At 61.2% G+C, this 57,671-nt stretch carries 48 protein-coding genes and 1 tRNA gene (1 of these 49 running past the window's edge); 36 read left to right on the top strand and 13 right to left on the bottom strand.

Annotation, left to right across the window (positions count from 1 at the left end; all coding sequences use genetic code 11):
• The first annotated feature begins 387 nt into the window (after positions 1-387).
• The 7 genes from QF010_RS00005 to QF010_RS00035 all read left to right on the top strand — a co-directional run bounded on the left by QF010_RS00005 (position 388) and on the right by QF010_RS00035 (position 6,781).
• Complete coding sequence (locus tag QF010_RS00005) at positions 388-1,368, top strand: quinone oxidoreductase family protein (protein ID WP_429532280.1); 981 nt, start codon at positions 388-390, stop codon at positions 1,366-1,368.
• Between the two features lie 14 nt (positions 1,369-1,382).
• Entirely contained in the window at positions 1,383-2,231 is an 849-nt protein-coding gene (locus tag QF010_RS00010) for a TauD/TfdA dioxygenase family protein (protein WP_429532281.1), read from the top strand.
• An 87-nt stretch (positions 2,232-2,318) separates the two neighbouring features.
• Positions 2,319-3,371 carry a beta-keto acid cleavage family enzyme gene (locus QF010_RS00015; protein ID WP_046055197.1) on the top strand — a complete coding sequence of 351 codons (1,053 nt, stop codon included), beginning with the start codon at positions 2,319-2,321 and terminating at the stop codon, positions 3,369-3,371.
• 92 nt (positions 3,372-3,463) lie between these two features.
• Positions 3,464-4,792 (top strand): MFS transporter, encoded by a 1,329-nt coding sequence (locus QF010_RS00020; protein WP_033061528.1) that lies wholly within the window; start codon positions 3,464-3,466, stop codon positions 4,790-4,792.
• On the top strand, positions 4,789-5,451 hold the full coding sequence (locus tag QF010_RS00025) for a DsbA family oxidoreductase (protein WP_429532282.1): 663 nt from the start codon (positions 4,789-4,791) through the stop codon (positions 5,449-5,451). The genes QF010_RS00020 and QF010_RS00025 overlap by 4 nt, the downstream gene beginning before the upstream one ends.
• Positions 5,448-5,774, top strand: coding sequence for a Rieske (2Fe-2S) protein (locus tag QF010_RS00030; RefSeq protein ID WP_429509358.1), 327 nt, complete (start codon positions 5,448-5,450; stop codon positions 5,772-5,774). The genes QF010_RS00025 and QF010_RS00030 overlap by 4 nt, the downstream gene beginning before the upstream one ends.
• The gene (locus tag QF010_RS00035; protein ID WP_429532283.1) at positions 5,771-6,781 is read left to right on the top strand and encodes a YeiH family protein; all 1,011 of its coding nucleotides are present in this window, start codon (positions 5,771-5,773) and stop codon (positions 6,779-6,781) included. The genes QF010_RS00030 and QF010_RS00035 overlap by 4 nt, the downstream gene beginning before the upstream one ends.
• 224 nt (positions 6,782-7,005) lie before the next feature.
• On the opposite strand, the gene QF010_RS00040 is transcribed toward QF010_RS00035, so the two are convergent.
• Positions 7,006-8,064, bottom strand: a complete 1,059-nt coding sequence (locus QF010_RS00040) for an AraC family transcriptional regulator (RefSeq protein WP_033061533.1) — start codon at positions 8,062-8,064, stop codon at positions 7,006-7,008.
• Positions 8,065-8,419: 355 nt separating this feature from the next.
• Between QF010_RS00040 and QF010_RS00045 the strand changes: the two genes are divergently transcribed.
• The 7 genes from QF010_RS00045 to QF010_RS00075 all read left to right on the top strand — a co-directional run bounded on the left by QF010_RS00045 (position 8,420) and on the right by QF010_RS00075 (position 19,751).
• Positions 8,420-8,986, top strand: a complete 567-nt coding sequence (locus tag QF010_RS00045; RefSeq protein ID WP_429532284.1) for an RBBP9/YdeN family alpha/beta hydrolase — start codon at positions 8,420-8,422, stop codon at positions 8,984-8,986.
• A gap of 127 nt (positions 8,987-9,113) precedes the next feature.
• Positions 9,114-11,117 carry a DUF1302 domain-containing protein gene (locus tag QF010_RS00050; protein ID WP_429532285.1) on the top strand — a complete coding sequence of 668 codons (2,004 nt, stop codon included), beginning with the start codon at positions 9,114-9,116 and terminating at the stop codon, positions 11,115-11,117.
• Positions 11,118-11,158: 41 nt separating this feature from the next.
• Entirely contained in the window at positions 11,159-12,517 is a 1,359-nt protein-coding gene (locus tag QF010_RS00055; protein ID WP_429532286.1) for a DUF1329 domain-containing protein, read from the top strand.
• Positions 12,518-12,666: 149 nt separating this feature from the next.
• Positions 12,667-13,755 (top strand): WD40/YVTN/BNR-like repeat-containing protein, encoded by a 1,089-nt coding sequence (locus QF010_RS00060; RefSeq protein ID WP_429532287.1) that lies wholly within the window; start codon positions 12,667-12,669, stop codon positions 13,753-13,755.
• A gap of 15 nt (positions 13,756-13,770) precedes the next feature.
• The gene (locus tag QF010_RS00065; protein WP_429532288.1) at positions 13,771-16,290 is read left to right on the top strand and encodes an efflux RND transporter permease subunit; all 2,520 of its coding nucleotides are present in this window, start codon (positions 13,771-13,773) and stop codon (positions 16,288-16,290) included.
• 7 nt (positions 16,291-16,297) lie between these two features.
• On the top strand, positions 16,298-18,076 hold the full coding sequence (locus QF010_RS00070) for an acyl-CoA dehydrogenase C-terminal domain-containing protein (protein ID WP_429532289.1): 1,779 nt from the start codon (positions 16,298-16,300) through the stop codon (positions 18,074-18,076).
• A 31-nt stretch (positions 18,077-18,107) separates the two neighbouring features.
• Positions 18,108-19,751: a fatty acid--CoA ligase gene (locus QF010_RS00075; protein ID WP_033061544.1), complete on the top strand. Its 1,644-nt coding sequence runs from the start codon at positions 18,108-18,110 to the stop codon at positions 19,749-19,751.
• A gap of 166 nt (positions 19,752-19,917) precedes the next feature.
• Here the strand turns inward: QF010_RS00075 and QF010_RS00080 are convergent.
• Positions 19,918-20,005: transfer RNA gene (locus QF010_RS00080), tRNA-Ser, on the bottom strand.
• A gap of 123 nt (positions 20,006-20,128) precedes the next feature.
• On the opposite strand from QF010_RS00080, the gene QF010_RS00085 reads away from it, so the two are divergent.
• Positions 20,129-20,800 carry a Bax inhibitor-1/YccA family protein gene (locus QF010_RS00085; RefSeq protein WP_008155030.1) on the top strand — a complete coding sequence of 224 codons (672 nt, stop codon included), beginning with the start codon at positions 20,129-20,131 and terminating at the stop codon, positions 20,798-20,800.
• A gap of 64 nt (positions 20,801-20,864) precedes the next feature.
• On the opposite strand, the gene QF010_RS00090 is transcribed toward QF010_RS00085, so the two are convergent.
• Positions 20,865-21,302 carry an Lrp/AsnC family transcriptional regulator gene (locus tag QF010_RS00090; protein WP_008155029.1) on the bottom strand — a complete coding sequence of 146 codons (438 nt, stop codon included), beginning with the start codon at positions 21,300-21,302 and terminating at the stop codon, positions 20,865-20,867.
• A 135-nt stretch (positions 21,303-21,437) separates the two neighbouring features.
• Between QF010_RS00090 and QF010_RS00095 the strand changes: the two genes are divergently transcribed.
• Positions 21,438-22,334, top strand: a complete 897-nt coding sequence (locus QF010_RS00095) for a DMT family transporter (RefSeq protein ID WP_429532290.1) — start codon at positions 21,438-21,440, stop codon at positions 22,332-22,334.
• 14 nt (positions 22,335-22,348) lie between these two features.
• On the opposite strand, the gene QF010_RS00100 is transcribed toward QF010_RS00095, so the two are convergent.
• Positions 22,349-23,389, bottom strand: coding sequence for an FUSC family protein (locus QF010_RS00100; protein WP_429532291.1), 1,041 nt, complete (start codon positions 23,387-23,389; stop codon positions 22,349-22,351).
• Between the two features lie 47 nt (positions 23,390-23,436).
• Complete coding sequence (locus QF010_RS00105; protein WP_429532292.1) at positions 23,437-25,062, bottom strand: NADP-dependent glyceraldehyde-3-phosphate dehydrogenase; 1,626 nt, start codon at positions 25,060-25,062, stop codon at positions 23,437-23,439.
• 243 nt (positions 25,063-25,305) lie between these two features.
• Between QF010_RS00105 and QF010_RS00110 the strand changes: the two genes are divergently transcribed.
• The 17 genes from QF010_RS00110 (at position 25,306) to QF010_RS00190 (ending at position 42,733) form a co-directional block, all read left to right on the top strand.
• On the top strand, positions 25,306-26,193 hold the full coding sequence (locus QF010_RS00110; RefSeq protein ID WP_429532293.1) for a Dyp-type peroxidase: 888 nt from the start codon (positions 25,306-25,308) through the stop codon (positions 26,191-26,193).
• Positions 26,194-26,209: 16 nt separating this feature from the next.
• Positions 26,210-27,175, top strand: a complete 966-nt coding sequence (locus tag QF010_RS00115) for a Gfo/Idh/MocA family protein (RefSeq protein WP_429532294.1) — start codon at positions 26,210-26,212, stop codon at positions 27,173-27,175.
• A 264-nt stretch (positions 27,176-27,439) separates the two neighbouring features.
• Positions 27,440-28,207, top strand: coding sequence for a GntR family transcriptional regulator (locus QF010_RS00120; RefSeq protein WP_429532295.1), 768 nt, complete (start codon positions 27,440-27,442; stop codon positions 28,205-28,207).
• Positions 28,204-29,934: a fumarate reductase/succinate dehydrogenase flavoprotein subunit gene (locus QF010_RS00125; RefSeq protein ID WP_429532296.1), complete on the top strand. Its 1,731-nt coding sequence runs from the start codon at positions 28,204-28,206 to the stop codon at positions 29,932-29,934. The genes QF010_RS00120 and QF010_RS00125 overlap by 4 nt, the downstream gene beginning before the upstream one ends.
• A gap of 25 nt (positions 29,935-29,959) precedes the next feature.
• Positions 29,960-30,205 carry a 4Fe-4S dicluster domain-containing protein gene (locus tag QF010_RS00130; RefSeq protein WP_007946457.1) on the top strand — a complete coding sequence of 82 codons (246 nt, stop codon included), beginning with the start codon at positions 29,960-29,962 and terminating at the stop codon, positions 30,203-30,205.
• 230 nt (positions 30,206-30,435) lie between these two features.
• Positions 30,436-31,854: an ABC transporter substrate-binding protein gene (locus QF010_RS00135; protein ID WP_429532297.1), complete on the top strand. Its 1,419-nt coding sequence runs from the start codon at positions 30,436-30,438 to the stop codon at positions 31,852-31,854.
• Positions 31,855-32,079: 225 nt separating this feature from the next.
• Positions 32,080-32,862 (top strand): ABC transporter permease, encoded by a 783-nt coding sequence (locus QF010_RS00140; protein WP_429532298.1) that lies wholly within the window; start codon positions 32,080-32,082, stop codon positions 32,860-32,862.
• Positions 32,862-33,710 carry an ABC transporter ATP-binding protein gene (locus tag QF010_RS00145; protein WP_429532299.1) on the top strand — a complete coding sequence of 283 codons (849 nt, stop codon included), beginning with the start codon at positions 32,862-32,864 and terminating at the stop codon, positions 33,708-33,710. Before QF010_RS00140 ends, QF010_RS00145 begins: the two co-directional genes overlap by 1 nt.
• Positions 33,707-34,669, top strand: coding sequence for a HEAT repeat domain-containing protein (locus tag QF010_RS00150; RefSeq protein WP_033061607.1), 963 nt, complete (start codon positions 33,707-33,709; stop codon positions 34,667-34,669). The genes QF010_RS00145 and QF010_RS00150 overlap by 4 nt, the downstream gene beginning before the upstream one ends.
• Entirely contained in the window at positions 34,666-34,941 is a 276-nt protein-coding gene (locus QF010_RS00155; RefSeq protein ID WP_429509377.1) for a DUF971 domain-containing protein, read from the top strand. Before QF010_RS00150 ends, QF010_RS00155 begins: the two co-directional genes overlap by 4 nt.
• A 127-nt stretch (positions 34,942-35,068) precedes the next feature.
• The gene (lexA, locus tag QF010_RS00160; RefSeq protein WP_046056130.1) at positions 35,069-35,686 is read left to right on the top strand and encodes a transcriptional repressor LexA; all 618 of its coding nucleotides are present in this window, start codon (positions 35,069-35,071) and stop codon (positions 35,684-35,686) included.
• Entirely contained in the window at positions 35,686-36,303 is a 618-nt protein-coding gene (gene imuA / locus QF010_RS00165; protein WP_033061610.1) for a translesion DNA synthesis-associated protein ImuA, read from the top strand. Before lexA ends, imuA begins: the two co-directional genes overlap by 1 nt.
• 7 nt (positions 36,304-36,310) lie before the next feature.
• Positions 36,311-37,726, top strand: coding sequence for a Y-family DNA polymerase (locus QF010_RS00170; protein WP_429532300.1), 1,416 nt, complete (start codon positions 36,311-36,313; stop codon positions 37,724-37,726).
• Positions 37,702-40,800: an error-prone DNA polymerase gene (locus QF010_RS00175; RefSeq protein ID WP_429532301.1), complete on the top strand. Its 3,099-nt coding sequence runs from the start codon at positions 37,702-37,704 to the stop codon at positions 40,798-40,800. The genes QF010_RS00170 and QF010_RS00175 overlap by 25 nt, the downstream gene beginning before the upstream one ends.
• 197 nt (positions 40,801-40,997) lie before the next feature.
• On the top strand, positions 40,998-41,672 hold the full coding sequence (locus tag QF010_RS00180; protein WP_429532459.1) for a CsgG/HfaB family protein: 675 nt from the start codon (positions 40,998-41,000) through the stop codon (positions 41,670-41,672).
• A 60-nt stretch (positions 41,673-41,732) separates the two neighbouring features.
• Complete coding sequence (locus QF010_RS00185) at positions 41,733-42,077, top strand: DUF4810 domain-containing protein (RefSeq protein WP_429532460.1); 345 nt, start codon at positions 41,733-41,735, stop codon at positions 42,075-42,077.
• Positions 42,074-42,733, top strand: a complete 660-nt coding sequence (locus QF010_RS00190) for a DUF799 domain-containing protein (RefSeq protein WP_429509381.1) — start codon at positions 42,074-42,076, stop codon at positions 42,731-42,733. Before QF010_RS00185 ends, QF010_RS00190 begins: the two co-directional genes overlap by 4 nt.
• A gap of 42 nt (positions 42,734-42,775) precedes the next feature.
• Here the strand turns inward: QF010_RS00190 and QF010_RS00195 are convergent, their stop codons facing one another.
• The 7 genes from QF010_RS00195 to QF010_RS00225 form a co-directional block, all read right to left on the bottom strand.
• Positions 42,776-43,438, bottom strand: coding sequence for a flavin reductase family protein (locus QF010_RS00195; RefSeq protein ID WP_429532302.1), 663 nt, complete (start codon positions 43,436-43,438; stop codon positions 42,776-42,778).
• A gap of 12 nt (positions 43,439-43,450) precedes the next feature.
• Positions 43,451-44,938 carry an amidohydrolase family protein gene (locus QF010_RS00200; RefSeq protein ID WP_429532303.1) on the bottom strand — a complete coding sequence of 496 codons (1,488 nt, stop codon included), beginning with the start codon at positions 44,936-44,938 and terminating at the stop codon, positions 43,451-43,453.
• The gene (locus QF010_RS00205) at positions 44,935-46,131 is read right to left on the bottom strand and encodes an amidohydrolase family protein (protein WP_429532304.1); all 1,197 of its coding nucleotides are present in this window, start codon (positions 46,129-46,131) and stop codon (positions 44,935-44,937) included. The genes QF010_RS00200 and QF010_RS00205 overlap by 4 nt, the downstream gene beginning before the upstream one ends.
• 155 nt (positions 46,132-46,286) lie before the next feature.
• Entirely contained in the window at positions 46,287-47,351 is a 1,065-nt protein-coding gene (locus tag QF010_RS00210) for an extracellular solute-binding protein (protein ID WP_429512989.1), read from the bottom strand.
• Between the two features lie 39 nt (positions 47,352-47,390).
• Positions 47,391-48,179: an ABC transporter permease gene (locus QF010_RS00215; protein ID WP_033061619.1), complete on the bottom strand. Its 789-nt coding sequence runs from the start codon at positions 48,177-48,179 to the stop codon at positions 47,391-47,393.
• Positions 48,176-49,093 (bottom strand): ABC transporter permease, encoded by a 918-nt coding sequence (locus QF010_RS00220; protein ID WP_429509385.1) that lies wholly within the window; start codon positions 49,091-49,093, stop codon positions 48,176-48,178. The genes QF010_RS00215 and QF010_RS00220 overlap by 4 nt, the downstream gene beginning before the upstream one ends.
• Before the next feature lies 1 nt (position 49,094).
• Complete coding sequence (locus tag QF010_RS00225; RefSeq protein ID WP_429532305.1) at positions 49,095-50,180, bottom strand: ABC transporter ATP-binding protein; 1,086 nt, start codon at positions 50,178-50,180, stop codon at positions 49,095-49,097.
• A 140-nt stretch (positions 50,181-50,320) separates the two neighbouring features.
• Between QF010_RS00225 and QF010_RS00230 the strand changes: the two genes are divergently transcribed.
• The 3 genes from QF010_RS00230 to uvrA all read left to right on the top strand — a co-directional run bounded on the left by QF010_RS00230 (position 50,321) and on the right by uvrA (position 56,119).
• On the top strand, positions 50,321-51,010 hold the full coding sequence (locus QF010_RS00230) for a GntR family transcriptional regulator (protein WP_008154995.1): 690 nt from the start codon (positions 50,321-50,323) through the stop codon (positions 51,008-51,010).
• 320 nt (positions 51,011-51,330) lie between these two features.
• A complete protein-coding gene (locus tag QF010_RS00235) occupies positions 51,331-53,442 on the top strand; it encodes a hybrid sensor histidine kinase/response regulator (RefSeq protein WP_429532306.1) in 2,112 nt (703 codons plus the stop codon).
• A 58-nt stretch (positions 53,443-53,500) separates the two neighbouring features.
• Positions 53,501-56,119, top strand: a complete 2,619-nt coding sequence (gene uvrA / locus QF010_RS00240; RefSeq protein WP_033061623.1) for an excinuclease ABC subunit UvrA — start codon at positions 53,501-53,503, stop codon at positions 56,117-56,119.
• A 51-nt stretch (positions 56,120-56,170) separates the two neighbouring features.
• On the opposite strand, the gene QF010_RS00245 is transcribed toward uvrA, so the two are convergent.
• Positions 56,171-57,671: the 3' portion of a response regulator gene (locus QF010_RS00245; protein ID WP_429509386.1), read on the bottom strand. Its footprint extends 443 nt past the window's final position; 1,501 of the gene's 1,944 nt are visible here — the last part of the coding sequence; the start codon falls outside the window, past its right edge; the stop codon is at positions 56,171-56,173.

Below are 57,671 nucleotides of genomic sequence, written 5' to 3' on the forward strand. Positions count from 1 at the left end.
GGTTAGCCGCCCCCGGCCATGGATGGCCGATGGCGGCGGGCCCACGGAGCAGGACCGGAGCGAGGGCATGCCGAGCCTAGGCGAGGCACCGAACGTCAGGGGCAAGAGCCCTTGGTTACTTGGGGCTTTTCCAAGTGACTCGCTGTAAAAGCGAAACCGCCAGCAGCCATAACCGCAAAAACGGATATGTCCCCAACCTCAAGTGCACAGCATTACGGCAAGCAGGCCGGGCTTTTTCGTTTCCGGAATTCGTACACGCAGGTAGTTGTCATGAAATGAAAAGCCATTGTCGTCTGATGAGAAGCGACTCGCCAGACGGCGTCCTACAGTCCAATCAGCGCAATTCGACGCAGCACGCTCATCTTGCAGATTGGAGAATAAGAAAAAATGGCCAAAGCCGTACGCTTCTACGAAACCGGTGGTCCCGAAGTCCTTCGTTATGAGGAGGTCGAAGTTGGCGATCCCGGTCCCGGCCAGGTTCGTCTTCGTCATGTGGCGGTTGGCCTGAACTATGCCGACACTTACTTTCGCAATGGCACTTACCCGATCTCGATGCCCAATGGCATGGGGGTTGAAGCCTCCGGTGTGGTCCAGGCCATTGGTGAAGGGGTGACCAATGTCCGCGTGGGTGATCGCGTCACCTACACCGGTTTTCTCAATACCTTGGGGGCCTACAGCACCGAGCGCCTGATCCCGGCCGCGCCGCTGATCAAGCTGCCGGAAACCATCAGCTTCGAGACCGCCGCTGCCATGACCATGCGCGGCTTGACGTCCTCGTACCTGATGCGGCGCATTTACGATTTCAAGGCCGGCGACAGCATTCTGTTGCACGCCGCTGCCGGTGGTGTGGGCCTGATCGTTTCGCAGTGGGCCAAGCTGCTTGGCCTGACCGTCATCGGCACCGTGTCCACCGAGGTCAAGGGCGAAATTGCCCGCGCCCATGGCTGCGACCATGTCATCAATTACAGCCACGAAGACGTTGCCCAGCGCGTGCGCGAGTTGACTGACGGCGTAGGGGTTAACGTGGTGTTCGACAGCGTCGGCAAGAACACCTTCATGGGTTCGCTCGATTCGCTCAAGCGCCGTGGCCTGCTGGTGTGCGTCGGCACGGCATCCGGTCCGATCCCGGCCTTCGATCCGGTGATGCTGGCGATGAAAGGCTCGCTGTTCATGACCCGTCCGGCCCTCGCCGACTACATCGCCGAGCCGGCGGAAAAAGCCGCGTTGGCAGGTGAGTTGTTCGACCATGTCGGCAGTGGCCGGATCAAGATTGAGATCAACCAGCACTACGCCTTGCAGGATGCTGTCCAGGCCCATCGCGATCTGGAGTCACGCAAGACCACGGGCTCGTCGATTTTCGTCATTTAAGGGAGTTGTCTGCCATGAAAGTCGAACAATTGACCTGCAGCATTGGCGCGGAGCTGGTGGGCGTCAACCTCGCAGACGCGGTGCATGACGACGGTCTTTTTGCCGAGATTCGTGCTCAGCTGCTCAAGCATCGGGTGGTGTTCTTGCGTGATCAGGACATCACTCGCGCCGAGCACGTGGCCTTCGCCCGTCGCTTCGGCGAGCTGGAAGATCACCCGGTGGCGGGCAGCGACCCGGATCATCCGGGGCTGGTGCGCATCTACAAGAACCCGGACCAGCCGGCGGACCGCTATGAAAACTCCTGGCACAGCGATGCCACCTGGCGTGAGGCCCCGCCGATGGGCTGCGTGCTGCGCTGTGTAGAGTGCCCGCCGGTGGGCGGCGACACCATGTGGGCCAACATGGTCGAGGCGTATGCGCGCTTGCCGGAGGACGTGAAGGTGAAGATTGCCGACCTGCGCGCGCGCCACAGCATCGAAGCAAGCTTTGGCGCCGCCATGCCGATCGAAAAGCGTCTGGCGCTCAAGGCGATGTACCCGGATGCCGAGCACCCGGTGGTACGCACCCACCCGGAAACCGGGGAAAAGGTGCTGTTCGTCAACGCCTTCACGACGCACTTGAGCAACTACCACACCCCCGAGCGGGTGCGCTTCGGCCAGGACGCCAACCCTGGCGCGAGCGAGTTGCTGCGCTACCTGATCAGCCAGGCCTACATCCCCGAGTATCAGGTGCGCTGGCGCTGGAAACCCAACAGCATCGCCATCTGGGACAACCGTAGCACCCAGCACTACGCCGTCATGGATTACCCGCCGTGCCATCGCAAGATGGAGCGCGCCGGGATCATCGGCGACAAGACTTACTGATCGACCCCTTCTGCATTCGCACTCGTAAACACGTCTGCCCGGCACGATCCCGGGTGGGCGCGACAATCATAAGAACAGGAGTAACTCATGCAATTCTTCGACGATTCCCTGCACCCGGAAAACATGGAAAAGGTGGTCATCACCGTGGCCCCGTACGGCCCGGAATGGATGCCGGAAGACTTCCCCGAAGACATCCCGCTGACCATGGACGAACAGGTGCAAAAAGCGGTCGATTGTTATGAGGCCGGTGCCACCGTCTTGCACTTGCATGTGCGCGAGCTGGACGGCAAGGGTTCCAAGCGTCTGTCCAAATTCAACGAATTGATCGCCGGCGTGCGTGAAGCCGTGCCGGACATGATCATCCAGGTCGGTGGTTCGATTTCCTTCGCGCCGGAAAGCGATGGCGAAGCGGCCAAGTGGCTGTCTGACGATACGCGACACATGCTGGCCGAGCTGACGCCAAAACCGGATCAGGTCACGGTAGCGATCAACACCACCCAGATGAACATCATGGAGTTGCTGTATCCGGAGTACCTGAAGGGCACTTCTCTGGATAACCCGTTGATCCACGCGGCCTACAGCGAAATGACCGTACCGGCAGGCCCGGCCTGGGTCGCCGAACACCTCAAGCGTCTGACGGACAACGGCATCCAGCCGCACTTCCAGCTGACTGGCATGCATGCCATGGAGACCCTTGAGCGTCTGGTGCGCAAGGGCGTCTACAAGGGCCCGTTGAACCTGACCTGGATCGGTATCGGCGGCGGTTTCGATGGCCCCAATCCGTTCAACTTCTTTAACTTCATCCACCGCGCGCCAGACGGTTGCACCCTGACCTCCGAGTCGCTGCTCAAGAACGTCATGCCGTTCAACACCATGTCGATGGCCATGGGTTTGCACCCGCGTGTGGGCAATGAAGACACTATTATTGATCACAAGGGCGACCGTTTCGGCTCAGTTGCGCAGATCAAGCAGACCGTGCGCATCGCTCATGAACTGGGTCGCGAAATCGCCACCGGTAAAGAAGCCCGTGAGATCTACCGCATCGGCGTGCAGTACCAGAGCATCGAAGAAACACTGCTGGCCAACGGTATGGCCCCCAACCGCAAGGCTGGGCAGAAAGGTGTGCCGCAACGCGGCTGATCGGCAGACGAAGCGGGAGGTCAACGGCCTTCCGCTCGCTGCCCTGCAACACGCTTGATAACAACAATAAAACAAAGCTTTGAGGAGGCTGCATGGCCTTTCACCCAATCGCCGCAGACGATGACGACTGTGCTGTCGGTGTTGCGCGCCCGTATGCCTGGATCGTTTTTGCACTGACGTTCGGGCTGTTGATTTCCGATTACATGTCGCGCCAGGTGCTGAACGCGGTGTTCCCGATGCTCAAGGGCGAATGGGCCCTGAGCGACGGCCAGCTCGGTCTGCTCAGTGGCATTGTCGCGCTGATGGTGGGGCTGCTGACATTTCCCCTGTCATTGCTGGCGGATCGCTTTGGCCGGGTCAAGAGCCTGGCGCTGATGGCCTTGCTGTGGAGTCTGGCGACGCTGGGCTGCGCGGTGGCGCAGGACTACCCGCAGATGTTCATTGCACGATTCATGGTCGGCGTCGGCGAAGCGGCGTACGGCAGCGTCGGCATCGCGGTGGTGATTTCGGTGTTTCCCAAACACCTGCGTGCAACGCTGGCCAGTGCCTTCATGGCGGGCGGTATGTTCGGTTCGGTATTAGGGATGGCGCTGGGCGGTGCAATCGCCGCCAAGCTGGGCTGGCGCTGGTCGTTTGCCGGCATGGCGCTGTTCGGCCTGCTGCTGGCTGTGCTTTACCCGGTCATCGTCAAGGAAGCGCGCATTGCGCCGCAACGTGCCTCCCTGGCGGCGAGCAAGGCGGCTGCAGCGGCCAAGCGTCCGTTGCGTACGCTGTTTTCCAGCCGCTCGGTCATCGCTGCCTACGTCGGCAGTGGTTTGCAACTGTTCGTCGGCGGCACCGTGATTGTGTGGATGCCCAGTTACCTCAACCGTTATTACGACATGGCCACGGACAAGGCGGGCGGTGTCGCGGCGATCATCGTGCTGTGCAGCGGTGCGGGGATGATCCTGTGCGGCATGCTCAGCGATCGACTGTCGCGCCATGCGCCGGAGCGCAAAGTCGCTTTGGCCATCGCCTATTGCCTGGGCAGTTGCCTGCTGTTGTCGGCGGCGTTCGCCCTGCCGGCAGGGCCAGTGCAATTGGTGCTGATCTGCCTCGGCATGTTGATTGCCGCCGGCACGACCGGCCCTTGCGGCGCGATGGTTGCCAACCTGACCCATTACTCGGTCCACGGCACGGCCTTCGCCACGCTGACCCTGGCCAACAACATGCTGGGGCTGGCGCCTGGGCCATTCATCACCGGCAAGGTGTCTGACCTCATTGGTTTGCAGGCTGCTTTTCAATTAGTGCCACTGGTCAGCCTGGCGGCAGCGGCCGTGTTCTTTTATGCCAAGTGTCATTACCACAAGGACATTGCCCGGCTTAAGGGTGAGCGGGTCATCGATCCGGTGGACGAATCCGTGTTAGAGGTGAAGTTGTGAGTGGTCGTTTACGTATTGATGTGTTCTTCGATTTCATCTGCCCCTGGTGCCTGATCGGCAAGCGTCAACTGGAGCATGCGCAGGTACAGTTTCGCAGTCGCCACCCGGATGTGCAGATCACCACGGTGTGGCATGGCGTGCAGTTGCTGCCTCAGTTGCCGGTACAAGGTGAACCCTTCGCCGACTTCTATCGCAAGCGTCTGGGCAATGCCGAGGCTATGACCATGCGTCAAGCCCAGGTACAGCAGGCTGCCGCGGCGGTTGGACTGACCATCGACCTCAGCCACATCGAGACGATGCCCAACACCGCAGACGCCCACCGTCTGTTCGAACGAGTCAGCGTACTGGGCAATGCTACTCAGCGTGAAATGTTGCTCGAACGGCTGTTCGCCGCTTATTTCCGCAAACGTGAAAACCTGGGGTGCCGCGAGACCTTGCTCGCCATTGCCCGCTCCTGCGGCGTCGATACAGACGCGGTGCTCGATTGCCTGAAGGGTGACGCCACGCCATTTGAAGGCTTCCCCGGCGCGACCAGTGGCGTGCCGAGCTTTCAGTTCGACCGCCGCATGACGGTGATCGGTGCACAACCTGCTCAGGCGCTGCTCGAGGCCATGAACGAATCGCTCAAGAAACGTGATCACGAGCGGCAACCGGCATGAACCTTCGTATCCCCGTGCCTGCCGGAAAACTCCCGCAGGCGGGCGGTCGTGCACTGTTCGAATTCGATGACAAAAGCCTGGCGCTGTTCAACGTCGACGGTGACGTGTTTGCCATCGACGACAGTTGCCCGCACCAAGGCGCCTCGCTGTGTGGCGGGCGCCTTGAGGGGCGGGTGATTCAGTGCTGCGCCCATGGCCTGCGCTTCGATTTGCGCAGCGGCTACTTGCTCAATTCCACCGCAGTCAAAGTCGCCAACTACCCGGTCGAGATCATCGACGGCCAGGCATTCATCGTCATCGTTCCCGAGGAGGCCGCGCCATGAGCGCCATCGCTCTCACCCGTATCCACAGCCGAACGCGCGAACTGGCGCCAGGTTTTGTCGTCAGCTTGATCGTTGCTGCCGCAGCGTCTTTTTTGTCCGAGCACTACGGTGCGCCGGTGATGCTGTTCGCTTTGTTGCTGGGCATGGCGCTGAACTTCCTGGCCAGTGACGGCACCTGCAAGGCCGGCATCGAGTTCACTGCGCGCACTGTGTTGCGCATTGGTGTGGCGCTGCTGGGTATGCGCATCACCCTTGAACAGATGGCCGCGCTGGGCTGGAAGCCTGTGGCGCTGGTGGTGATTCTGGTGGTGGTGACCATCGGCGTCTCGGTGATCGCGGCCAAGGCGTTGGGTTTTCAGCGTTTGTTCGGCATGCTCACCGGTGGGGCCACCGCGATTTGTGGTGCGTCGGCTGCGTTGGCGCTGGCGGCGGCGTTGCCCAACCATCCGCAGAAAGAACGCGCGACGTTATTCACGGTGATCGGGGTGTCGGCGCTGTCGACCCTGGCGATGATCGTGTACCCGATGATTGCCAACTGGCTGTCGTTGTCGCCACAAGTGGCGGGCGTGTTCCTGGGCGCCACCATCCACGATGTCGCCCAGGTCGTCGGTGCCGGTTACAGCATGTCGACCGAGACCGGCGATACGGCCACGGTGGTCAAGTTGATGCGGGTTGCCATGCTGCTGCCGGTGATCGTGTGTGCGGCCATGATCACCCGCATGCAGGGCGCTGACACGACCGGCAAACGACCGCCGCTGCTGCCATGGTTCGCCGTCGGGTTTCTGATTCTGGCCTGTATCAACAGCACCGGCTGGGTGGCCCCGGTGGTGCAGGGCTCGGTCAATGAATTGTCGCGCTGGTGCCTGGTGGTTTCCATCAGTGCCCTGGGCATGAAAACTCAACTCAAGGAACTGGCGGCGGTGGGCATCAAGCCGATCCTGTTGATGGTGGGGGAGACGGTGTTCCTCGTCGTGCTAGTGCTGTTGTTGCTGCGTTGGGGAATGTAGGCACACAACACTGTGGCGAGGGAGCTTGCTCCCGCTGGGGTGCGAAGCGCCCCTCTTCCAGGACCACTGTGTTTTTTCAGAAAGTACGCGGCGACTGTTTTGGGGCCGCTTCGCACCCCAGCGGGAGCAAGCTCCCTCGCCACAGGACTCCTAGGCCGGTGTCATAGACACCGGTTTTTTTGCGGCGACTGTGCCAGCAGTCGCCGTTTTTTTTTGCGTCCCTTTCAGTCGTCCCAGGGTTCCATGGAGCCGGGCAGGGCGCTCGGTTCGCTGGGTGGCTTGGGTTGTTTTTGCGCGCTGCGCCAAGCGGCCGGCGGCATGCCGAACTGGGTGATGAACCAGCGAGTGAAGGAACTCGCCATGGAGTAGCCGAGCATGTCAGCGATCCGGCCCAACGAGTAATTCGGGTTTTCCAGGTAGCGCAACACCAGGTCACGGCGCACGTCGTTGATCAGGTCGTTGAAGGCGCAGCCATCGTCTTTGAGGCGTCGTTGCAGGGTCCGAACGTTCATGCCCTGGGTCTGGGCGATCTGCTCGATGGTGGCACGTCCCATCGGCAACAACAGGTAGATGGCTTTGCGCACCTCGAACAGCATCGACTGGCCTTCGTGGTTCAGCAGCGAGTCGAGGTAACTCTGGGCATAGCGCGCCATGGCCGGGTCGGCATGGGGGTTGGTCATGTCGAGGCTGGCATTGGGACAGACAATGCCATTGAACTCGCTGCCGAACTCCAGCTTGCAGCCGAACAGACGACGATGCAGTTGCAGGTTGTCGGGCGGCTGGTGCGTGAAGTTGACACTGTAGGGATGCCAATGTGCGCCGAGCAGGGCGGCGCACAGGCGGAACATCACCCCGATCGCCAGTTCATTGGCCTGTCGGCAGGGCATCGGCGATTCGGTGACCACCTCTTCGCGAATGATCACCATTTTGCCAGCCTCCTCGATGAAGAGGGCCAGCGAATCGTTCATCAGATGACGGTAGTGCACCAACACTTGCAACGTATCACGCAGCGTACGCTGGTGGCTGAGCAGCAGGCTGACCACGCCGAAGTCCGAGAGCTGGCGCGACTCGGCCATGCTCAGGCCGAAACTCTGGCAGCCACTGGCGGCGGCTGAATCCTCCAGCAGACGCACGGCGGCATCGATGGGAATGCGATGTTCAGGGGCTTGCAGCTGGGTTTTGCTCAAGCCGACGCCGGCCAGTACATCGCGCGGATTGAACCCCAGGTACTGAGTGACCTCCAGGTAGTTGGTCAAGACGGCGGCGCGAACAAGCTTGGGCATGCGAAGGTCTTTCCTGGGCCGGTTGCGATTCAAATTTGCGTGGCGACTATATCCAGCACATCAACAATTGAACAGTTGTGACGTTGTCGAGGGCGCTCGCCCAAAGCTGTCCAAAATCACACCGTTGTTGTGAGGCAATCGACGCTCACCCATTGATTACAGTGAGCTGTAGAGAACCTGCGGGGATATTCGACCAATGGTCGCCGTGCGCCAACACCTGGAAATTTGTCATGAAAAGAAAAGTGCCTGACGTCCAATGAAAAGCGCCTCGGGCGGGCGCTCTTTAATGTCAGTCCTACAAAAAGCCCCTGGCGAATAGAGCCAGTCGAGTTATCGAGAAAGCGAAGGTGTTGACGTGGACAAACTGCAAACTGCCGCAACCGTTCTGATCGTACCGGGTCTGCGCGAGCACGTTGCCGAGCATTGGCAAACGTTGCTTGAAGCCAGGCTGTGCAAGGTACGCAGTGTGCCGCCGCTGGAAACCGACAAGCTCGATTGCAGCAAGCGGGTCGAAGCGATTCAGCATGAATTGGAACAGATCGACGGGCCGGTGATTCTGGTTGCTCACAGCGCCGGTGTGTTGATGGTTGCGCACTGGGCTGCCCGACACAGTCGGCCGATCAAGGGCGCGCTGCTGGCCGCTCCGCCGGACCTTGATGCTCAATGGCCGCAAGGCTACCCATCCGCTGAAACCCTGCGCACCCAGGGTTGGGACCCTCTACCCAAAGGCCGGTTGCCGTTCCGCAGTCTGGTGGCCGCCAGTACCAACGACCACCTCGCCAGCCTGGACGCCGCCACGCGCATGGCCGAAGGCTGGGGCAGCGAACTGCTCAATCTCGGCGACGTCGGTCATCTCAATCCTGCTGCCGGGTATGGGCGCTGGCCACACGCCGAAGCACTCATCCTCGAGCTGGATAGCTAGTTCAGGCGCCGGTTGGCCCGCGCCATCCGGCAATTGCCCTCACTCCTGAAAACGTAAACCCCTGGAACAAGGGGTTGCGCGAGGGCGGCTGCGCTTAAAACAAATACAAAAAGGCGGAGACAACGCAATGCACAACAATAAGAGTCACGGGTTCGCACCCTCGCGTTACACCTTGTTGGCCTCGGCCATTCTGGCCGCCGCCGTGCCGGTCGCGCACGCGGTCGAGCTCGACACAGGTAACCCGGACTGGACCGTACGTCTTGATAACACCGTGAAGTACAACTACGGCGTACGCACCGAAAGCGCCGACAAACGCATGCTGGGAACGCCGAACAACAACGACGGCGACTACAACTTCCGCAAGGCCGGGACCAACATCACCAACCGTATCGACCTGTTGACCGAGATGGATGTGGTCTACCAGAACCACATGGGTTTCCGTGTCAGCGCCGCCAGTTGGTACGACAAGGCCTACGAGAACACCGGTTCCAATTCAAACCCGTTCGTCAACGGCAATGACGCAAGGTCGGGGCTGGTCGCCAACGACCCGCGTCTGGCCGCGGTCACCGGTGACAACGTCGGCAACGGCAGCCCGCACCTGAGCAACTATGCCCAGCGTTACTACACCGGTCCGTCCGGCGAAATCCTCGATGCCTTCGTGTTCTACAGCACCGAAATGGGCGAGGAGTCGCTGCTGAGCGTCAAGGCCGGTCAGCACAACGTGTTCTGGGGCGAGACCATTCTCAACCCGGTGCACTCGATCAGTTACGGCCAATCCGGCCTGGACCTGGCCAAACTGGCCGCCTCGCCGGGCACTGAGGCCAAGGAGCTGTTCGTTCCGCGTAATCAGCTGTCGATGTCGTTCACCGTCAACCCAGAGTTGACCCTGGCGGCCCAGTACTTTCTCGACTGGGACGCCGCTCGCCTGCCGGAAGCCGGCACTTACTACGGTGGTTCCGACCTGGTCGGTTTCGGCGCGCAGTCGTTCCTGCTGGGTAACACTAATGCTGTCGTGCCTGGCAGCCCTCTGGGTTGCGGCCTGGCGCCGTGCAATGAATTGACCAACGTCCGTCGCGGTCATGACCTGACGCCGGACAAGCGCGGTGACTGGGGCGTTATGGCCAAGTGGTCGCCGGCCTGGCTGGATGGCACCCTCGGCGTTTACTACCGCGAAACCTCGGAAATCCTGCCGCAAGCCTGGCTCGATGCCCGTGGCCTGAGTTCGGCCAACCCCAACGGCACCCGGCCGGCAGGGCAAGTGCCTGCGGTGGTCAATACGCTCAACTCGCTGAGCACGGCCACCTATCAAATGGCCTATGCCGACAACATCAAGATCGTTGGCCTGAGCCTGTCCAAGGATGTCGGCGGTGTGAGCGTGGGTTCGGACCTGAACATTCGTCACAACATGCCGCTGGCCAGTATTCCGGCGATTGTCAGCACTAACAGTCCACTGGGTTTGGGCCAGGGGCTTGGCCTGCTGCCGGCGCGCACGCCCGGCACCGGTGTGGTCTATGACACCCCGCAAAGGGGCGACAGCATGGCCGCCACCGGCGACACCTTGCACTGGACGCTCAACGGTCTGATGACCATTGCTGAAACACCTGTGTTCGATTCGGCAACCCTGCTTGGCGAGCTGTATTACAGCAACCTGCTCAAGCTCGATAGCAAGAACGAGGCGCTCTACAAAGGCAAGGACACCTACCACGGCATCGACCAGCCGACCCGTGACAACTGGGGCTTCGCGGTCAACTTCACACCGACCTGGTACCAGGTGTTTCCCGGCGTCGACCTCAACGCACCGATGTCCATCAACCTCGGTCTCGATGGCGTGTCACCGGTCTCCGGTGGCGGCGCCAAAGACACCGGTAACTACGCCGTCGGCCTCGGGGCCGTTGTGTACAACAAATACTTTGTCGACCTGAAGTACGTGGACTCTTTCGGCAAGGCCGACAAGTGCAATGTCAGCGGTGTGAGTACCGGTCCGAAGGGAGGCGACGGCTCCACACCCAATGCCTTTAGCGGCAATGAAAACTACGCCTGTTACGCCGGTGGCTACTCGGCCTTCTCCGGTGGTGGTGCAACGACTGAGGACCGTGGCGCCGTTTACCTGACGATGAAAACCACTTTTTGATTCACCACTGATTTGCTCAATGCAAGCAGGAGAATAACAAGATGAAATTCGCCAAAACCGTGTTGGCCGCTTCGCTGGCCGTGGTCCTTGCCGCCCAGGCACAGGCCGCTGTTTCAACCCAGGACGCTGCCAAATTGGGCAGCAGCCTGACCCTGGTAGGCGCCGAAAAGGCCGGGAACGCTGATGGTTCCATTCCCGCTTATGACGGTGGCCTGACCACGCCGCCGGCCAGTTTCAAATCCGGCGACAGCATGCGTCCGGACCCTTTCGCCAACGAAAAACCGTTGCTGGTGATCGACGGCAAAAACGTCGATCAGTACAAGGGCTTGCTCAGTGCAACCACGGCGGAACTGGCCAAGCGTTTCCCGAGCTTCCACGTTAACGTCTACCCGACCCACCGCACCGTTTCGCTGCCCAAAGCCATCCTCGATAACGGCGTGAAGAATGCCAGCGGCGCCAAGTCCCTTGAAGGCGGTTTGGCCATCGATAACGTGCTGCCGGGCGTGCCGTTCCCGATCCCGCAGTCGGGCAACGAAGCGATGTGGAATTTCCTGCTGCGCTATCAAGGCGTGAGCATCAACTCCAAGTACGACTCCTGGAACGTCGACTCCGCCGGCGTGCCTAGCCTGGCGACCACCGGGCAGGCGTTCATTTCCTATCCGATCTACGAGAACCTGACGCAGCCGATCAGCAGCGCCGACGTGTACTACCAGATGAAGCTGTCCTACACCGGCCCCGCACGTCGGGCCGGTGAAGCGGTGATGCTCAAGGACGCCGCCAACCCTCTGCAGCAACCGCGCCGCGCCTGGCAATACCTGCCGGGACAGCGTCGGGTCAAGCTGGCACCGAACCTGGCTTACGACACGCCTAACCCCGGCACCGCCGGCGCGGGCACCTACGACGATGTTTTCGTGTTCAACGGTGCACTGGATCGCTACGACTGGAAGCTGGTGGGCAAGCAGGAAATGATCGTGCCCTACAACACCTACAAGCTGACTTACGCCCAGGATCCCAAGTCGCTGACCACCGCCAATCACCTGGCTCCCGATTACGTGCGTTGGGAAAAACACCGCGTCTGGGTGGTGGAGGGCAACCTCAAGGCCGGCGCTCGACACATCTATCAGAAGCGTCGCTTCTACCTCGATGAGGACAGTTGGACCGCTCTGGCCTCTGACCAATACGACGCCCGTGGTCAGCTGTACCGTGGCTCCTTCGCGTTCCTCAGCCAGAGCTATGACAAGCAGATCCCGGATTCCACACCTTTCATGATCTACGACCTGGTGGGGGGTTCCTACAACATCAATGGCGTGGTCGGGCCTTACGGCGGCATCAAGTACATCGATCCGCTTTCCAAGGCGCAATGGTCGTCGGAATCCCTGGCCGGCAGCGGCATTCGCTAAGCCAACCGCAATAAAGCGCCCGCAAGGTCCACTGCTCACAAGGCGTGGACCGTGCGGCGGTCGGTGCACGCCGATCGTCGCGGGCGCCAGGTGTGAACGTCAGACACACGGATGTGTGTCCCGGCGCGGTTTTCCGAAGAGGACGCGGTATGTGTTCGTATAAGAATTATTTGCAGGTGGCGTTTGGCGTGGTGCTCGGCCTGTTGCAGGGCGTCACCCACGCGGCCGATTACGTCGATGTGCTGGACCTGCCCGCCAGGGTCAGTGCCTTGGCCATCAACAGTCCGTTGTCCGGCATGGCCCGCGCCGGTGAGCGCGTGATCGCCGTCGGCCAGCGTGGCCATATTCTGTTTTCCGATGATTCCGGCAAGCACTGGCAGCAGGCCACGGTGCCGGTCAGTGCCGACCTCAATGCCGTGAGTTTTCCTTCCGCCACCCAGGGCTGGGCGGTGGGCGGCGACGGCGTGGTGTTGCACAGCAACGACGCCGGTGCGACCTGGCGCAAGCAACTGGACGGACGCGAGATCGGCGCCTTGTTGGTCAAGCATTACAGCGAGTTGGCCCGTGCAGAACCTGGCAACGAACAATGGCCACTGCTGGTCGCCGAAGGTGAGCGCCTGGTGGCGCAGGGCGCCGACAAACCCTTGCTCGATGTCTGGTTCGCCAACGACCGCCTCGGCTATGTGGTCGGGGTGTTTAACCTGATCCTGCGCACCGAGGATGGCGGCCAGAGCTGGACCCCGTTTCAGGACCGCACCGACAACCCGCAGGGCTTTCACCTCAACGCCATCGCCTCCACCGGCGATGCGCTGTACATCGCCGGCGAGCAGGGCTTGTTGCTGAAATGGAATGACGCCCAACAGCGCTTCGCCGCCGTGCAGACACCTTATCAGGGCAGCTTTTTCGGCGTGCTCGGCAAGCCCGGGGAAGCGCTCGTCTACGGCTTGCGCGGCAATGTGCTGCGCAGCACCGATGGCGGTCTCAGCTGGACCCCGCAGGACAGTGGCCTGCACGTCAGCATCACCGCCGGCATCGTCGATGCGCAGGGTGATTACCGCTTGTTCACTCAGGGCGGGCAGATGCTGGTGAGCCAGGGCGCCGGTGCGCAAATGCGCTGGGTGCAGCACGCCGAGCCGGTCCCGGTGACGGGTGTCACGCGCGCCGCCGACGGTGCGCTGGTGGTGGTTGGCAGCCGTGGTGCACGGACGCTGTCCGTTGATAAGCCCTCGAACCTTTAGAGCGAGAACCCAGACATGGGCAATATCAAACAAGAAACCATGCCGGTGATCCGCGATCTGCGGGACTTCGACCGCCAATCCGGCAATCGGCTGGAGCGGCTGGTGTTCAACTCCCGTCCGCTGTTCATGCTGCTGATGGCGCTCGCCACCGTGGTGTTGGGCTACATGGCCGCGACGCGCCTGGAGCTGCGCCCCAGCTTCGAGAAAATGATTCCGCAGAGTCAGCCGTACATCCAGAACTTCCTGGAAAACCGCCAGTCGTTGCGCGGTCTGGGCAACTCGGTGCGGGTGGTGGTGGAGAACACTCAGGGTGATATTTTCGACCCCGGTTACCTCGACGTGCTCAAGCAGGTCAATGACAAATTGTTCCTCACCGAAGGTGTCGACCGCGCCTGGATGAAGTCGCTGTGGAGCCCGGCGGTGCGCTGGACCGAAGTCACCGAGGAAGGTTTCCAGGGTGGTCCGGTGATGCCCGATACCTATGAGGGCAAGCCTGAGCAAATAGAACAGCTGCGCCAGAACATTTCCCGCGCCGGTATCGTCGGCAGTCTGGTGGCCAGCGACTACAAATCGAGCATGCTGATCGTGCCGCTGCTGGACAAGGCCACGGCCAGCGGTCAGCGCATCGACTACCACGCCTTTTCGCAGATGCTCGAAGAGCAGTTGCGCGACAACATCGAGTTCGCCGGCGACAGCGCTGCACGCAAGGCCGGGGAGGAGGGCAAGGGTCAGTACAAAGTCCGGGTGATCGGTTTCGCCAAATTGATGGGCGACCTGATCGACGGGCTGATTCAGGTGATGATGTTCTTCGGCCTGGCCGTCGTCACTTCGCTGATCATCATTTACGCCTACACCCGCTGCGTGCGCAGCACCTTGCTGGTGGTCGGCTGCTCGCTGATTGCGGTGGTCTGGCAGCTTGGCATCGTCGCCTGGCTCGGCTATGCCATCGACCCGTACTCAGTGCTGGTGCCTTTTCTGATCTTCGCCATCGGGGTGTCCCACGCGGCCCAGAAGATGAACGGCATCATGCAAGACATCGCCCGTGGCACCCACAAGCTGATCGCCGCACGCTACACCTTCCGCCGTCTGTTCATTGCCGGCGTCACCGCGCTGCTGGCCGACGCCGTTGGATTCGCGGTGCTGATACTGATCGATATTCCGGTGATCCGCGACCTGGCGATCACCGCCAGTATCGGTGTGGCGGTGCTGATTTTCACCTCGCTATTGCTGATGCCGGTGGCGCTGTCTTATGTCGGCGTTGGCGCCAAGGCTGCCGAGCGTGCGCTGAAAATCGACACGCGCGCAGAAGGGCACAAAGGCTTCGGCAAACTGTGGGATTTACTCGACCGCTTCACCACGCGCAAGTGGGCCACGGGCGCGGTATTGGTCGCGGTGCTGATGGGCATCGGCGGCTTCATGGTCAGCCTGCAACTGAAGATCGGCGATCTGGAAAGTGGCGCGCCGGAGTTGCGTGCCGACTCTCGCTATAACCGTGACAACGCCTACATCACCAGCCACTACGCGCTGTCCAGTGACCTGTTCGCGGTGATGATCAAGACCGCACCGGAAGGCTGTCTGAATTACAAGACGCTGATCCTCGCCGACCGTCTGGCCTGGGAGCTGCAGCAATATCCGGGCGTACAGGCGACGGCTTCGCTGGTCAACGCGGTGCGCCAGATCACCGCCGGCACCTATGAAGGCAACCCCAAGCTCAACAGCATCCAGCGCAATCAGGACGTGCTGAACTACGCCGCGCAGCAAGCCTCGGTCAACTCTCCTGAGTTGTTCAACACCGATTGTTCGCTGATGCCGGTGATCACCTTCCTCAAGGATCACAAGGCCGAGACGCTGGATGCCGTGGTGGGCATCGCCGAAAAATTCGCCCGGGACAACAACAGCGAAGATCGCCAGTTTCTGCTGGCGGCCGGGTCGGCCGGGATTGAGGCGGCGACCAACATTGTGGTGCGCGAGGCCAATCGCACGATGCTGCTTTATGTCTATGCGGCGGTTACGTTGTTCTGCCTGATCACCTTCCGCAGTTGGCGCGCGACCCTGGTCGCCCTGTTGCCACTGGTGCTGACGTCGATCCTCTGCGAAGCATTGATGGTGGCCATGGGCATTGGCGTGAAGGTCGCGACTCTGCCGGTGATCGCATTGGGCGTGGGCATCGGCGTGGATTACGCGTTGTACCTGCTCAGCGTGCAGTTGCATTACCAGCGCCAGGGCCTGCCGCTGTCTCAGGCTTACCGCAACGCCGTGTCGTTTACCGGCCGGGTCGTGGGCCTGGTGGGCATCACCCTGGCGGCCGGCGTGGTGTGCTGGGTCTGGTCGCCGATCAAGTTCCAGGCCGACATGGGCGTCCTGCTGACCTTCATGTTCCTGTGGAACATGCTCGGCGCGCTGGTGCTGATTCCTGCCCTGTCTTATTTCCTGCTGCGCGAACGGGCGCTTCAGCCGGGTCCTGATGCGCAGACCGCTAACACTGAAATCTCTCAACGCCAGGGTGTGCCGCATGCCCTGACCACTTCCGAGTAAGCCAACCATGTCTGATTACAATGCTCCTTTGCGCGATATGCGCTTCGTACTCAACGAAGTCTTCCAGGTGTCCCGGCTATGGGCCCGATTGCCTGGCCTGGCCGAGGTGATCGATGAAGAAACGGCCACCGCGATCCTTGAAGAGGCCGGCAAGATCAGTGGCGAAGTTATCGCACCGTTGAACCGCAGCAGTGACGAACAGGGTTGCACTTGGAGCAACGGCTCCGTCCAGGCGCCGGACGGTTTTGTCGCGGCCTATCAGGCATTCGCCGAAGGTGGATGGGTGGGTGTTGGCGGTGATCCGCAGTTCGGTGGCATGGGCATGCCCAAGGCGATTTCGGCTCAGGTCGAGGAGATGGTCAACTCGGCCAGTCTGTCGTTCGGCCTGTACCCGATGCTGACCGCCGGTGCGTGCCTGTCGATCAATGCCCACGCCAGTCAGGAACTCAAGGAACGCTATCTGCCGAACATGTACGCCGGCACCTGGACCGGTTCCATGTGCCTGACCGAGGCACATGCCGGCACGGACCTGGGCCTGATTCGCACCCGAGCCGAACCTCAGGCCGACGGCAGTTTCAAGATCAGCGGCAGCAAGATCTTCATCACCGGCGGCGAGCACGACCTGACCGAAAACATCATTCATCTGGTACTGGCACGGTTGCCGGATGCGCCCGCCGGTCCCAAAGGTATTTCGCTGTTTCTGGTGCCCAAGGTGCTGGTCAATGCCGATGGCTCGCTGGGTGAGCACAACGCGCTGTCCTGCGGTTCCATCGAGCACAAGATGGGCATCAAGGCTTCTGCCACGTGCGTGATGAACTTTGACGGGGCGACTGGCTGGATCATCGATGCGCCGAACAAGGGCCTGGCGGCGATGTTCACCATGATGAACTACGAACGTCTGGGCGTGGGTATCCAGGGCCTGGCGTTGGGTGAGCGTTCGTACCAGAGCGCCGTCGAATACGCCCGTGACCGCCTGCAAAGCCGTTCGCCGACCGGCGCGCAGAACAAGGACAAACCCGCCGATCCGATCATCGTTCACCCGGATGTACGGCGCATGCTGTTGACCATGAAAGCCTTGAATGAAGGCGGGCGGGCGTTCTCCAGCTACGTGGCCCTGCAACTGGATATTGCCAAGTACAGCGATGACGCGGCAAGCCGCAGCCGCGCCCAGGAACTGGTGTCGCTGCTGACCCCTGTGGCCAAGGCGTTCCTCACCGACATGGGGCTGGAAACCACGGTGCATGGCCAGCAGATTTTCGGCGGCCACGGTTACATCCGCGAGTGGGGCCAGGAGCAATTGGTTCGCGACGTGCGCATCACGCAGATTTACGAAGGCACCAACGGTATCCAGTCACTGGACCTGGCCGGGCGCAAAATCGTCGGCAGCGGCGGGGCGCTGTACCGGTTGTTCGCGTCGGAAATCCGCAAATTTACCGCCAATGCTTGCGCCGACCTCAGTGAGTTCACCAAACCGTTGAACGCCGCCGTCGACACCCTCGACGAACTGACCTCGTGGCTGCTGGACCGAGCCCATAACAACCCGAATGAAATCGGCGCAGCTTCGGTCGAGTACCTGCACGTATTCGGCTACACCGCGTACGCCTACATGTGGGCGCGAATGGCCAAAACCGCCATGAGCACGCATTCCAAGGACGCTTTCTACGCCGGCAAACTGGCCACCGCGCGCTTCTACTTCGCCCGTCTGCTGCCACGTATTCATTCGTTGAGTGCATCGGCCAAGGCTGGCAGCGAATGCCTCTATCAACTGGATGCAGAGCAGTTCTGAGCCCACGTAAAAAGGACCGGGAACCACAACCATGATGGCGACAAAAATAATTCCGCCCGCCGACGGCGCCTACGCCTATCCCTTGCTGATCAAGCAATTGCTGCTCTCCGGCGTGCGCTACGAGCCGGGCCGGGAAATCGTCTATGCCGACAAACTGCGCTACAGCTACCAGACGCTCAACCAGCGGATCCGCCGACTGGCCAACGCCTTGACCGCTGCCGGCGTCAAGGCCGGGGACACCGTGGCCCTGCTCGACTGGGACAGCCATCGCTACCTGGAATGTTTCTTTGCCGTGCCGATGATCGGCGCGGTGCTGCACACCGTGAACATCCGTCTTTCGCCGGATCAGGTGCTCTACACCATGAACCATGCCGAGGACGACCTGGTGCTGGTGCATGACGATTTTCTGCCTCTGGTTGAACAGATTCAGGGGCAGCTCAAAACCGTCAAAGGTTACCTGCAGCTTACGGACGACACAGCCACTCACACGTCGCTACCGGTGCTGGGGGAATATGAAACCCTGTTGGCCGGGTCGGCCGAGCAGTACGACTTTCCCGACTTCGATGAAAACTCCGTCGCGACCCTGTTCTACACCACGGGCACCACTGGCGCCCCTAAAGGCGTGTATTTCACCCACCGCCAATTGGTCTTGCACACTTTGAATGCCGTGGGCACTTTGGGCGTCTATCAGGGGTTGCCGCTGCTGCGCTCCGATGACGTCTACATGCCGATCACACCGATGTTTCACGTGCATGCCTGGGGTGTGCCCTATGTCGCCACCCTGATGGGGATCAAACAGGTGTACCCCGGTCGCTACGAGCCCAACAGCCTGGTCAGGTTGTATCGAGAGGAAAAGGTCACGTTCTCCCACTGTGTGCCGACCATTCTGCAAATGATCCTGAACTGCGAGGAAGCGCAACGGACTCGTTTCGATGGCTGGAAAATGCTCCTGGGCGGCAGCGCGCTGACATTAGGTATTGCCAGCGAAGCCAGCGCCAAAGGTATTCAGGTGCACAGCGGTTACGGCATGTCGGAAACCTGCCCGTTGCTGTGCCTGACTTACCTGCGTGACAAAGACCTCGATCAATCCACGCAAGCCCAACTGGCCACCCGTATCAAGACGGGCACACCTGTGCCGATGGTCGACCTGAAAATCATCGATGCCAGTGGCAATGACGTTGCCCATGACGGCGAGTCCCTGGGCGAGATCGTGGTGCGCGCACCCTGGCTGACCCAAGGCTACTTGAAGGAGCCCGAAAAGGGCGCCGAGTTGTGGCACAACGGCTGGCTGCACACCGGCGACATGGCTTCTATCGACGCCTTGGGTGGCGTGGAAATCAAGGATCGCATCAAGGATGTGATCAAGACAGGCGGGGAGTGGATCAGCTCCCTGGAACTGGAGAGCCTGATCAGCGAACACTCGGCCGTCATGTCGGTCGCCGTCGTGGGCATCGCCGATGAGCAATGGGGCGAACGGCCGATGGCGCTGGTGGTGTGCGAGCCTGGGCAGTACCTCGACCGCAAGATCCTGGAGACGCACCTTCAAGGGTTTGTCGAGCGTGGCCGGATCAATAAATGGGCGATTCCCAAGCAGTTTAAGTTCGTTGCTGAAATTCCTAAGACCAGTGTCGGGAAGATTAACAAGAAGCTTATCCGGGAGAGCGAATTGGGCTGAGAAAGGTACGGGGGGGGGGCTGCGCAGCTGACCACGTCGCGGATCAATGCGCGAATATCGTGTTCGGAAGCACGGCTCACCGAGGCCAAGGTATGGGCTGGCAGGTTTTTTCCAAACCCCAGAAACGACAAAGCCCTGAATAATCAGGGCTTTGTCGGTACAAATATGGCGGAGGCGATGGGATTCGAACTCATGGACCTGTTACAGTCGACGGTTTTCAAGACCGTTGCCTTAAACCACTCGGCCACACCTCCGTTTGCGTTGCGGGCGCCATAATACCTGAATGAAACACACTGTCAAACTCTCTACGTAGCTTGTTACAGAGCGTCTGTTATGATCTTTGCGACTGAACGTTTCAAACCAACAGGAGTGTCGCCATGCGCGAACAGGATTACGCAGTTAATAACAGCGTGCAGGCTGAGCAGCTAGAGGTTAGCCGCGTCCTGCGCAACACTTACGGCTTACTCGCTCTCACCCTCGCATTCAGCGGCGTGATGGCGTTTGTCGCTCAGCAGATGCGTGTCGGCTACCCGAACGTTTTCGTGGTGCTGATCGGTTTCTACGGCCTTTTCTTCCTCACCAACAAACTCCGTGATTCGGCTTGGGGCCTGGTGTCGGCATTTGCCCTGACCGGTTTCATGGGTTTCCTGCTCGGCCCTATCCTCAACCGTTACCTGGGTATGCAGGGCGGTGCCGAGGTGGTCAGTTCGGCCTTCGCGATGACTGCGCTGGTGTTCGGCGGTCTGTCGGCTTACGTGCTGATTACCCGCAAGGACATGAGCTTCCTGGGTGGTTTCATCACTGCAGGCTTCTTCGTTCTGCTGGGTGCGACGCTGGCGAGCCTGTTCTTCCAGATCAGCGGTCTGCAACTGGCGATCAGCGCAGGTTTCGTGCTGTTCTCCTCGGTCTGCATTCTGTTCCAGACCAGCGCCATCATTCATGGCGGCGAGCGCAACTACATCATGGCGACCATCAGCCTGTATGTATCGATCTACAACCTGTTCATCAGCTTGTTGCAGCTGTTCGGCATCATGAGCCGCGATGACTAATCGTCAGCCTTGAGGAAAAACCCGCTTCGGCGGGTTTTTTCTTGCCTGCGATTTGAGTAAAGGGTCACGCCATCGGTGGCAAGCGGCGCTTGACCGGGGTTTTCTTGACGATCGCCGTGTTGGTTTCGGCGTGGGTGTTGAGGCGGTCGAGCAGGGTGTCCAGTTGTTCCATCGAGCGCACATGCAGGCGGGCGATGAAACAGTCGTCGCCGGTGACTTTATCGCACTCGGTAAACTCGGGAATAGCCTGTATCTGCCGTTCCACTTCCTGCAACTGGCCTGGCAGCGGACGAATACGGACGATGGCCTGGAGTTGATAACCAAAGCATTTTGGGTCGATCTCGACGGTGTAACCCTTGAGCACGCCACGCTCTTCGAGGCGGCGCAAACGCTCGGCGACGCTGGGCGAAGACAAGCCGCTGATCTGCGCCAGAGCCTTGAGCGAGCGGCGTGAGTCTTCCATCAATGCCGTGATCAGCACTTGGTCGATGTCGTCGGTCATGGCGAAACCCCTATTAGGCAATAAATTCAAATCGCCTTGATAAAAAAGGCAGATTTCGAGTTTAGCCTGCTTTTTGCTCTGGAGAAGCCTCTCGGCGGATTGGCATACTTTGGGCTCAAACACAGGAGTCTGATGATGGACAAAACAATACGTCACGGGTCATTCGAAATGACCGCCGCCATGCTGATTTCCGGGACTATCGGTTGGTTTGTGCTGGTGTCCGGGCAACCGGTGCTGGACGTAGTGTTCTGGCGTTGCGTGTTCGGCGCCGGCACGTTGTTGCTGATCTGCGCGGCATTCGGCTTCCTGCGCCCCGGCATTCTGACCCGCACCACGTTCCTGCTGGCCGTGCTCAGCGGCGTGGCGATTGTCGGCAACTGGGTGCTGTTGTTTGCTTCTTACTCCCGCGCCTCGATTGCCATCGGTACGGCGGTCTATAACGTTCAGCCGTTCATGCTGGTGGGGTTGGCCGCGTTGTTCCTCAACGAGAAAATCACCCTGCAAAAACTGTTCTGGCTGGGCATTTCGTTTCTCGGGATGCTGGCGATTGTCAGCGCACATGGCGGGCAGGGCGAGAGCGGCAATGATTACCTGATAGGCATCGCGCTGGCGTTGGGGGCGGCATTTCTTTACGCGATTGCCGCGTTGATCATCAAACGCCTGACTGGCACACCGCCGCATCTGATCGCGCTGATTCAGGTCACCACCGGCGTGCTGTTACTCGCGCCATTCGCGCACTTTTCGGCACTGCCGCAAGCGCCGAGCGCGTGGGCCAGTCTGGTCACCCTGGGCATTGTCCACACTGGCGTGATGTATGTGCTGCTCTACGGCGCGATCCAAAAACTGCCGACGGCACTGACCGGTGCGCTGTCCTTCATCTACCCGATTGCGGCGATTTTCGTTGACTGGTTCGCTTTCGGTCATCGCCTGGAGCCGCTGCAATGGATCGGCGTTGCCGCGATTCTGTTGGCCGCTGCCGGCATGCAACAGGGTTGGAGTCTTAAGTTTCGTCGGACGGTGACGACGCAGTAAGCCGTCAAAAAACGTCAGATGTTCCAGCGCGGTGCCGTCTTGGCCAAGCGCTGGCGCATCTCGCCAATGTTGGCGGCTAATTGCCGGACCAATAACCGGTAGCCATCCAGCGGGTTGTAAACCGGTGCGGCCAGGCTTGAATCCGACGGCAATTCAACGGGCCGACTCAGCCGCTGGGACGCACCGGATTTCAGCGCCCGGGCCATACCGATCAGTTGCACCCGAATCAACCGATGTTCGGCTTTCAAGGCCGATTGCAGATGGGCCATGGCATCGGGATCACTGGCGTCAGGTCGGGTGTTGCCGAGGATTTCCAGGGTGCTGACGCACATCCGCAAGTGCCGCTGAATGGCATCGAGTTCGGTCATTGAGATCCGCACTTCCTTGGACACCGAAGGCATCAACGAGCGCAGTTGCACCATCACGGTGTTCAGGCGGCCCACGAGTTTATGGTGTTCGTCATCGGTGACCGATTGGCCATTGATGATGCGCCCGTAGATCGTCGCGCAGTCGCGCAAGGCATCGGCCAGGTTGTAGCGCCAGGAATAAACCGCGTAGAGCGGCAGGGCGAAAGAAAACGCCAGGGCCAGGGCGATGCCGATCAGGATGTCCACCCCACGCCACAACCCGTCGGTGATCGGGTTGTCGCCATGCCCCGCGACGATAAACACGGTAATCGCCGAGAGCAACGCGGTGTAACCGCCCTTGCCGATGGCGTGGTACGAGAAGAACCCGCAAACCACGGCCATCGCGAAATAGGTCAGCCACGGCATCCCGAGCCAGACCTGTTGCGCCACCAGCAACAAGCCGACGCCGGCGCCGATCAAGGTGCCGATGGCGCGCTCGGCGGCTTTCTTGCCGATGTTGCCGTGGTGCTGCAAACCGCCGATCACCACCAGCATCGTCACCGACGCCCACTCACCGTGGGGCAGATGGATGCCGGTGGTCAGCAGGATCGTTGCCAGCAACCCCAACGACACACGCACCGCGTGGATCACCCTGGCGTGGCGATAGCGCCGGTACGGGTCCAGCAACGGACGCAGCAGTCGGCGCATTAGCGGTGGCAGTCGATTGGCTCTGAATGTGCTCAGGCTCGGTCTCCTCAGAAGATGTAATCGGTGGTCAGGAAACTCGAACTGCGTCCGCTGATGATCTCGCTGATGAGTTCTTTGTTGGTTTCCTGGAACTTGGTCGCCACCAGTGTCCGGATCGAAAACACCCGCAGCGCATCGTGTACCGACAGCGTGCCTTCGGCGGAGTTCTTGCGGCCGTTGAACGGGAAAGTGTCCGGGCCGCGCTGGCACTGGGCGTTGAGGTTGATCCGGCCGACCTGGTTGGCGAAGGTGTCCACCAGCCGGCCGACCGCCACCGGGTTGGTGCCGAAGATACTCAGCTGCTGGCCGAAATCTGATTCCAGGACGTAATCGATCACCGTGTCCAGATGCCGGTAAGGCACGATCGGTACGACCGGGCCGAACTGTTCTTCCTGGTAGACGCGCATCTGCGGCGTCACCGGGTACAGCACGGCGGGGTAGAAGAATGAGGCGCGGGCTTCGCCGCCGTTGGGGTTGACCACGGTGGCGCCTTTGCTCACGGCGTCTGCCACCAGCGAGTGCAGGTAATCGACTTTGCTCGCTTCCGGCAACGGCGTCAGCGCCACGCCGCTGTCCCACGGCATGCCGGGTTTGAGGTTGGCAAGTTTGGCGTTGAATTTCTCGATGAACGCGTCGACCACGTCTTCATGGACGAAGAGGATTTTCAGCGCGGTGCAGCGCTGGCCATTGAAGGACAAGGAACCGGTGAGCGCTTCGCTGACCGCGTTGTCCAGATCCACCTCGGGCAGCACGATGCCGGGGTTCTTCGCGTCCAGGCCCAACGCCGCACGCAAGCGGTGTGGTTTTGGATGGAGTTTTTTCAGGTCGCTGGCAGCCTTGTTGGTGCCGATAAACGCGAAGATGTCGATCTTGCCGCTGGCCATCAGCGCGCTGACGGTCTCGCGGCCGCTGCCGTAGATCACGTTGATCACCCCGGCCGGGAAGCTGTCGCGGAACGCTTCCAGCAACGGACGAATCAGCAGTACGCCGAGCTTCGCCGGTTTGAACACCACGGTGTTGCCCATGATCAGCGCCGGAATCAGCGTGGTGAAGGTTTCGTTCAGCGGGTAGTTGTAAGGTCCCATACACAAGGCCACGCCCAGCGGTACGCGGCGGATCTGGCCGAGGGTGTCCTGTTCCAGTTCGAAGCGGCTGGAGCGGCGATCGAGTTCCTTGAGCGCGTTGATGGTGTCGACGATGTAATCGCAGGTGCGGTCGAACTCTTTCTCCGAGTCCTTGAGGTTCTTGCCGATTTCCCACATCAGCAACTTGACCACGGCTTCGCGCTGTTCACGCATGTGTCCGAGGAAGGTCTCGACGTGCTGGATGCGTTCGGCTACGCGCATTGTCGGCCACAGACCCTGGCCCCGGTCATAGGCGCGGACGGCGGCGTCTAGGGCGGTCAGTGCGGTGTCGGCATCGAGCAGAGGCGTGCTGCCGAGGATCACTTGTTCATCGCCATTTTCGCCGGTCAGGTACACCGGGCTGCGGACTTGGGCGAGGGGGCCGGACCAGGTTTTCAGCTCGCCGTCGACCAGGTACTCACGCTGCTCGGTCTGGCCGTCGAGGCGGTATTTTTCCGGGATGTCGCTGGCGTCGGGAAACAGGTTGCCTAGGATGTGTGCTGTGGTCATGTCGCTACCCCGTCTGGATTGGGTGATGCGGATAAGGTCTGTTATCGCTACGCACTGCTGTCAGGTCAAGGCCTGATCACAACGCGGCTGTCGAAAGTGGTGGCTGGATCAGCATAGCTGAATCGTTTTACCAGATGGCAACACGGATTGTCATGACCCACAGGACACTGGCGGTTTTTGACCTGAAAACACACAACGGCCGATGCTGCGGTTAAACTTCGCGCTCTTTCTAAAGGAGTTCATATGAGTTACTACCAGCCGGGCATTCTCGCCACCCCAGTTCCGCCTCAAGCTCGTCATATGTTCTTCGCACTCGAATCCGCTGCTGCCTTGCCGGCCGCGCTGGAGAATCTTAAGGGACTGGTCGACGGGAAGTCGGCAGTGGTCGGGTTCGGTGAATCCCTGGTCAAGGCCCTCCAGGGGCAAATCGAAGGCCTGCGCGCCTTTCCTGCGTTGACCGGTGTCGGCGTCGACAACCCGTCGACCCAGCACGCGCTCTGGTGCTGGTTGCACGGTGTCGACCGTGGCGAATTGCTCAACCGCAGCAACGCCATCGAAGCCGCGCTGGCCCCGGCCCTGCGCCTGGTGCAGATGAACGAAACCTTCCGCCACCTCACCGGCCACGACCTGACCGGTTATGAAGACGGCACCGAAAACCCTCACGACGAAGCCGCCGTCGCCGCTGCGCTGGTGAGTGACGGCGCTGACGGAATGGTTGGCGGCAGTTTCGCCGCGATCCAGCAGTGGCAGCATGATCTGAAAGGCTTCCACGGAATGCCGCCCCATGAGAAGGACGACATCATGGGCCGTCGTTTGAGCGACAACGAAGAGATCGACGACGCGCCGATTTCCGCTCACGTCAAACGCACCGCCCAGGAAAGCTTCGCCCCCGAGGCCTTCGTGGTGCGCCGTTCCATGCCATGGATCGAAGGTGATCGCGCCGGCCTGATGTTCCTGGCCTTTGGTTTCTCCCTTGATGCCTTCGAAGCCCAACTGCGTCGCATGAGCGGTCTGGAAGACGGCATCACCGACGGTTTGTACCGCATCAGCCGGCCGATCACGGGCGGCTACTACTGGTGCCCGCCGCTCAAGGACGGTCATCTGGACCTGCGCGCACTGCGCATCGGTTAACCATCAGGGAGTGAGTATGAACGTGGTGCGCTGGGGCATGATCGGCTGTGGCAGTGTCGCTGAACGCAAGAGCGGGCCGGCCTTCTACAAGGCGCCCGGCTCGGCGCTGGTGGCTGTGATGGGGCGGCGTCTGGACGCGGTGACGGACTATGCCGCGCGCCACGGCATCGCTCGGGTCTACACCGACGTCGACGCGTTGATCAATGATCCCGAGGTCGACGCGGTGTACATCGCCACGCCGCCTGACAGTCATCACGCTTACGCCTTGAGGGTGGCCGCCGCCGGCAAACATTGCTGCGTCGAAAAACCGATGTCGTTGAATGCCGGGCAAAGCCGTGAGATGCAAAAGGTCTTTGCCGATGCCGGGCTGCACCTGTTTGTTTCCTACTACCGGCGTTCGCTGCCGCGTTTCCAGCAGGTGCGGCAATGGCTGGAGGAAGGGCGGATCGGCGAGGTCCGGCACCTGACCTGGACCCTGACCAAAGCGCCATCGCCGATCGATCTTGGCGGTACTGATAACTGGCGCACCGACCCGATCATTGCTGGCGGTGGTTATTTCGCCGACCTGGCCAGTCATGGCTTCGATCTGTTCCAGTACCTGCTCGGTGACATCGTCGAAGTCGCCGGGTTTACCGCGCACCAGGCCGGTTTGTATGCCGCCGAGGATGCCGTCAGCGCCAGTTGGCGGTTTGCCTCGGGCGCCCTGGGCATGGGCTGCTGGAATTTCGTTGCGGACCGCCGCGAAGACCGGGTCGAACTGATCGGCAGCAAAGGCCGGATCAGTTTTTCCGTATTCGATGAACATCCGGTTCAGCTTGAAGCCGATGAAAACCTTAGCCTGCGCATCGACAATCACGAGCACATCCAGTGGCATCACGTGTTGGGTATGAACGCCCATATCCGTGGAGAAGCGCAGCATCCCGCCGTGGCCGAGCAGGCATTGAAAACCGATTGGGTGATGGACCAGATCCTCAAGCGCTGACGTAGTCTGTAGCAGCTGTCGAGCCTGCGAGGCTGCGTTCGGCTGCGCAGCAGTCGTAAACCCTGCATGCAAGATTTCCCTGACACTCCGCGCTACCTGATTTTACGACCGCTTCGCAGTCGAACGCAGCCTCGCGCTGCTCGGCAGCTGCTACCAAGTCCGCGGTCGTTCGGCGAATCTAACCTTATGCTCAAACAGTATTTCTCAAGCCTTCCATTAGAACTTTAAGATCACGTCATAACTCGTTATAACAAGTGATCTTCCATGACCGATAACGTTCTCTCCCTCAGTAGCGTTCCGCTGCACACCCAGCTACGGGACGTGCTTCGCGCTCGTATCCTCGACGGCGAATACCCGCAAGACAGCCAGATGCCTTCGGAAAGCGAACTCGGCGCGCTGTTCAAAGTCAGCCGCATCACCGTGCGCCAGGCCTTGGGGGATCTGCAGAAAGAAGGGCTGATCTTCAAGATCCACGGCAAGGGCACCTTCGTCGCCAAGCCGAAAACCTTCCAGAACGTCAGCACCCTGCAAGGCCTCGCCGAGTCCATGACCGGTCGCGGCTACGAGGTGATCAACCGCCTGCGTAGCTTCAAATTCATTCCCGCCGACAAACTCGTTGCCGAACGCTTGCACGTCGCCGAAGGCGAGACTGTGGCGCAGATCAAACGCGTGCGGCTGATCAACCGCGAGCCGATCTCCCTCGAAATCACCTACCTGCCCAAAGCCATCGGCGAGCGTCTTGAGAAGGCCGACCTGGTCACTCGCGACATTTTCCTGATCCTGGAAAACGACTGCGGCCTGGCCCTCGGTCACGCGGATCTGGCCATCGACGCGGTGCTGGCCGACAGCGACCTGACCCAGGCGCTGAACGTCGAGCCCGGCTCGCCGATCATGCGCATCGAGCGCCTGACCCACGACGCCAGCGGGCAGCCCGTGGACTTCGAACACCTTTACTACCGTGGCGATGCCTTCCAGTACCGCCTGCGGATCGACCGGCAAAAAGGGGCGCAGGCATGTCTCACGGCTCAATGACTAGAAAGACGCTCGAACAGGAATACGACATCGTTGTGATCGGCGGCGGCACTGCAGGACCGATGGCGGCGATCAAGGCCAAGGAACGCAACCGCGATTTGCGCGTGCTGCTGATCGACAAGGCCAACGTCAAACGCAGTGGCGCGATCAGCATGGGCATGGACGGCCTGAACAACGCGATCATTCCCGGCCATTCGACGGCGGAGCAATACACCAAGGAAATCACCATCGCCAACGACGGCATCGTCAATCAGGCAGCGGTGTATGCCTACGCGACCCACAGCTTCGAAACCATCGAGCAACTGGACCGCTGGGGCGTGAAGTTCGAGAAGGACGAGACCGGCGACTACGCGGTGAAAAAGGTCCACCACATGGGCGCCTACGTGCTGCCAATGCCGGAAGGGCATGACATCAAAAAAGTCCTGTATCGCCAGTTGAAGCGGGCGCGGGTGAGCATCACCAATCGGCTGGTCTGCACGCGATTGCTGACGGACGAAGAGGGCGCGGTCAACGGTGTGATGGGCTTCGACTGCCGCACCGCCGACTTCCACGTGATCAAGGCCAAAGCCGTGATCCTCTGCTGCGGCGCCGCCGGGCGTCTCGGTTTACCGTCCTCGGGTTACCTGATGGGCACTTACGAAAACCCGACCAACGCTGGCGACGGTTACGCCATGGCCTATCACGCTGGGGCCGAACTGGCGAACCTGGAATGCTTCCAGATCAACCCGTTGATCAAGGATTACAACGGCCCGGCCTGCGCCTACGTCACTGGTCCGTTGGGCGGCTACACCGCGAACAACAAGGGTGAGCGCTTCATCGAGTGCGATTACTGGAGCGGCCAGATGATGTGGGAGTTCCACCAGGAACTCGAAAGCGGCAACGGTCCGGTGTTCCTCAAACTCGATCACCTGGCCGAGGAAACCATCCAGAACATTGAAGAGATCCTGCACAGCAACGAACGCCCGAGTCGCGGCCAGTTCCACGCCAATCGCGGCACCGATTACCGCACGCAGATGGTCGAGATGCACATCTCGGAAATCGGTTTTTGCAGCGGGCATTCGGCGTCCGGCGTGTGGGTCAACGAGAAGGCCGAAACCTCGGTCAAGGGTTTGTACTCGGCGGGTGACATGGCCGCAGTGCCGCACAACTACATGCTCGGCGCGTTTACTTATGGCTGGTTTGCCGGTACCAACGCCGCGGATTTTGTCGTCGGACGCGAGTTTTCGACGGTCGATGCCCAGCAGGTCGAAACGGAAAAGGCCCGGGTTTACGCCCCGCTGGACCGCGAGAACGGCCTGCCGCCGGCTCAGGTCGAGTACAAGCTGCGACGCTTCGTCAACGACTACCTGCAACCGCCGAAAGTGACCAAGAAGATGCAAATCGGCCTGCAACGCTTCAGCGATATCCAGCGCGATCTCGATCAGATCAAGGCCCACAACGCCCACGAACTGATGCGCGCCATGGAAGTCAGCATGATTCGCGACTGCGCCGAAATGGCCGCCCGCGCTTCGCTGTTCCGTGCCGAAAGTCGCTGGGGGCTTTACCACTATCGGGTCGACCACCCGCAACGCAACGACAGCGACTGGTTCTGCCATTGCCATCTGAAGAAGGATGAAAACGGCGTGATGAGCAGTTTCAAGAAAGCCGTCGAGCCTTACATCATCTCGCTGGACGCCGATGAAATGCAGGCCTACGACCGGTTGCGTGTCGGTGCCTTTGCTGCCTGAGCATCACAAAAAGAGAGACCGCGAAATGGCCTATCAACCCCAGGAAATCTTCTTCCGCTCCAACGCGCCCGTCACGGTCGATGAGGACCTTTGCATTGCCCACAAAGGCTGCACCGTGTGCGTCGATGTGTGCCCGATGGACCTGTTGGCGATCAACCCGGCCACGCAAAAGGCCTACATGGCGTTCGACGAATGCTGGTACTGCATGCCGTGTGAAAAGGACTGCCCGACCGGGGCCGTGAAAGTCGAAATTCCGTATCTGCTGCGTTGAAACACAATCCCTGTAGGAGTGAGCCTGCTCGCGATAGCGGTGGCACATCCAACATCTCATTACCTGACCCACTGCTATCGCGAGCAGGCTCACTCCTACATTGGTTTCGTGACAACCCCAAAAGGCTACCCGGCAACACCGGACGCTTGCTTCAAAACACCCCTCGTTTCCCACCGCGCCCTGATCGTGGCGGAGACGACTATCCAATAAATGATTCGAGGGGATTCACCATGTCTTTGCCAACATCGCTGCGTGCAGCATTAGCCGGTCTGGTACTGGCCTCATTCACCTTGTCGGCATCGGCCGAAACCATCCGCATTGCCATCGGCACCCAGGACACCACGATCAACTGCGCCGCCGGCGGTCTGTTGATTCGCGAACTGGGCCTGCTGGACAAATACCTGCCCCACGACGGCCCTTACAAAGACGCCAAGTACGAGGTGGAGTGGAAGAACTTCACCAGCGGCGCGCCCCTGACCAACGAGATGGTCGCCGGCAAACTCGACTTCGGCGCCATGGCCGATTTCCCCGGTTCGTTCAACGGTGTGGCGTTCGAAACCGCGGGCAAACACAGCCTGTTTATCAGCGTGCTGTCGGGCAGCATCAAGGGCAGCGGCAACGGCATCGTGGTGCCGAGCGCGTCGAGCGTGCAGTCGCTGGCGGAGCTCAAGGGCAAGACCATTTCCGTGCCGTTCGCCTCGACGGCCCACGGCATGTTGCTGCGGGCCGTGGCGGCCCAAGGCTGGGATCCGCTTAAAGACGTGAACATCATCGCCCAGCCGCCGGAAGTCGCCGGCTCGGCCTTGCAGGCCGGGAAGATCGATGCCCATGCCGACTTCGTGCCGTTCGCCGAACTGTTCCCCAGCCGTGGTTTCGCTCGCAAGATTTATGACGGCGCCCAGGCCAATGCACCGACCTTCCACGGTGCGCTGGTGGATCAGGCCTATGCGAAGAAGTACCCGGAAATTGTCGTGGCTTACCTGCGTGCAAGCCTTGAAGCCAACCAGTTGCTCGCGGCTGAGCCGGAGAAGTACAGCGAGTTGATCGCCAAGGTCACCGGCGTCGATGCCGAGGTCAATTACCTGTTCCACGGTCCGCTGGGCGTGCAAACCCGCGACCTGAGCTGGAAGCCTGAATACCGTCAGGCCGTCGGGACCGCTATCGATACTCTCAAGCTGTTGAAGAAGGCTGATCGCGGGTTGGACCTCAATACCTTCATCGACGACCAATACATCCGCGCCGCGTTCAAGGCCTCGAATCTGGACTACACCGCGCAACTGGCCAACTACGCGCAGACGCCGCTTAAAGCGGTGGATGCGTCGAGCGGCAAAGCGATTACCGATTTCAGTCATGTGGCGGAGATCTGGGTGCGGGGTGAGCCGAAGGTTCGGCAGTACGCCTCGGCAGAGTCGGCGTTCACTGCGTTGGCCAGCCTGAAACAGGAAGGCAAAAACATCCGCGCGGTGTATGCCCAGGCGAGTGACAGCGGGATCAAGTTGCTGGCGGATCAGGCGTGGTTTGCCAGTGATGCGAAAGGGCGGCTGAGTGCGTTTCTGCTCAAAGGCCAGGCCCAACAATTTGCCACGGCCCAGGGTGGGAAAGTCTTCGACTTCACCGACGCTACGACCCAGGCCGTCGCTAGCCGCTGAGTTGTGGGGGGAGTCAAAATCCACCCCTCACCCCAACCCTCTCCCCAGTGGGGAGAGGGGGAAAGGGGGCCGATCTCCATGCTTTTCAAAGCCTGAGTTCGACTCGAGGTCGCAGGTCGCAGTACATCGCCCAAACACCTCGGTCAGTTCCCTCGCCCCTCTGGGGAGAGGGTTAGGGTGAGGGGTGGTTCTCCCGTCCTACACCATCTACAACTGGAACCCGAAATGCCCAAATCGCCAACCCGCTGGATCCCCCGAACAGCCTCCTTACTGCTCTGCCTCCTATTCTGGCAACTCGCCGCCAGTCACCACTGGAACCTCGGCCTGATCACCTTCGCCAACGTCCCGACGCCACTGGCGGTCATCCAGGCCGCCCTCGGCCTCGGCGACTCCGGCAAGCTCGCGCAACACCTCGGCAGCAGCCTCAGCCGGGTCTTCGCCGGTTACCTTGCGGCACTGATCATCGGCATCGCTTTGGGCCTGGCCATCGGTCGTTCGAAATGGGCTGAAGACCTGCTGCTACCGCCGCTGGAAGTCCTGCGCCCGATCCCCGCCGTGGCCTGGATTCCGCTGGCGATCCTGATGTTCCCCTCGTCAGAGCTGTCGATGGTTTTCATCACCTTCACCGGCGCGCTGTTCCCGATTCTGCTCAACACCGTGCACGGCGTCGAAGGCGTCGACCCTCGGCTGATCGCCTCGGCGAAAAGCCTCGGGGCAGGGCGCCGGGCGATTCTGCTGGAGGTGATCCTGCCCGGCGCTGCGCCAAGCATCATCACCGGCCTCGCTATCGGCATGGGCACCTCATGGTTCTGCCTGGTGACCGCCGAAATGATCTCCGGCCAATACGGCATCGGCTATTACACCTGGGAGTCCTACACCATCCAGAACTACGCCGACATCGTGGTCGGCATGTTGCTGATCGGCGTACTGGGGATGGGCAGCAGCCTGCTGATCAAACGTCTGGGCGGGCTGTTCACGCCCTGGCACCGACCACGAGGAAAAGCCTGATGAGCGTGATGCAAGCCCCTGAAGGGCGGATCGACATCCGCCAACTGTCCATCGTCCTCGGCGAAGACAAGCAAGCCTTCGAAGCCGTGCAAGGCCTGGATTGCCAGATCGAGCCGGGGCAATTCGTGTGCATTCTCGGGCCGTCCGGTTGCGGCAAATCGACCTTGCTCGGTGCGCTGGCCGGTCATCTGCAACCGCGAACCGGAACCTTGAAAGTCGACGGTGCGCCGGTCTCGGGCCCGTCGCCGCAACGCGGCATGGTGTTCCAGCACCACACGCTGTTCCCTTGGCGCACCGTGCGCGACAACGTTGCTTTCGGCCTGAAAATGCGCGGCATCGGCAAAGCCGAACGCCACCAGGCTGCCGACGAAATCCTGGCCCTGGTGGGCCTCGAAGGATTTGCCGAGCGCTGGCCTGACCAACTCTCCGGCGGCATGCAGCAACGGGTAGAAATCGCCCGGGTGCTGATCAACCGCCCGCGCCTGTTGCTGATGGACGAACCCTTCGGCGCCCTCGACGCGCTGACCCGGTTGAACATGCAGGAGCTGCTGCTGGACATCTGGACGCGAATTCGCACCACCGTGGTGTTCGTCACCCATGATATCGATGAAGCGCTGTTCCTTGCCGATCGGCTGCTGGTCATGAGTTCGCGCCCGGGCCGGATCATCGAAGACCTGCGCCTCGATTTCCCACGGCCACGCACCACCGAACTGGTCACCAGTCACGAGTTCTCCCGCTTGAAGCGTCATTGCCTCGAGTTGCTGCGTCACGAAGACGGTCGGCAGTTACCGCGCCTGAACCCTCTCGGACTTCCCCTTGAAAACAAACTGCCGCGATTTGCCCTATGACCTCTCTATTCGATGTAACCGATAACGACGACATTCTCGCCCTGCAACCACGCCTGACGGATGAAGATCCCGGCGTGCGCAGAATTGCCCTGATCGAACTGGCCGACCTTGAAGAACCGGACGGTTTGCTTTGGCTGGTCAATCGACTGGCTAAAGACCCAACCGAAGAAGTCCGCGCCGAAGCCGCACGATTGCTCGAAGCCTGGGAGGACGAACCGGTGGTCGAAGCACTGTGCCGGGCGCTGACCGACCCTTCCCAAGCCGTGCAAGCGGCCGCCGCGCAAAGCCTCAGCCTGCTCAAGACCGAGGCGGCGGGCAGGGTGATTCTGCCGTGGACCGGGCATGCCGACATCAACGTGCGCATCGCCGCTTTCCGGGCCTTGCGTGAGTTGCGCTTCCCCGATGCCGCCGCTGCCGCTTTAGAGGCATTGACCGACGAAGACGCCAGTGTTCGCCGGGAAGCCGTCGGCGTACTCGGCTGGCTCAAGCAACTCGATGCCTTGCCGGCGCTTGCCCGATTGGCCAGTGACGACCCGGACACCGAAGTCCGCCGCGCCGCCACCGGTGCCCTGGGCCTGGCCTCCGACGCCCACGTGCTGCCAGCGCTGCGCCAGGCCTTGCAGGACGCAGCCTGGCAAGTGCGCGAAGAAGCCGCGACCACGCTGGGCAAGGTCGGTCACGTCGACGCCGGCCCGGCTTTGGTCGAAGCCTTGAGCGACGCGTATTGGCAAGTGCGCCTGCGCGCCACCCGCAGCCTCGGCCGTTTGCGTTACGTCCCGGCCCTTGAAGCGTTGATCGAAACCCTCGGCCACCGCATCAGCAACTTGCGCAAGGAAGCTGCGCTGGCGCTCGGAGAGTTGAACGACCGAGGCGCCATCGCACCTTTGCAGGCTGCGCAGGACGACGGCGACCCGGAAGTGCGCAAAGCCGTGCGCATCGCCTTGAGTCAGCTGCAATGAACCCGGTGGCGATTGGCAATTCCCAGAGCAAACAGCAGCTGCGGTTGAACTGGCCGGATGGGCGCGAGCAGTTGCTCGATCATGCCGAGTTGCGCCGTCAGTGTCCGTGTTCGCAATGCCGGGCGTTTCGGTTGCAGGGGTTGAGGGTGAAAGTCGATGAGCGCATCCGTGTGGTCGAACTCAATGCCCAGGGCTACGGCCTGCAACTGATTTTCAGCGACGGCCATGAGCGCGGGATCTTCCCTTGGCCCTACCTCTCCGGTCTGACCTGAACCTGTAGGAGCGAGGCTTGCCCGCGAAGGCGGCGTACCTGACACACCGCCTTCGCGGGCAAGCCTCGCTCCTACAGGGGATTTGCTGACTGGCGGTCCTTGCCAGAAAAAAGCCAAAAGAGTACAAATGTACTCCATGACGACTTTAACTCCCCGCCGCACCGCCATCCTGACCTTTATCCGCGATCGAATCGCCGAGCATGGCCAGTCCCCGAGCCTCGCTGAAATCAGCGAGGCGTTCGGTTTCGCCTCCCGTAGCGTGGCGCGCAAGCATGTGCTGGCGCTGACCGAGGCCGGTTTCATCGAGGTCAATGCGCATCAGGCCCGAGGCATTCGTTTGCTCGGGCAGCCGGCGCGGCCCGAGTTGCTGGACATTCCGGTACTCGGCCGGGTGGCGGCGGGTGCGCCGATCGGTGCCGATGCCGAGGTTCACAGCCGTTTGCTGCTCGACCCGTCGATCTTCTCGCGGGTGCCGGATTACATGCTGCGGGTCCAGGGTGACTCGATGATCGAGGACGGCATTCTCGACGGCGATCTGGTGGGCGTGCACCGCAATCCCGAGGCGGTCAACGGCCAGATCGTCGTCGCGCGACTCGACGGCGAAGTCACCATCAAACGTTTTGAACGGGTCGGTGAGGTTGTCCGATTGCTGCCACGCAATCCGGCCTATAAGCCGATCATCGTCGAAGCCGATCAGGACCTGGCCATCGAAGGGGTGTTCTGCGGTCTGGTGAGGCAAGGGTGATGGGCGCCGTCGTTGCGCTGGATACGCTGTTCAATGGCGGCCAGGTCTGGAAGGGCCGGCCTGCGCCACCGGCCGTCAGCCCGCAACCCACCGGGCATGCCGCGCTGGATGCGGCGTTGCCTACCGGTGGTTGGCCGGAAGCGGCGCTGACCGAAATCCTTTTGGCCGGGCAGGGCGTCGGTGAGCTGCAACTGGTGTGGCCAGCGCTGGCGCGGTTGTCCGCCGCGGGCGAGCGCATCGTGCTGGTGGCGCCGCCTTACGTGCCGTATCCCCAGGCCTGGCAGAACGCCGGGGTCGATCTGCGCCAGTTGTCGATCATCCAGGCCAGCGAGCGCGATGCGCTGTGGGCAGCGGAACAATGCCTGCGTTCGGGCAGTTGCGGTGCGGTGTTGTGCTGGCCGCACAAGGCCGATGACCGGGCGTTGCGGCGCTTGCAGGTGGCGGCGGAAACCGGCTCGACCCTGGCGTTCGCCTATCGCTCGATCAATGAAGCGATCAACCCTTCGCCAGCAGCGCTGCGCATCGCCATCGATGCCAGGCCTGCGCAATTGCGCGTGCTCAAGTGCCGGGGCGGGTTGGCGCGTTCGGCGCCGATTGCCTTCCCTGTGGGGCATTGAGGTTGCCATGCGCTGGGTGTGCATTCTCTTCCCGCAATTGGCGCTGGACGCGGTACTGCGTCAGCGCGCCGATCCCGATGAACCGCTGGCGCTGCTGACCGGCCCGGCCCAGCGTCGGGTGTTGCAAGCGGTCAACGCTTCGGCGCGGGCGCTGGGCTTGCGTCCGGGCCAGTCGATGACGGCGGCCCAGGCCTTGAGCAAAGGATTTGTCACGGCTGAATACGACGCTGCCGAGATCGAGCACTGGCAGCAGTTTCTGGCCGCCTGGGCTTATCGATTCAGTTCACAAGTCAGCGTGCATTACCCGCGTGCGGTGGTGTTTGAAATAGAGTCCAGCCTGGGATTGTTCGGCGCCTGGCCGCAATTCGAGGCGCGGTTGCGGACCGAGCTCGGCGAACTGGGGTTTCGCCATCGAATTGTTGCCGCGCCCAACCCGGTGGCCGCACGGGTGCTGGCCAACGCGTATGACGGTCTGGTGGTGCCCGACGATCAAGCCTTGCAACATCATCTTGGGCAGTTGCCCATCGACCGGATCGGGCTGGAAACCAGCGTTGCCACCGCGTTGTCGCGCATGGGTTTACGCACCTTGAGTCAGGTTCAGGCGTTGCCTCGTCATAGTCTGGCCCGGCGTTTCGAGGCCCAGGTGCTCAAGCATCTGGACGCCTTGCTCGGGTTACGGCGGCTGGCGCTGGCGTTCTACCTGCCGCCGGACCGCTTCGATGTGCGCATCGAGCTCAACTTCGACGTGCAGTCCCATCAGGCGCTGCTGTTTCCGTTACGCCGATTGACCGGCGACCTGTCGGCGTTTCTTTGCGGTCGGGACAGCGGCGTGCAGCGTTTCGACCTGCACCTGGAACACGCCGGGTTGCCGGACACCGTCATCAAGGTCGGCCTGCTCAGCGCCGAACGTGATGCGGCAATGCTCTTTGAACTGGCCCGGGGCCGGTTGGAGCACGTACAGGTCGAGGCCCCGGTGCGTGGTTTTCGCCTGCGCGCCGAAGACTTGCCGGCCTTCGTTCCCCAGTATCAGGAACTGTTCGACGACCGCCCGCAGCAGTCCTTGCCCTGGGAGCAACTGCGCGAACGCTTGCGCGCGCGGTTGGGGGATGACGCGGTGCAGGGCTTGCGGTTCCAGGCCGATCACCGGCCGGAATGCGCGTGGCAGGCCAGTGTCGACAGTCAGCGCTGTGCAGGGCTGCCAGGCGTGCAACGTCCGGGCTGGCTGCTGACTGAGCCACTGGCGGTGCACGAAGGTTCGGCACGTATCCTGATGGGGCCGGAACGCATCGAGTCCGGTTGGTGGGACGGCGCCGATGTGCGTCGCGATTACTTCCTGATCGAAACCCGTTCCGGCCAGCAGGGCTGGGCCTATCGTGCGGTCGGTGAGGACGGCCCGTTGTGGCTGCAAGGCTGGTTCGCATGAGCATCGACTATGCCGAGCTGCACTGCCTGTCGAACTTCAGTTTCCAGCGCGGTGCTTCCAGTGCCCTCGAACTGTTTCAGCGGGCGAAAAAACAGGGTTATCAGGCCTTGGCGATCACCGATGAATGCACCCTGGCCGGTATCGTCCGCGCCTGGCAAGCGGCCAAATCCGTGGAGCTGCCACTGATCATCGGCAGCGAAGTACGCATCGAGAACGGTCCGAAACTGGTGTTGCTGGTGGAAAACCTCGAGGGTTACCAGACCCTGTGCCGACTGATTACCCGAGCGCGACGTCGCACGCAGAAAGGCCAGTATCAAGTGCTGCGGGAAGACTTCAGCGAACCTTTGCCGGGGCTGTTGGCGTTGTGGGTGCCGGACGCGGTCGATGACTTCGAACAGGGCCACTGGCTGAAACGGACCTTCGCCGAACGCCTGTGGCTGGCCGTCCAGCTGCATCGCGGCCAGGACGATACCCGACGACTGACTGCGCTGCTGACCCTGGCAGGCGAACTGCGAATCCCTGCAGTGGCCAGCGGCGATGTGCACATGCACGCTCGTGGGCGGCGCGCCTTGCAGGACACCATGACTGCGATCCGTCATCACGTGCCGGTGGCGGAGGCCGGGCTGCGTCTTCATCCCAATGGCGAGCGGCATTTACGCAGTCTCGATGCGCTGCAATCGATCTACCCGCAAACACTGCTCGACGAAACGCTGAACATCGCCCGGCGCTGCACCTTCGACCTCGGTCAGTTGCGTTATCAATATCCCCGGGAGTTGGTGCCAGAAGGTCAGACCGCCACGTCCTGGCTGCGACATTTGACCGTGGAGGGCATCGCGTGGCGCTGGCCAAAAGGCCCGCAGGCCCAGGTGCTGACGCAGATCGATAAGGAGTTGGAGCTGATTGCCGAGCTGGGCTACGAAAGCTATTTCCTGACGGTTCACGACATTGTGCGATTCGCCCGTGAGCAAAAAATCCTGTGTCAGGGCCGTGGTTCGGCGGCCAACTCGGCGGTGTGCTTTGCCTTGGGCATCACGGAAATCGATCCGGATCGCACCACGCTGTTGTTCGAACGCTTTCTCTCCAAGGAACGCAACGAGCCGCCGGACATCGACGTCGATTTCGAACACGAACGTCGCGAAGAAGTCTTGCAGTACGTGTTCCAGCGTTATGGCCGGACCCGCGCGGCGCTGACGGCGGTGGTCAGCACGTATCACGCGGCCGGCGCGGTGCGTGATGTGGCCAAGGCCTTGGGGTTGCCGCCGGATCAGATCAACGCCCTGGCTGATTGCTGTGGCCACTGGAGTGATGAAACACCGCCCGTGGAACGCCTGCTTGAAGGCGGGTTCGATCCCGAGAGCCCGGTGCTGCGCCGGGTGTTGAGCCTGACGGGGCAGTTGATCGGTTTCCCCCGACACCTGTCCCAGCACCCCGGTGGTTTCGTGATTTCCGAGCAGCCTCTGGACAGCCTGGTTCCGGTGGAAAACGCCGCCATGGCCGAGCGCACCATCATCCAGTGGGACAAGGACGACCTCGATGCCGTCGGGCTGCTCAAGGTGGATATCCTGGCGTTGGGCATGCTCAGTGCGATTCGCCGCTGCTTCGATCTGTTGCGCCGTCATCGCCATCGGGACTTGAGCCTGGCAACGATCCCGGCCGAAGACTCGCCAACCTACGACATGATCGGCCGTGCCGACACCATTGGCGTGTTTCAGATCGAGTCCCGGGCGCAGATGTCGATGTTGCCGAGGCTCAAGCCCCGGACCTTCTATGACTTGGTGATCGAGGTGGCGATCGTCCGTCCGGGGCCGATTCAGGGCGGGATGGTGCATCCGTACCTGCGACGCCGAAACAAGGAAGAACCGGAGATCTATCCGTCGCCGGCACTGGAAACCGTGCTCAAGCGCACCCTGGGCGTGCCGCTATTCCAGGAACAAGTGATGCAGATTGCGATTGTCGCCGCTGACTACAGCCCCGGCGAGGCCGATCAGTTGCGCCGCTCCATGGCCGCCTGGAAACGCCACGGCGGGCTGGAGCCGCACAAGGATCGCCTGGCCGCCGGGATGAAGAAAAACGGCTACACGGCCGAGTTTGCCGCACAGATCTTCGAGCAGATCAAAGGTTTCGGCAGTTATGGTTTTCCCGAGTCTCACGCCGCCAGTTTCGCCTTGCTGACCTACGCCAGTTGCTGGTTGAAATGCCACGAGCCGGCGGCCTTCGCCTGTGCGCTGATCAACAGCTGGCCCATGGGTTTCTACAGCCCGGACCAGATTCTGCAGGACGCGCGCCGGCATCATTTGCAGATTCGCCCGGTCGACGTGCGCGCCAGTGACTGGGATTGCAGCCTTGAACCGATCACCGGAGCTCAACCGGCGATTCGCATGGGGTTGCGGATGATCAAGGGCTTTCGCGAGGACGATGCCCGGCGCATTGAAGCCGCACGGTCGAAGGGGGCGTTTATCGACATTGCCGACCTCGGCGAACGGGCGCGACTGGACGCCCGCGCTCAGGAACAACTGGCCGATGCCGGTGCGCTGCGTGGCTTGGCGGGTGACCGTCATCGGGCTCGATGGGAAGTGGCGGGTGTGCAGAAACAGCTCGGTTTGTTTGCCGGTCTGCCGAGTCAGGAGGAGGGCGCGGTGTGTTTGCCCAAACCCACCGTGGGCGAGGACCTGCTAGCCGATTACAACAGTGTCGGCACCACGCTTGGCCCGCATCCGCTGGCTCTTTTGCGCGGTGAATTGAAAGCCCGGCGCTGCCGCAGTTCGAAGGAACTGCTGGAGGTCGAGCATGGGCGACCGGTCAGTGTCGCCGGGCTGGTGACCGGTCGACAACGTCCGGGCACCGCCAGTGGTGTGACCTTTGTCACCCTGGAAGATGAGTTCGGCAACGTCAACGTCATTGTCTGGCGCGACCTGGCCGACCGGCAGCGCAAGGTGTTGGTCGGCTCGCAATTGCTCAAGGTCGACGGGCGCTGGGAAAAGGAAGGCGAAGTGCGGCATTTGATTGCCGGACGGTTGAGCGACCTGAGCCCATTGCTCGACGGCATCAGCGTACGCAGCCGGGATTTCCGTTGAACCCGACCTGATCGTTACCACGCCTAACATTTAATACTGTCTTCAATGATGGCACTTTGGCATAATGCCGGCCGCCGACGTCCCGCACGTCGATTGTCGATTTGATTCCCCCTCGCTTTTTTTGCCGCTGCAACCCGCAGTGGCTGGCTATTGCCGTGCCGGGATAAACCGTTTTTCAAAAGGAATGCGCAGTGAGAATGATCTCTCGGATGTTGGTATCGGCGACAGCGGTTGCCGTCTTGGGTGCGATGGCTGGATGTGCGACCGAAAGCTCGCGCGCCTTGCCAATAGAAAAGGTCGAAAGCGCCAGCCTCGCTTATGCCGGCGTTCGCGTACCCATGGCGGTCGGCAAGTTCGACAACCGCTCGAGCTACATGCGCGGGATCTTCTCCGACGGTGTAGATCGCCTTGGCGGTCAGGCCAAGACCATCCTGATCACTCACTTGCAGCAAACCAACCGCTTCAGCGTGCTGGATCGCGACAACATGGGCGAGATCCAGCAGGAGGCCGCGATCAAGGGCCAGTCCCAGCGCCTCAAGGGGGCTGATTTTGTGGTCACCGGTGATGTCACCGAGTTCGGCCGCAAAGAGACTGGCGATCACCAGTTGTTCGGCATTCTTGGCCGCGCCAAGACCCAGGTGGCCTACGCCAAGGTCAACCTGAACATCGTCAATATCAGCACGTCCGAAGTGGTTTATTCGACTCAGGGCGCGGGCGAATACGCCTTGTCCAACCGTGAAGTCATCGGCTTTGGCGGTACCGCTTCCTACGATTCGACCCTCAACGGCAAAGTGCTCGACCTGGCCATGCGCGAGGCGATCAATCGTCTGGTGGACGGCATGAATGCCGGTGCATGGAAACCGGGCAACTGATCAAGGTCGATGACAAGGAGCGGTACAAGCATGTTCAAGGTTTATGCGAAATGGGCGCTGATGGCGTCGACCGTGTTGGTCAGTGGCCTGTTGGCCGGCTGCAACAGCGGCCCGAAAACCCTTTACCAGTGGGAAAGCTACCAGCCGGAAGTCTACGAGTACTTCAAGGGTGAAGAGCCCAAGGAAGCTCAGGCCGAAGCCCTCGAGCGCGACCTGCAGAAGATCAGGTCCACCGGCAAGACGCCGCCACCGGGCTACCACGCTCATTTGGGCCTGTTGTACCTGAGCATGGGCAAGGACGATCAGATGGTGCAGCAATTCAGAACCGAGAAGACGTTGTTCCCCGAGTCGACGCCGTACATGGACTTTCTGCTTAAAAACGCCAAGACCGGAGTCGTCCAATGATCGCGCGCTCATTGAAACTGATGGCCGGGCTACTGGCACTGGCGGTGCTCGGTGGCTGCGTCAGCCCCAAGACCGTGGACTATTCGGCCTACAAGCAAAGTCGTCCGAAAACCATTCTGGTGCTGCCGCCGCTGAACAACTCGCCGGACGTCAAGGCGTCCTACAGCCTGTTGTCGCAGGTCACGTACCCGTTGGCTGAAGCCGGTTACTACGTGCTGCCGATCGCCCTGGTCGATGAGACGTTCCGCCAGAATGGCCTGACCACGCCGGCGGATATCCATCAGGCACCGGCCAATAAACTGCAAGAAATCTTCGGTGCCGATGCTGCGCTGTACATCACCGTGACGGACTACGGCACTCGCTACATGATCATCAGCAGCGAAACCGTGGTGACGGCCAGCGCGAAACTGGTGGACCTCAAGAGCGGCACCACCCTGTGGACCGGTTCGGCCCGGGCTTCGAGCGAGGAGGGCGGTAACAACGGTGGCGGTGGTTTGATTGGTATGCTGATTACGGCGGCGGTCAAGCAAGTGATCAACAGTTCCAACGATGCCGGTCACCCGATTGCCGGTGTGACCAGCGCTCGGCTGCTGTCGGCAGGACAACCGGCGGGCTTGCTGTACGGGCCGCGTTCGCCGAAATACGGCACTGACTGAACCTTCTGCGCAGGATCGTTCTCACGCGGAGCGTGGGAACGATCATTTACCTGACGGCCAAAACCGCTCGCCACCCCCCGGCGCCTCCGTCCACGCCTGCAACGAGCGTGTCGGCAAATCGAAATAATCGCGCGTACGCGCATACCCATGCCCACCCATCCGGCCAATCGCATCGAGCCCGAGCTGATCGATATACAAGGTTTTCGGGTCGATCAATTCATCCCGCACATGCGCCATCAACACTTCGCCAAAGATAATCTCCCGTGACTGCCCGATGGACAGCGCCATCATCCGCCGACACTCCAACGCGACCGGTGCTTCGCCAATCCGTGGGCATTTGACCGTGGTGCCGGGAATGGCGGTGAGGCCGGCGGCTGTCAGCTCGTCGAAACCGGGGGCGAACGGCACGGCGCAGACGTTCATGGCTTCCACCAGGGCATCGCTGACGATGTTCACGGTGAATTCCTGGTTGAGCTGGATATTGCGCGTGGTGTCCTTGGGGCTTTGGTCGCCGTAGTTTTCCACGCCCAACGCGAGGATTGGCGGGTCGGCCGAGAGGGCGTTGAAGAAGCTGAAGGGCGCCGCGTTGATCCGACCTTCGCCGTCGATGGTGGTGACCAGGGCAATCGGCCGTGGCACCACGCTGCCGATCAGAATCTTGTACTTGTCTCGCGGGCTCAATTGGCTGAAGTCAAAGCTTTGCATGGGCAGAGTTCTCTAAAGAAGTGGATCAATCGCGCTCAGCGGCGCGTCTGCGCTGTAGTCGTCAGCGAACGGGATGGCCGGTTTGAACAGGCCTTTCCAGTCCGGTTGGCCGAAGGCTCGGTTGCTGTGGCTGCGCATCAGTTTTTCGAACTGTTGTTGGGCCTGGCGTTGCAGGGCGGGGTAGTCGACGCCTTGAACCTGACCGTCCTGCATCACGCAGCGGCCGTTGATGTAGCTGGCAATGCAGTCATCGCCGCGCCCGGCCAATACCAGGTTTTTCAGTGGGTCGAACAGCGGCCCCAGGTGCAGACCACGAAGGTTGAACACTGTGATGTCGGCCTTGGCGCCCGGTGCCAAGCGGCCCAGATCATCACGGCCCAAAGCCTTGGCGCCGCCGAGGGTGGCAGCGTTGTACAAATCCAGCGTGGTGGTGAGCGAGTTGCCACCCTCCATCAATCGCGCGATGTTCAGACCCTGGCGCATGTTTTCCAGCAAATCCGCCGGCCAGGTGTCGGTGCCCAAGGCGAAGTTAATGCCCTTGGCCCGATAACGACCGAAAGAGTTCAGCGCCTCGCCATCACGGACAAACACCACCGGGCAATGCACCAGACTTGCGCCGCCATCCACCACGCGTTGCAGATCGTCATCGCCTGAGGTGTAGAGGCCGTGGGGCAGCAGACTGCGTGGGGTCAACAGATCCAGTTGCTGCAACCAGCCCAGCGGCGAAGTACCGCGCAGTTGTTCGACCATCGCCACCTCACCGAGCCCTTGGCAGCAATGCAAACGCATCGGCGCGTTCAGTTCCAGGCTGAGCGCGGCGGTGCGTTGCAGCAGGGCCGGGGTGCAGGTCTGGATGCGGTCCGGCAGCAGCGCGCCGCGAATCAAACCCTCGTGCGCACCGTCGAAATCATGGAAAAACCGAACAGCCGCATCGAGCCCGGCCATGCCTCGCGCTTCATCCCTGTGATGCCCGAGGCTTCCATCGGCGCGCCAGTAACTCATGCCGCTCATGTAGCAGGGGCCGAGGTAAGTCCGCAGCCCCAACTCGGCCGCCACACCGGCCACCGCAGAAAACTCGTCGTAGGTTTCGGCCCACTCGCGGTAATACATCGAGGTGATCGGCAGGGCGGTGGTGATGCCGTTGCGGATCAGCTGAGTGAAGGCGTAACGGTATTTGAAGACTTCTTCATCAGGGCTGTAACTCTCTCTCGGGCCCGCCGCCAGGTAGTCCTCGGACCACATTCGGCCCATGTCGCGTTCATCGCCGTTGTCCAGCGTCAGCACCGTCGAATCAAGATCCCCGAGGGCATCCAGATCGATGAAGCCCGGACCGATCAACGCGTTGCCGTAATCAATCCACTGATCCACCGGCCCCGGATAATCACGTCCGACAAACACGATGCGCGAACCTTCGAACACCACTTCGCCGTCGCGCCACAGCACATGCTGGGTGCCGTCGAACCCGACCACGCAACTGGCTTTCAATCCAATCCTTTTCACAAGCGACTTTCCAGCAGTCGGCCACCGGAGGCGATCAACTCACCGCCGCGATAAACCTGGCGCACCGGACGCGAAACCACCGCTTCACCCAGCGTCTGCACCGGCATCAGCAGAAAGTCCGCCGGCGCACCGATCTCCAGCCCATAACCTTCACAGCCCAACGCCCGAGCGCCATTCAACGTCGCGGCTTCGAACGCCGCCGTCAGTTCATCGTCCTTGTTCAAGTCGAAACGAAAGGCCAGCAGCATCGCCCGTTCCAGCATGTCGCCGTTGCCCATGGGCGACCAGGCATCGCGAATGCCGTCCGAACCCAGGCACACGTTCACCCCGGTCTCGCGCAACGCAAGGAACGGCGGCACCGCGCAATCGGCCGGCGCCGAACTCATCAGGGAAATGCCCAGTGCCGCCAGGCGTTCAACCACCGGCTTGACCTGGCTCCACGGCAGCATCCCCAGGCAGTAGGCGTGGCTGATCATCACCCGACCCTGAAGCCCGAAACGTTCGGTGTAGTCGGCGATCAGTGCGATCTGCCACAGGCCCAGTTCGCCTTTGTCGTGCAGGTGAATGTCGACGCCACGCTCGAATTCGCTGGCCAGTTTGAACACAAAGTCGAGCTGGGCTATGGGGTCATTGTCGATGCCACAGGGGTCGAGGCCGCCGACATTTTCCACGCCCAGGGCCATGGCTTCGCGCATCAGTTCGGCGGTGCCGGGGCGGCTGATCAGCCCGGTTTGCGGGAACACCACCAGTTGCAGGTCGATCAGGTCGCGGTAGTTTTCGCGCAGTTGCTGCATGGCTTCGACATGGCGCAGGCCGAATTCCGGGTCGATGTCGACGTGACAACGCATCGTCAGCGAGCCACGTGCGATGCAGTTTTCCAGCAGGGCGCCAGCGCGTTGGGCAATCGGTGCCTGGACTTCACGCAGCACGCGGCGCTCGTTGGCGATGTAGTCCTTGAGCGTCGGGCCGGCGCTGTTCGGGCGCCAGGGTTGACCCCAGAGGGTTTTGTCGAGGTGGACGTGGCTTTCAACCAGGGCAGGGGTGAGGAGCTGGTTTTGGCCGTCGATGTCGGTGGTGGTGAGGGCGGCGGCCGATGCCGGGCGGCGTTGCTTGAACAGGCCGTTTTCGATCAGCAGGTCTTCGGCGGTTGAACCGTAGGGCCGCACATTGCGCAGCCAGCGGGGTTGGGTCATATCGAACCTCAAATTTTATGGTGTATTCGCTGGCCTCTTCGCGGGCAAGCCTCGCTCCTACAGTTCGTTGTCGATCACAACGTTGCGATTCAACCCGAATCCTGTAGGAGCGAGGCTTGCCCGCGAAGGCCGCGACGCGGTCTTAAGTCAGGCAATCAACCCTTGAGCTTCGACCAGATCCGATCCTGCAGCTCGCGCGCCTTGTTGCTGCACTCTTTCTCCGGGCGCAGGCGCGAGGCGAACTCGTCGGGCATGTTGATCGCGTCCATCACCCGCCATTTGGCGTCGATCAGCTTGTCGCTCTGGATACCGTTGGCGTAGGCGATGGCGTTGGACACGGCGGCGGCGTTTTCCGGTTTCATCATCCAGTCGATGAAGATCTTCGCGTTGCCGGGGTGCGGGGCGCTTTTCGGTACGGCGAAGTTGTCCTGGAACATCGCCAGGCCTTCGCGCGGGTACACGTATTTGATGGTGCTTTTTTGCAACGTGGCCCGGGCAGTGGAGCCGTTCCAGTTCTGCATCATGATCACTTCACCGGAGGCCATGCGGTCGACAGTGTTGTCCGAGCTGTACATCTTCAAGTGCGGTTTCTGTTTTTGCAGCAGCTCCAGAATGCGCTTGGCGTCCTGCGGGTTTTCACTGCATTCATCGACGTTCAGGTAATGGCTGGCGGCGTTGATCACACTGCTGGAGGTGTCGAGGGCGGCGAGTTGGCCTTCCAGTTCCTTGCGCGGTTCGAAGAACTCTTTCCACGAATCGTCCAGTTTGCCGCCGGGCACCCGCGCACTGTCATAGGAAAACCCGGTGGTGCCCCAAAGGTACGGGGCGGAGAACTTGCGGCCCGGGTCGAAACCCGGGTCGCGGAACGCCGGTTTGACGTACTGGAAGTTGGGCAGGGTCGACGCGTCGATTTGCAGTAGCAGGTTCTGGTTAATCAACGTGCGCATGATCGACTGCGACGGCACGATCACGTCATACGCCGCGCCGCCGGCCTGCAGCTTGGCCAGCAGGGTTTCGTTGCTGTCGTAGCCGTCCATGGTGACCTTGATCCCGGTCTCCTTTTCGAACTTGGCCAGCAGATCCACCGGGTAATAGTCGGTCCAGTTGTAGAAGAACAGTTCCTTGGGTTCGGCGGCCTGCGCGGTGAACACACTGAAGCAACTGAGGGCCAGACCGGCGACGCCGTAACGCATGCTTTTGAAGATCGTGTTTTTCAACATCATGGTTTTACGCTCCGAAAGTACCGCGAAGGAAAGGGCTCATTGGTTTTTGCCGCGCTGTCCCAGCCAGAAGGCCAGCACCACCAGCACGATGGAAATCACCAGCATCAGGGTCGAGATCGCGTTGATCTCCGGCGTGACACCGGATTTGATCGCCGAGAAGATGTACACCGGCAACGTCGTCGAACCGGGGCCGGCGACGAAGAAGGTCATGATGAAATCGTCGAGGCTGACCACAAACGCCAACACCGAACCGGACAACACCGCTGGCCACAGCAGCGGCAGCGTCACCCGACGAAATACTTGCCACGGGTTGGCGTACAAATCGTTCGCCGCCTCCAGCAAGCTCTTGTCGAGGTCATTGAGCCGCGCCCGGATCGGCAGGTAGGCGAACGGAATGCAGAAGCCGATGTGCGCGACGATCACCGTCAGCAAACCGAGCTTGATCCCCAGTGCCATGAACAGCAGCAGCGTGGCCACGGCCGTGACGATCTCCGGCAGGATCAGCGGCAGGTTGATCCCGCCCTCGACCATCTTCTGTCCATAGAACGGCCGGTACGTCGCCAGTGCTGCGAGCAAGGCAATGGCCGTGGCGCAGACCGTGGCGATGCCGGCGACGATGATCGAGTTCAGCGCGGCGGTCTGGATCGACGGGTTGGCCAGAATCCTTGCGTACCAGGCAAAGGAAAACTCGGTCCACACCGTAGCCGAACGGTTGGCGTTGAAGCTGTAGGCGATCAGCACAAAGATCGGCACGTACAGATAGGCCAGGATCAACAGGCTGACTTCGCGGGTCAGGGGCAGTTTTTTCAGGTGCAGGGCGATCATGCGGTGGCTCCCCGACGCAGGGTTTTGGCGGTGCTGCGGCTATAAAGGGCGTAAAGCACCAGGGACAGCAGCAGAATCCCCAGCAGCAGGAACGACAGCGAACTGCCCAGCGGCCAGTTGCGCGCGGTGCCGAACTGTTGCTGGATCAGGTTGCCGATCATCAGCGTCTTGCCGCCGCCGAGAATCGCCGGGGTGATGAAGGCACCGAGACTCGGCACAAACACCAGCAGCGCGCCGGCAATCACGCCGGGCATCGACAGCGGCAGGATGATCCGCCGCAACGCGTGCCAGCGATTGGCGCCGAGGTCGTAAGCCGCTTCCACCAGGCGCCAGTCGAGTTTTTCCAGGGTCGAGTAGATCGGCAAAATCATGAACGGCAGGAAGCTGTAGACCAGCCCGACGCTGACCGCGAAGTCGTTGTAGAGCAGGGTGATGCCACCGGCCTGGGGGAACAGCGCATTGATGCTTTGGGCGACCCAGCCATGTTCGCGCAGGATGATCAGCCACGCGTAGTTGCGGATCAGCAGGTTGGTCCAGAACGGGATGGTGATCAGCAAGACCATGAGGTTGCGCCGACGCGGTGTCAGGCTCGACATCCACAACGCCACCGGGAAGCCGAACAGGAAACACAGCAACGTGGTGCCTCCGGCCTGGAACACCGAGCGCAACAGGGCCTGGGCGTAGACCCAGTTCAGCTCCAGTTCACCGTCGAAACCTTCCTGGAAAAACAGCTGCACGTAGCTTTGCAATTGCCAGTCGGCCTGCCAGTCGACGCCGCCATACACATTGCGCGGCAACAGGCTGATGTAGCCCATGATGCCGAGCGGGATGGCAATCAACGCCAGCAAAGTCAGAACCACCGGGCTGAGCAACAGCGCACGGTTGAGGGCGGGAGAAGTGCTGCTGACGCTCATCTCAGGCCTCCATCAACAGGCAGGCGTGGGGTGGCAGGTTGACCGCAACGCGATCGCCTACAACCCGGCCGCGGTTCAGGCCTTCGTTGTTCTCGCGCAACATGACCTTGATGTCGTTGTTCAACCGGCACTGATAAAGGGTCGCGGTGCCGACATACAACACCGCTTCAATCACGCCGCGCAGGTGATGCGGTTGGGCCAGGTCGACCAGTTGCGAGCGTTCCGGGCGGAACGCCAGTTGCACTTTGGTGCCGTCGAAGCCTTGAGCCGGGCAAGGGATTTCCACCGGCATGCCGTTCGGCACGAACAGTTTTTCGTTCTGCTGGCCGCGCTTGAGGTGGCCGGGGAGGAAGTTGATGTCGCCGATAAACTGCGCAACGAATTGGTGCTGCGGCCGTTCGTAGATATCGTTCGGAGTGCCGATTTGCAGGATCTTGCCGGCGGACATCACGGCGATACGGTCGGACAGGGTCAGCGCTTCTTCCTGATCGTGGGTGACGAAAATGAAGGTGATCCCGGCTTCCTTCTGTACGCGCTTGAGTTCGACCTGCATTTCCTTGCGTAGCTTCAAGTCCAGCGCCGACAGCGGTTCGTCGAGCAACAGCACTTTGGGTTTCGGTGCCAGCGCCCGGGCCAGGGCCACGCGCTGTTGCTGACCACCGGACAATTCGGCCGGTTTGCGCTGGGCCAGGTGTTGCATTTGCACCAGCGCCAGCATCTCATCGACCCGTTGCGGGATGAGCTTGCGATCAAGACCCTGCATCTCGAGGCCGAAGGCGATATTCTGCGCGACGCTCATGTGTGGAAACAGCGCGTAGCTCTGGAATACTGTGTTGACCCGGCGCTTGAACGGTGGCAAATCATTGACCGGCTCGCCCGCCAGACGAATCTCGCCCTCGCTGACCTGTTCGAAGCCGGCGATGGTGCGCAGCAGGGTGGTCTTGTCGCAGCCGGAAGGGCCGAGCAGGGTGAAGAATTCATTGTCGGCAATGTCGACTGAAACGTTGTCGAGGGCTGGAGCCAGCCCCGGATCGTCGGAATACCGCTTGGAGACGTTACGCACTTCGATTGCTCTTGGATGACCCATAATGGTGCATTCCTCTAATTATTGTATGCAATATCTGGATGCAATCTAGAAATAACCGGATTAATCTGCTCGTGCAACCCCCTTTTTCAAAGGCTGCTCATCGCCTGGGGCCGGTTGTTTAGCGCTAAAGGAGTGTTCAGATGACCGAGAAAAAGCTCGAGACCACGGTCGACCGCGTCTACCAAGGGGTTTACGAGGCGATCAGCAAACGTTCATTGCGTCCCGGGATGAAGCTCGGCGAAGCGTCATTGGCCGAACTTTTTAATGTCAGCCGGACGTCGGTTCGTGCCGCGCTCAAACAGTTGGAGGCCGATGGCCTGGTCACCACCGAGCCCAATAAAGGGGCGTCGGTGTCGTTGCCCAGTGATGAGGAGATCCGCTCGCTGTTTGAAACGAGGCGCCTGATCGAGATCGGCATCGTCACCGAGCTCTGTCGTCGTCGTGATACGGCAGTGACCCAGGACCTGCGCGATCACCTGTTACTGGAGGATGAAGCGCACCGCAGTGGCGACCATGAACGGCTGATTCATTTGCTTGGCGAATTCCATATCAAGCTCGCGCAAAGCCTGAACAACCCGGTGTTGCTGGACTGGTTCCGCAAGCTGATTTCCCGCGCCTCGCTGTACGCCGCCGCGCTGGATGACGACAGCCACGAGGCTTGCCGCGACGACGAACACCTGCGGCTGATCGAGTACATCGAAGCCGGCAACCAGAGCGCCGCCATCGAACTGACTTGCATGCATTTGAATGGCATCGAGAAGGCAATCCTCGACGTCGCCGCCACGCTGAAAACCGGCTACCACCCGCTCAAGCACCTGATTGAGGTCTAGCCACGCTGAAACCGTGTAGCAGCTGCCGAGCCTGCGAGGCTGCGTTCGGCTGCGAAGCAGTCGTAAAACCTGCATGCGAGTTTGTCCTGACACACCGAGGTGTTTGAATTCACAACGGCTTCGCCGCCGAACGCAGCCTCGCAGGCTCGGCAGCTGCTACAAAGCCCTCAGGGCAACCCACAAAAATCTGCAGATCAAGAATCAGCTAACCTCTATGAAACCATTGGCGACGGCGATGCTCGAAAACAAACGGGCACGCACCATCCTCATGCCGTTGCGATCCCTTAAGCCAGTCATCTACAGGGATACAGAGTCAGTCGATGCAGTTTCTAGACGATAGCCATGGGTGTGCAGGCTGGAACGGTGAAATGGCCGGGCGCATCCGCGCGTTCGACTGGAGCCTGACCGAGCTTGGGAACATGGACACCTGGCCCAGAAGCCTGTGCAGCGCGGTGCAGTTGATGCTCGCGTCGCCACTGCCGATGGTGATGCTGTGGGGCCGGCCGGGTTACATGATCTATAACGACGCGTATTCGAAATTTGCCGGTGGTCGCCATCCTTACCTGTTGGGTTCCCCGGTGGAACTGGGCTGGCCGGAAGTCGCCGAATTCAATCGGCATGTGGTCGACACCTGCCTGGCCGGCGGCACCTTGTCCTATCGCAACAAAGTCCTGGAGTTGCTGCGCGACGGGGTTCCCGAAGACGTCTGGCTGGACCTCTATTACAGCCCGGTCGCTGATGACGACGGGAAACCGGCCGGGGTGATGGCGATGGTGGTCGAGACCACCGAGCATGTGATCTCCGAACGCCGCCGACAGGCCGCCGAGGACGCCTATCACGCCGACAACGAACGGGTGCGCCTGGCACTCAATGCCGGGGCTTTGCTCGGCTCGTTCGTCTGGGACATCAAGGACAATGTGCTCTCCGGTGATGAGCGTTTCGCCCGCACCTTTTCCTACCCGCCGGAGCAAAACCTCGCCGACCTGCCAATGGACATCGCCGCAGCACGGATCCATCCCGATGACCGCAGCTGGGTGGAGGAGCAGATCAACCAATCAGTGGAAACCGGCGAACCGTTTAACGCCGAGTATCGGGTCCTGCGCCCGGATGGCAGTTATCTGTGGGTGCTGGCGAGTGGGGGCTGCGAGTTCAATGAGCAGGGCGAACCGTTGCGTTTTCCCGGGGTGTTGATCGATATCCACGAACGCAAGATCGCCGAAGAATCACTGCTCAAGTTCACCCGCAATCTGGAGCAACGCGTTGCCGACGAAGTCGAAGCGCGGCTGGCCGCTGAAGAACAATTGCGTCAATCGCAGAAACTCGAAGCCATCGGCGGCCTCACCGGCGGCGTGGCCCATGACTTCAACAACCTGTTGCAGGTGATCGCCGGCAACCTGCACTTACTAGCGCGGCATGAGCCGGACAACGCCAACGTGCAGCGCCGGGTCAGCGCTTCGATTGCCGCGGTTGAACGTGGCGCCAAACTGTCTTCGCAATTGCTCGCGTTCGCCCGTCGTCAGCCCTTGTCGCCAGCGGTCTGCGACCTGCGGCAGGTCTTCGATGGGCTCGGGGAATTGTTGCAGCGGGCGCTGGGGGAAACCATCCAGATCAATGTCAGCACGGTCGAAGCCCTTTGGCACATCTACGTGGACCACAATCAACTGGAAAACGCCATCCTCAATCTGGCGATCAATGCCCGTGACGCCATGAAGGGCGAGGGGATCATTGACCTGAGCGCCGAGAACGTTGTCCTTGATCGCAAGTTTTGTGCAGGCAAGGGCATCGTCGCGGGCGACTATGTCTGCGTAGCGGTGGCTGACAAGGGGGTTGGCATGTCGCCGCAGGTGCTCGCCCAGGCTTTCGAACCGTTTTTTACCACCAAGGCCGATGGCCAGGGCACGGGGCTGGGGCTGAGCATGGTGTTCGGTTTCGTCAAGCAGAGTGACGGGCATATCGAGATTTCCAGCGTGGTCGGGCAGGGCACTCGGGTGCAGCTGTATTTCCCGCGCAGCCGGCGCCCGATGCTCAACGAAACGACACGTCATGACCCGCAACAGCGAGGCGGACACGAAACCATTCTGGTGGTCGAGGACAACGAGGCGGTGCGCAGTTCAGCAGTGGAGTTACTGAGCGAAGAAGGTTATCAAGTGCTGACGGCGGCCAACGGTGACGCCGCGATGCAGATGTTGCTGGATGGCGCCGTGGTCGACCTGATTTTCACCGACGTGGTTATGCCCGGCCTGATCAAAAGCTCGGACCTGGCCGCCTGGGCCAAGGTGCAGACGCCGCCGGTGGCCGTGCTGTTCACCTCGGGCCACACCCGTGACATGATCTCGCGCAATCACCAACTCAGCCCTGATACTTATTTGCTGAGCAAACCTTATGGTCCCGAGGCGCTCACCCAAATGGTACGCACCGTACTCAACGGCTAACCCTCTACGCGCTGATCGTTCGTCAGAATTCTTTCCGCTATCTAACCAAGGCTGGTCCATGACTTCCAACCCTCCCTCCGGCATGGTCAGGGTGCGCGGCGCCCGGGAACACAATCTCAAAAACGTCGATGTCGACATCCCCCGGGATGCCCTGGTGGTGTTCACCGGCGTGTCCGGCTCGGGCAAGTCGTCGCTGGCGTTCTCGACCCTCTACGCCGAAGCGCAACGCCGCTATTTTGAATCCGTGGCGCCTTATGCGCGGCGTCTGATCGATCAGGTCGGGGTGCCGGACGTCGACTCTATCGAAGGCTTGCCACCGGCGGTGGCGCTCCAGCAACAACGGGGAACGCCGAGCACGCGGTCTTCGGTGGGCAGCGTGACGACGTTGTCAAGTCTGATCCGCATGCTGTACTCCCGGGCCGGCAGTTATCCGCCGGGGCAGCCGATGCTCTATGCCGAAGACTTTTCGCCCAACACGCCCCAGGGCGCGTGCGCCGAATGTCATGGATTGGGGCGGGTGTATGAAGTCACCGAAGCCCTGATGGTCCCGGACCCGAGCCTGACCATTCGCCAGCGCGCGGTCGCCTCCTGGCCCACCGCCTGGCAGGGACAGAACCTGCGCGACATCCTGGTGACGATGGGCTACGACGTCGATAAACCCTGGCGCGATCTGCCGAAAAAACTGCGCGACTGGATTCTCTTCACCGAAGAAACACCCACGGTGCCGGTGTATGCCGGGCTCACCCCCGAAGAAACCAAAATCGCGCTCAAACGCAACATGGAACCGAGTTACCAGGGCACGTTCACCGGCGCCCGACGCTACATCCTGCACACCTTCAGCCATTCCCAAAGCGCGCTGATGAAGAAGCGCGTCTCGCAATTCATGCTTGGCAGCCCGTGCCCGTTGTGCGACGGCAAACGGCTCAAGCGCGAGGCGTTGTCGGTGACCTTTGCCGGTTACGACATCGGCGAACTGTCGCAGATGCCGTTGCTGCAAGTGGCCGAAGTCTTGAGACCAGTGGCCGCTCACAGCTACCTCGAACAGACCGAGGCGGCGGGCGAAGTATTGACGCACGAGCAGACCCGCGAGGCCCGCGAGCAACGAGTGGCCCACGGCGCCAGTGGTCATGCCAACGCGCCGGATGTCCGCCACACACCGAACTTGTCAGTAGAGAAACGCCTGGCCGCGCAGCGGATCGCTCAGGACTTGCTGGAGCGGGTCAGCACGTTGACCGATCTGGGGCTCGGTTACCTGGCGCTGGAACGCAGCACGCCGACGCTGTCGTCCGGCGAGTTGCAGCGTCTGCGCCTGGCGACGCAATTGGGTTCGCAGTTGTTCGGCGTGATTTACGTGCTGGATGAACCGTCGGCCGGATTGCACCCGGCGGATGGCGAAGCATTGTTCGAAGCGCTGCAACGCCTGAAGGCTGCCGGCAACACCTTGTTCGTGGTCGAACATGATCTGGAAACCATGCGCCGCGCCGACTGGTTGATCGACGTTGGCCCGGCGGCCGGCGAGCATGGCGGCCAGATCCTGTATAGCGGACCACCGCCGGGGTTGGCGCAGGTGACGAACTCGCAGACGCGCGCTTATCTGTTCGCCGAGCAAGTCACTCAGCCCCAAGCCAGCCGCAAGGCGAACGATTGGCTGCGGCTCGAAGGCATCACCCGCAATAACCTGAACAACCTCAGCGTCGAGTTTCCGCTGGGCTGTTTTACCGCGGTGACCGGCGTCTCCGGTTCCGGTAAATCAAGTCTGGTCAGTCAGGCGCTGCTGGAACTGGTAGGCGCGCATCTCGGGCGCGCGGCAAGTGACAGCGAGCCAGAAGCGTTGAGCCTTGAAGACGACGCACCGCAAATGAGCGGCGGTCAAGTCACGGCGGGGCTGGAATCGATCAAGCGCCTGGTGCAAGTCGATCAGAAACCCATCGGCCGCACGCCACGCTCAAACCTGGCGACCTACACCGGGCTGTTCGACAACGTGCGCAAACTGTATGCAGCCACTCCTGAAGCGCAGGCCGAGGGTTACGACGCGGGCCAGTTTTCCTTCAACGTCGCCAAGGGCCGTTGCCCGACGTGCGAAGGTGAAGGCTTTGTCAGCGTCGAGTTGCTGTTCATGCCCAGCGTCTATGCACCGTGCTCAACCTGCCACGGCGCGCGCTACAACCCCGAGACGCTGGCGATCATCTGGCAAGGGTTGAACATCGCCCAGGTGTTGCAACTGACGGTGGACGAGGCGGTCACGGTGTTTGCCGAGCAACCGGGTATTCGCCGCTCGCTGGAAGTGCTGCGCGATATCGGCCTGGGTTACCTGCGCCTCGGCCAACCTGCGACCGAGCTGTCGGGCGGTGAAGCCCAGCGGATCAAACTGGCCACAGAGCTGCAACGCAACCAGCGCGGGGCGACGCTGTATGTGCTCGACGAGCCCACCACGGGTTTGCACCCAAGGGATGTCGATCGCTTGCTCGAACAGTTGAATACGCTGGTGACGGCGGGGCATACGGTGATCGTCGTCGAACATGAAATGCGCGTGGTCGCACAGAGTGACTGGGTGATCGACATCGGCCCGGGGGCGGGGGATCAGGGCGGGAAGATTGTCGTGGCAGGCACGCCGCAGAAAGTTGCCAACAGCAAAAAGAGCCGGACGGCACCGTTTTTGGCCAGAACCTTGGGCTAAATCAAAAGATCGTCCGAACGCGGCCCGAACCTTCGGACGATCTTTTGATCTTTAAGCGCTGTCGAGCGTGCGCCGCACCTTGGCCAGCAGTTCATTGATCTGGAACGGCTTGATCAGCATCTCCATGCGATCGCCGAGGAACACCTGACGGTTGATCGCGGTTTCGGCATAACCGGTCATGAACAGGATCGGCAGTTTTTCGCGCCAGCCCCGTGCCACATCGGCCAGCTCGCGGCCGCTCATGCGCGGCAGTCCGACGTCGGTCAGCAACAGGTCGATGGACTCATCGTTTTGCAGGCGCTCAAGGGCACCTTCGATGTCGCCCACCTGAGTGCAACGGTAACCGGCATCCACCAACACTTCGGCCACGAACATGAGCACCGACGGCGTGTCCTCGACGATCAACACATGTTCGCCGGCACCCTGAGGATCGACGGTGGCTGGTACGAGTTCGCCGGCCGTAGGGCTGGAACTGGCCGGCAGCATAATCGTCACTTCGGTGCCGCGCCGGGCGACGCTGCGGATGTGCGCATCGCCACCTGATTGCCGGGCGAACCCGTAGATGGTCGACAACCCCAGCCCGGTGCCCTGGCCCAGCGGCTTGGTGGTGAAAAACGGTTCGAACACCTTGTCGATCACGCTGTGTTCGATACCGGTACCGTCATCGCGCACCGACAACGCGACATACGCACCATCGGCCAGATTGGGGTCGCCATGGGAATAGGCGGCATAGGTGCTGACCCAAATGTTGCCGCCCTGGGGCAAGGCATCGCGAGCGTTGATCACCAGATTGAGCATCGCACTTTCGAGCTGAATGGGGTCGACCAGGGCGATGGCGGGTTTAGTGGTCAATTCGAGTTTCAGCGCGATGCGCTCGCCGATCGTGCGCACCAGCAATTCTTCAAGGGAGCGCACATGTTCGTTGATGTCCACGGGCCGGGTATCGAGAGGCTGTTGGCGCGCGAAAGCGAGCAGGCGATGGGTCAGGGACGCGGCACTCATGGCCGAGTTCAAGGCGGCTTCGGCGTAGAACTGAACCTTGTCGGTGCGTGAGGCGGCGATCCGTTTCTGGATCAGTTCCAGGCTGGTGATGATGCCGGTCAGCAAGTTGTTGAAGTCGTGGGCGATGCCCCCGGTCAGCTTGCCCAGTGCATCCATTTTCTGCACTTGCAGCAGCTGAGCTTCGGTTCGCGCTCGCTCGGCGACTTCTTTGGCCAACTGGGTGGTGGCGTCGTCCAGCCGGGCCAGGTGCGAGCGTTCGCGGTGACGGTGTTCAGTGACATCCTCGACAAACACCAGGCTCAGTTCCGGCGTGCGGTACGGCGAAATCTGCCACTCGGTTTCGCGAACCTCACCGTGGACCCGCATGTTCAGCGTGCCTTTCCAACGCTCGCCATAGGCCAGGCGCAGACGCAGTTCCTCGATGACGATGTCCTGATCCTCGGCAAAGCACTCGCGCAAGGTGTCCGGGTTGAGATTGTTCTGAATCAGCTGCGCGAAGGCATGGTTGCATTCATGCACCTTCAACTCGGCATCCAGCACCGCAATGGGC

It is taken from the genome of Pseudomonas silensiensis, from assembly GCF_050434865.1.
In the GTDB taxonomy this organism is placed as follows: Bacteria; Pseudomonadota; Gammaproteobacteria; order Pseudomonadales; family Pseudomonadaceae; genus Aquipseudomonas; species Aquipseudomonas fluorescens_W.

Bases quoted from the DNA above. Each gene is read 5' to 3' on its own strand.
- QF010_RS00005 (WP_429532280.1), top strand. From the start codon at position 388: ATGGCCAAAGCCGTACGCTTCTACGAAACCGGTGGTCCCGAAGTCCTT.
- QF010_RS00010 (WP_429532281.1), top strand. From the start codon at position 1,383: ATGAAAGTCGAACAATTGACCTGCAGCATTGGCGCGGAGCTGGTGGGC.
- QF010_RS00015 (WP_046055197.1), top strand. From the start codon at position 2,319: ATGCAATTCTTCGACGATTCCCTGCACCCGGAAAACATGGAAAAGGTG.
- QF010_RS00020 (WP_033061528.1), top strand. From the start codon at position 3,464: ATGGCCTTTCACCCAATCGCCGCAGACGATGACGACTGTGCTGTCGGT.
- QF010_RS00030 (WP_429509358.1), top strand. From the start codon at position 5,448: ATGAACCTTCGTATCCCCGTGCCTGCCGGAAAACTCCCGCAGGCGGGC.
- QF010_RS00035 (WP_429532283.1), top strand. From the start codon at position 5,771: ATGAGCGCCATCGCTCTCACCCGTATCCACAGCCGAACGCGCGAACTG.
- QF010_RS00040 (WP_033061533.1), bottom strand. From the start codon at position 8,064: ATGCCCAAGCTTGTTCGCGCCGCCGTCTTGACCAACTACCTGGAGGTC.
- QF010_RS00050 (WP_429532285.1), top strand. From the start codon at position 9,114: ATGCACAACAATAAGAGTCACGGGTTCGCACCCTCGCGTTACACCTTG.
- QF010_RS00055 (WP_429532286.1), top strand. From the start codon at position 11,159: ATGAAATTCGCCAAAACCGTGTTGGCCGCTTCGCTGGCCGTGGTCCTT.
- QF010_RS00060 (WP_429532287.1), top strand. From the start codon at position 12,667: ATGTGTTCGTATAAGAATTATTTGCAGGTGGCGTTTGGCGTGGTGCTC.
- QF010_RS00065 (WP_429532288.1), top strand. From the start codon at position 13,771: ATGGGCAATATCAAACAAGAAACCATGCCGGTGATCCGCGATCTGCGG.
- QF010_RS00070 (WP_429532289.1), top strand. From the start codon at position 16,298: ATGTCTGATTACAATGCTCCTTTGCGCGATATGCGCTTCGTACTCAAC.
- QF010_RS00075 (WP_033061544.1), top strand. From the start codon at position 18,108: ATGATGGCGACAAAAATAATTCCGCCCGCCGACGGCGCCTACGCCTAT.
- QF010_RS00085 (WP_008155030.1), top strand. From the start codon at position 20,129: ATGCGCGAACAGGATTACGCAGTTAATAACAGCGTGCAGGCTGAGCAG.
- QF010_RS00090 (WP_008155029.1), bottom strand. From the start codon at position 21,302: ATGACCGACGACATCGACCAAGTGCTGATCACGGCATTGATGGAAGAC.
- QF010_RS00095 (WP_429532290.1), top strand. From the start codon at position 21,438: ATGGACAAAACAATACGTCACGGGTCATTCGAAATGACCGCCGCCATG.
- QF010_RS00100 (WP_429532291.1), bottom strand. From the start codon at position 23,389: ATGCGCCGACTGCTGCGTCCGTTGCTGGACCCGTACCGGCGCTATCGC.
- QF010_RS00105 (WP_429532292.1), bottom strand. From the start codon at position 25,062: ATGACCACAGCACACATCCTAGGCAACCTGTTTCCCGACGCCAGCGAC.
- QF010_RS00110 (WP_429532293.1), top strand. From the start codon at position 25,306: ATGAGTTACTACCAGCCGGGCATTCTCGCCACCCCAGTTCCGCCTCAA.
- QF010_RS00115 (WP_429532294.1), top strand. From the start codon at position 26,210: ATGAACGTGGTGCGCTGGGGCATGATCGGCTGTGGCAGTGTCGCTGAA.
- QF010_RS00120 (WP_429532295.1), top strand. From the start codon at position 27,440: ATGACCGATAACGTTCTCTCCCTCAGTAGCGTTCCGCTGCACACCCAG.
- QF010_RS00125 (WP_429532296.1), top strand. From the start codon at position 28,204: ATGACTAGAAAGACGCTCGAACAGGAATACGACATCGTTGTGATCGGC.
- QF010_RS00130 (WP_007946457.1), top strand. From the start codon at position 29,960: ATGGCCTATCAACCCCAGGAAATCTTCTTCCGCTCCAACGCGCCCGTC.
- QF010_RS00135 (WP_429532297.1), top strand. From the start codon at position 30,436: ATGTCTTTGCCAACATCGCTGCGTGCAGCATTAGCCGGTCTGGTACTG.
- QF010_RS00140 (WP_429532298.1), top strand. From the start codon at position 32,080: ATGCCCAAATCGCCAACCCGCTGGATCCCCCGAACAGCCTCCTTACTG.
- QF010_RS00145 (WP_429532299.1), top strand. From the start codon at position 32,862: ATGAGCGTGATGCAAGCCCCTGAAGGGCGGATCGACATCCGCCAACTG.
- QF010_RS00150 (WP_033061607.1), top strand. From the start codon at position 33,707: ATGACCTCTCTATTCGATGTAACCGATAACGACGACATTCTCGCCCTG.
- QF010_RS00155 (WP_429509377.1), top strand. From the start codon at position 34,666: ATGAACCCGGTGGCGATTGGCAATTCCCAGAGCAAACAGCAGCTGCGG.
- lexA (WP_046056130.1), top strand. From the start codon at position 35,069: ATGTACTCCATGACGACTTTAACTCCCCGCCGCACCGCCATCCTGACC.
- imuA (WP_033061610.1), top strand. From the start codon at position 35,686: ATGGGCGCCGTCGTTGCGCTGGATACGCTGTTCAATGGCGGCCAGGTC.
- QF010_RS00170 (WP_429532300.1), top strand. From the start codon at position 36,311: ATGCGCTGGGTGTGCATTCTCTTCCCGCAATTGGCGCTGGACGCGGTA.
- QF010_RS00180 (WP_429532459.1), top strand. From the start codon at position 40,998: ATGATCTCTCGGATGTTGGTATCGGCGACAGCGGTTGCCGTCTTGGGT.
- QF010_RS00185 (WP_429532460.1), top strand. From the start codon at position 41,733: ATGGCGTCGACCGTGTTGGTCAGTGGCCTGTTGGCCGGCTGCAACAGC.
- QF010_RS00190 (WP_429509381.1), top strand. From the start codon at position 42,074: ATGATCGCGCGCTCATTGAAACTGATGGCCGGGCTACTGGCACTGGCG.
- QF010_RS00195 (WP_429532302.1), bottom strand. From the start codon at position 43,438: ATGCAAAGCTTTGACTTCAGCCAATTGAGCCCGCGAGACAAGTACAAG.
- QF010_RS00205 (WP_429532304.1), bottom strand. From the start codon at position 46,131: ATGACCCAACCCCGCTGGCTGCGCAATGTGCGGCCCTACGGTTCAACC.
- QF010_RS00210 (WP_429512989.1), bottom strand. From the start codon at position 47,351: ATGTTGAAAAACACGATCTTCAAAAGCATGCGTTACGGCGTCGCCGGT.
- QF010_RS00215 (WP_033061619.1), bottom strand. From the start codon at position 48,179: ATGATCGCCCTGCACCTGAAAAAACTGCCCCTGACCCGCGAAGTCAGC.
- QF010_RS00220 (WP_429509385.1), bottom strand. From the start codon at position 49,093: ATGAGCGTCAGCAGCACTTCTCCCGCCCTCAACCGTGCGCTGTTGCTC.
- QF010_RS00225 (WP_429532305.1), bottom strand. From the start codon at position 50,180: ATGGGTCATCCAAGAGCAATCGAAGTGCGTAACGTCTCCAAGCGGTAT.
- QF010_RS00230 (WP_008154995.1), top strand. From the start codon at position 50,321: ATGACCGAGAAAAAGCTCGAGACCACGGTCGACCGCGTCTACCAAGGG.
- QF010_RS00235 (WP_429532306.1), top strand. From the start codon at position 51,331: ATGCAGTTTCTAGACGATAGCCATGGGTGTGCAGGCTGGAACGGTGAA.
- uvrA (WP_033061623.1), top strand. From the start codon at position 53,501: ATGACTTCCAACCCTCCCTCCGGCATGGTCAGGGTGCGCGGCGCCCGG.